At 69.7% G+C, this 44,038-nt stretch carries 40 protein-coding genes and 1 pseudogene; 15 read left to right on the top strand and 26 right to left on the bottom strand.

What is annotated here, in order from left to right; genetic code table 11:
- Window positions 1-255 precede the first annotated feature (255 nt).
- The 7 genes from ACWCXX_RS33050 to ACWCXX_RS33020 form a co-directional block, all read right to left on the bottom strand.
- Window positions 256-465, bottom strand: coding sequence for a hypothetical protein (locus ACWCXX_RS33050; RefSeq protein WP_451133749.1), 210 nt, complete (start codon window positions 463-465; stop codon window positions 256-258).
- A 329-nt stretch (window positions 466-794) separates the two neighbouring features.
- A complete protein-coding gene (locus ACWCXX_RS33045) occupies window positions 795-1,517 on the bottom strand; it encodes a hypothetical protein (protein ID WP_451133747.1) in 723 nt (240 codons plus the stop codon).
- Between the two features lie 346 nt (window positions 1,518-1,863).
- Window positions 1,864-2,892: a peptidase gene (locus ACWCXX_RS33040; RefSeq protein WP_451133745.1), complete on the bottom strand. Its 1,029-nt coding sequence runs from the start codon at window positions 2,890-2,892 to the stop codon at window positions 1,864-1,866.
- Between the two features lie 4 nt (window positions 2,893-2,896).
- On the bottom strand, window positions 2,897-3,466 hold the full coding sequence (locus ACWCXX_RS33035) for a hypothetical protein (RefSeq protein WP_451133743.1): 570 nt from the start codon (window positions 3,464-3,466) through the stop codon (window positions 2,897-2,899).
- A gap of 750 nt (window positions 3,467-4,216) precedes the next feature.
- Window positions 4,217-4,873 carry a response regulator gene (locus ACWCXX_RS33030; RefSeq protein WP_451133741.1) on the bottom strand — a complete coding sequence of 219 codons (657 nt, stop codon included), beginning with the start codon at window positions 4,871-4,873 and terminating at the stop codon, window positions 4,217-4,219.
- Complete coding sequence (locus ACWCXX_RS33025; RefSeq protein ID WP_451133739.1) at window positions 4,852-5,949, bottom strand: hypothetical protein; 1,098 nt, start codon at window positions 5,947-5,949, stop codon at window positions 4,852-4,854. Before ACWCXX_RS33025 ends, ACWCXX_RS33030 begins: the two co-directional genes overlap by 22 nt.
- Window positions 5,942-7,069, bottom strand: coding sequence for a sensor histidine kinase (locus ACWCXX_RS33020; RefSeq protein ID WP_451133737.1), 1,128 nt, complete (start codon window positions 7,067-7,069; stop codon window positions 5,942-5,944). Before ACWCXX_RS33020 ends, ACWCXX_RS33025 begins: the two co-directional genes overlap by 8 nt.
- Before the next feature lie 363 nt (window positions 7,070-7,432).
- Between ACWCXX_RS33020 and ACWCXX_RS33015 the strand changes: the two genes are divergently transcribed.
- The 6 genes from ACWCXX_RS33015 to ACWCXX_RS32990 all read left to right on the top strand — a co-directional run bounded on the left by ACWCXX_RS33015 (window position 7,433) and on the right by ACWCXX_RS32990 (window position 12,657).
- The gene (locus tag ACWCXX_RS33015; protein WP_451133735.1) at window positions 7,433-8,407 is read left to right on the top strand and encodes a peptidoglycan-binding protein; all 975 of its coding nucleotides are present in this window, start codon (window positions 7,433-7,435) and stop codon (window positions 8,405-8,407) included.
- Window positions 8,408-8,511: 104 nt separating this feature from the next.
- Window positions 8,512-9,450: a peptidoglycan-binding domain-containing protein gene (locus tag ACWCXX_RS33010; RefSeq protein ID WP_451133733.1), complete on the top strand. Its 939-nt coding sequence runs from the start codon at window positions 8,512-8,514 to the stop codon at window positions 9,448-9,450.
- 337 nt (window positions 9,451-9,787) lie between these two features.
- Entirely contained in the window at window positions 9,788-9,967 is a 180-nt protein-coding gene (locus ACWCXX_RS33005; protein WP_451133731.1) for a lasso RiPP family leader peptide-containing protein, read from the top strand.
- Window positions 9,967-11,838, top strand: a complete 1,872-nt coding sequence (locus ACWCXX_RS33000) for an asparagine synthase-related protein (protein ID WP_451133729.1) — start codon at window positions 9,967-9,969, stop codon at window positions 11,836-11,838. The genes ACWCXX_RS33005 and ACWCXX_RS33000 overlap by 1 nt, the downstream gene beginning before the upstream one ends.
- 4 nt (window positions 11,839-11,842) lie before the next feature.
- On the top strand, window positions 11,843-12,232 hold the full coding sequence (locus tag ACWCXX_RS32995) for a hypothetical protein (protein ID WP_451133727.1): 390 nt from the start codon (window positions 11,843-11,845) through the stop codon (window positions 12,230-12,232).
- On the top strand, window positions 12,229-12,657 hold the full coding sequence (locus ACWCXX_RS32990; protein WP_451133725.1) for a lasso peptide biosynthesis B2 protein: 429 nt from the start codon (window positions 12,229-12,231) through the stop codon (window positions 12,655-12,657). Before ACWCXX_RS32995 ends, ACWCXX_RS32990 begins: the two co-directional genes overlap by 4 nt.
- A gap of 90 nt (window positions 12,658-12,747) precedes the next feature.
- Here the strand turns inward: ACWCXX_RS32990 and ACWCXX_RS32985 are convergent, their stop codons facing one another.
- The 9 genes from ACWCXX_RS32985 to ACWCXX_RS32945 form a co-directional block, all read right to left on the bottom strand.
- Window positions 12,748-14,322: a N,N-dimethylformamidase beta subunit family domain-containing protein gene (locus ACWCXX_RS32985; protein WP_451133723.1), complete on the bottom strand. Its 1,575-nt coding sequence runs from the start codon at window positions 14,320-14,322 to the stop codon at window positions 12,748-12,750.
- 329 nt (window positions 14,323-14,651) lie between these two features.
- Complete coding sequence (locus tag ACWCXX_RS32980) at window positions 14,652-16,541, bottom strand: acyl-CoA dehydrogenase family protein (RefSeq protein ID WP_451133720.1); 1,890 nt, start codon at window positions 16,539-16,541, stop codon at window positions 14,652-14,654.
- Window positions 16,542-16,987: 446 nt separating this feature from the next.
- Complete coding sequence (locus ACWCXX_RS32975; RefSeq protein WP_451133718.1) at window positions 16,988-17,530, bottom strand: tetratricopeptide repeat protein; 543 nt, start codon at window positions 17,528-17,530, stop codon at window positions 16,988-16,990.
- 489 nt (window positions 17,531-18,019) lie between these two features.
- Window positions 18,020-18,826, bottom strand: coding sequence for an SDR family NAD(P)-dependent oxidoreductase (locus tag ACWCXX_RS32970; protein ID WP_451133716.1), 807 nt, complete (start codon window positions 18,824-18,826; stop codon window positions 18,020-18,022).
- A 43-nt stretch (window positions 18,827-18,869) separates the two neighbouring features.
- Window positions 18,870-19,559 (bottom strand): GntR family transcriptional regulator, encoded by a 690-nt coding sequence (locus tag ACWCXX_RS32965; protein WP_451133714.1) that lies wholly within the window; start codon window positions 19,557-19,559, stop codon window positions 18,870-18,872.
- A gap of 72 nt (window positions 19,560-19,631) precedes the next feature.
- Window positions 19,632-20,417, bottom strand: a complete 786-nt coding sequence (locus tag ACWCXX_RS32960; RefSeq protein ID WP_451133712.1) for an acetoacetate decarboxylase family protein — start codon at window positions 20,415-20,417, stop codon at window positions 19,632-19,634.
- Between the two features lie 96 nt (window positions 20,418-20,513).
- Window positions 20,514-21,266, bottom strand: coding sequence for an amino acid ABC transporter ATP-binding protein (locus tag ACWCXX_RS32955; RefSeq protein ID WP_389003122.1), 753 nt, complete (start codon window positions 21,264-21,266; stop codon window positions 20,514-20,516).
- 3 nt (window positions 21,267-21,269) lie between these two features.
- On the bottom strand, window positions 21,270-22,370 hold the full coding sequence (locus tag ACWCXX_RS32950; protein ID WP_451133709.1) for an amino acid ABC transporter permease: 1,101 nt from the start codon (window positions 22,368-22,370) through the stop codon (window positions 21,270-21,272).
- Window positions 22,371-22,372: 2 nt separating this feature from the next.
- On the bottom strand, window positions 22,373-23,245 hold the full coding sequence (locus ACWCXX_RS32945; RefSeq protein WP_451133707.1) for an ABC transporter substrate-binding protein: 873 nt from the start codon (window positions 23,243-23,245) through the stop codon (window positions 22,373-22,375).
- A gap of 837 nt (window positions 23,246-24,082) precedes the next feature.
- Here ACWCXX_RS32945 and ACWCXX_RS32940 point away from each other — a divergent pair.
- Together ACWCXX_RS32940 and ACWCXX_RS32935 are read left to right on the top strand one after the other, a co-directional pair.
- Window positions 24,083-25,600: a DUF4246 domain-containing protein gene (locus tag ACWCXX_RS32940; RefSeq protein ID WP_451133705.1), complete on the top strand. Its 1,518-nt coding sequence runs from the start codon at window positions 24,083-24,085 to the stop codon at window positions 25,598-25,600.
- 202 nt (window positions 25,601-25,802) lie between these two features.
- Window positions 25,803-27,539: an Imm49 family immunity protein gene (locus tag ACWCXX_RS32935; RefSeq protein WP_451133755.1), complete on the top strand. Its 1,737-nt coding sequence runs from the start codon at window positions 25,803-25,805 to the stop codon at window positions 27,537-27,539.
- 66 nt (window positions 27,540-27,605) lie between these two features.
- On the opposite strand, the gene ACWCXX_RS32930 is transcribed toward ACWCXX_RS32935, so the two are convergent.
- Window positions 27,606-28,625 (bottom strand): proline racemase family protein, encoded by a 1,020-nt coding sequence (locus tag ACWCXX_RS32930; RefSeq protein ID WP_451133753.1) that lies wholly within the window; start codon window positions 28,623-28,625, stop codon window positions 27,606-27,608.
- 474 nt (window positions 28,626-29,099) lie between these two features.
- Window positions 29,100-29,534: an SgcJ/EcaC family oxidoreductase gene (locus ACWCXX_RS32925; protein WP_451133703.1), complete on the bottom strand. Its 435-nt coding sequence runs from the start codon at window positions 29,532-29,534 to the stop codon at window positions 29,100-29,102.
- Between the two features lie 205 nt (window positions 29,535-29,739).
- Here ACWCXX_RS32925 and ACWCXX_RS32920 point away from each other — a divergent pair, with 205 nt between their 5' ends.
- Complete coding sequence (locus ACWCXX_RS32920) at window positions 29,740-30,249, top strand: hypothetical protein (RefSeq protein WP_451133701.1); 510 nt, start codon at window positions 29,740-29,742, stop codon at window positions 30,247-30,249.
- Window positions 30,250-30,287: 38 nt separating this feature from the next.
- Here the strand turns inward: ACWCXX_RS32920 and ACWCXX_RS32915 are convergent, their stop codons facing one another.
- The gene (locus ACWCXX_RS32915; RefSeq protein ID WP_451133699.1) at window positions 30,288-33,899 is read right to left on the bottom strand and encodes an NACHT domain-containing protein; all 3,612 of its coding nucleotides are present in this window, start codon (window positions 33,897-33,899) and stop codon (window positions 30,288-30,290) included.
- A 142-nt stretch (window positions 33,900-34,041) separates the two neighbouring features.
- Here ACWCXX_RS32915 and ACWCXX_RS32910 point away from each other — a divergent pair, with 142 nt between their 5' ends.
- Window positions 34,042-34,212, top strand: a complete 171-nt coding sequence (locus tag ACWCXX_RS32910; protein ID WP_451133697.1) for a hypothetical protein — start codon at window positions 34,042-34,044, stop codon at window positions 34,210-34,212.
- A gap of 117 nt (window positions 34,213-34,329) precedes the next feature.
- Here ACWCXX_RS32910 and ACWCXX_RS32905 read toward each other — a convergent pair.
- The 3 genes and pseudogenes from ACWCXX_RS32905 to ACWCXX_RS32895 form a co-directional block, all read right to left on the bottom strand.
- A pseudogene (locus ACWCXX_RS32905) lies at window positions 34,330-35,208 on the bottom strand (mandelate racemase/muconate lactonizing enzyme family protein).
- Window positions 35,209-35,446: 238 nt separating this feature from the next.
- The gene (locus tag ACWCXX_RS32900; RefSeq protein ID WP_451133695.1) at window positions 35,447-35,719 is read right to left on the bottom strand and encodes a hypothetical protein; all 273 of its coding nucleotides are present in this window, start codon (window positions 35,717-35,719) and stop codon (window positions 35,447-35,449) included.
- A complete protein-coding gene (locus ACWCXX_RS32895; protein WP_451133693.1) occupies window positions 35,716-35,991 on the bottom strand; it encodes a hypothetical protein in 276 nt (91 codons plus the stop codon). Before ACWCXX_RS32895 ends, ACWCXX_RS32900 begins: the two co-directional genes overlap by 4 nt.
- A 35-nt stretch (window positions 35,992-36,026) precedes the next feature.
- Between ACWCXX_RS32895 and ACWCXX_RS32890 the strand changes: the two genes are divergently transcribed.
- On the top strand, window positions 36,027-36,431 hold the full coding sequence (locus tag ACWCXX_RS32890) for a MerR family DNA-binding transcriptional regulator (RefSeq protein ID WP_451133691.1): 405 nt from the start codon (window positions 36,027-36,029) through the stop codon (window positions 36,429-36,431).
- Here the strand turns inward: ACWCXX_RS32890 and ACWCXX_RS32885 are convergent.
- Window positions 36,421-36,969 carry a hypothetical protein gene (locus ACWCXX_RS32885; RefSeq protein WP_451133689.1) on the bottom strand — a complete coding sequence of 183 codons (549 nt, stop codon included), beginning with the start codon at window positions 36,967-36,969 and terminating at the stop codon, window positions 36,421-36,423. The two genes, ACWCXX_RS32890 and ACWCXX_RS32885, sit on opposite strands and share 11 nt — an antisense overlap.
- A gap of 245 nt (window positions 36,970-37,214) precedes the next feature.
- On the opposite strand from ACWCXX_RS32885, the gene ACWCXX_RS32880 reads away from it, so the two are divergent.
- Window positions 37,215-38,168 carry a DUF3626 domain-containing protein gene (locus ACWCXX_RS32880; RefSeq protein ID WP_451133687.1) on the top strand — a complete coding sequence of 318 codons (954 nt, stop codon included), beginning with the start codon at window positions 37,215-37,217 and terminating at the stop codon, window positions 38,166-38,168.
- A 113-nt stretch (window positions 38,169-38,281) separates the two neighbouring features.
- On the opposite strand, the gene ACWCXX_RS32875 is transcribed toward ACWCXX_RS32880, so the two are convergent.
- Together ACWCXX_RS32875 and ACWCXX_RS32870 are read right to left on the bottom strand one after the other, a co-directional pair.
- Entirely contained in the window at window positions 38,282-39,028 is a 747-nt protein-coding gene (locus ACWCXX_RS32875) for an SDR family oxidoreductase (protein ID WP_451133751.1), read from the bottom strand.
- 415 nt (window positions 39,029-39,443) lie between these two features.
- Window positions 39,444-39,905 carry a nuclear transport factor 2 family protein gene (locus ACWCXX_RS32870; protein ID WP_451133685.1) on the bottom strand — a complete coding sequence of 154 codons (462 nt, stop codon included), beginning with the start codon at window positions 39,903-39,905 and terminating at the stop codon, window positions 39,444-39,446.
- A 91-nt stretch (window positions 39,906-39,996) separates the two neighbouring features.
- On the opposite strand from ACWCXX_RS32870, the gene ACWCXX_RS32865 reads away from it, so the two are divergent.
- Window positions 39,997-40,557, top strand: a complete 561-nt coding sequence (locus ACWCXX_RS32865; protein WP_451133684.1) for a TetR/AcrR family transcriptional regulator — start codon at window positions 39,997-39,999, stop codon at window positions 40,555-40,557.
- Between the two features lie 307 nt (window positions 40,558-40,864).
- Here ACWCXX_RS32865 and ACWCXX_RS32860 read toward each other — a convergent pair whose 3' ends face one another.
- Window positions 40,865-41,608 (bottom strand): class I SAM-dependent methyltransferase, encoded by a 744-nt coding sequence (locus tag ACWCXX_RS32860; protein ID WP_451133682.1) that lies wholly within the window; start codon window positions 41,606-41,608, stop codon window positions 40,865-40,867.
- Between the two features lie 271 nt (window positions 41,609-41,879).
- On the opposite strand from ACWCXX_RS32860, the gene ACWCXX_RS32855 reads away from it, so the two are divergent.
- On the top strand, window positions 41,880-42,620 hold the full coding sequence (locus ACWCXX_RS32855; protein WP_451133680.1) for an alpha/beta fold hydrolase: 741 nt from the start codon (window positions 41,880-41,882) through the stop codon (window positions 42,618-42,620).
- A 182-nt stretch (window positions 42,621-42,802) separates the two neighbouring features.
- Window positions 42,803-43,894, top strand: a complete 1,092-nt coding sequence (locus ACWCXX_RS32850; protein WP_451133678.1) for a hypothetical protein — start codon at window positions 42,803-42,805, stop codon at window positions 43,892-43,894.
- Window positions 43,895-44,038: the final 144 nt, after the last annotated feature.

Below are 44,038 nucleotides of genomic sequence, written 5' to 3'. Positions count from 1 at the left end.
CGACATCAACGCCGTCAAGGTCTGGGTCGACTCCCGCGGCCACTACGCGCGACCGGAGATCCTCGGCCTACGGGTCGACCGACGCCCGCTCTGGCACGACGAAGGACACCGCGAATGGCCTGCCGCCCCGAACGACGGCACCGCCACCCCGACGGCCGAAACGGCCTGAACGGACGACGTCGATCCCGTTCCATCGGTTACCGGCACCAGATCTCCCCCGTCCACACTGGCCGCAAGGCAGTGGCGCTGTGCTCGTCACTTCTGCCGGTCGGTGCGGGCGGGGTCGCCGGTGGGCGGGGAGGCTTCTTCGGTGGCGGCCCAGGCGGCGAGGAGTTGGAGCCTGTCGTGGTCGGGGGTGTGGGGCGGGGTGCTGTAGGCGGTGAGGGTGAGGCCGGGCTGGGCGGGACGGCGACGACCGCCCGCGGCCTGAGGCCCGTGGCGCTCGCCCGCAACGGCGCCCCGCACGCAGTCTGCTGCCCGACGCCGAGCTCGTGGTCGGCGACCTCACGGCGCCGACTCCGACGCCGCCGCCGTGCCCACCCTCCAGGCAGTCGCCCAGCAGCGCACCGCCTAGGCGGCCCAGAGCACCGAACCCGCCTACCTGCCGTACGTTCCGGCCGAGCCGGACGAGAACACCCCGCGCGACCTGGTCGAGGCAGGCGACTACTACCTCACCCCCCGCGCCCAGCACCCCAGCGCCAAGAACAAGTTCCTCTTCACCGGGAGCGTCCCGCGGATCTTCACCTTCGACGCCTTCCACATGGTCGAGGACCTCCTCACCCGGCCCCTCCTCGTCAGTGGTCGCGGCGATCGCAGTGGTCATGACGCCCGTCGTGGCCGTCGTGGCCGTCGTGCCCGTGGTGCTCGTGGTGCTCGACCGTGGTGGTGTCGGTGGCGGTGTGGATGGTGGGGTCACCGCCTCCGGTGACGGTAGCGGTGTTGATGACCCGTGCACGGGCGTTGCAGGAGACGTCGACCTTCAGGATGACGGGTGGGTAGCTGTGCCCGGCAGGCAGGACGTCGCTGCGGGTGCAGGTGAGGGTGGCCAGAATGCAGCGCCATCCCCTGCCGGTGATCCTGTCGGCCCGAAGACCCGCGGGTAGGACGTCGTGGACGGTGACCGTGGTGCCATTGGTCGGACCGGCCGCGGCGGCGTTACCCACAGTGATGGTGTAAACGCCGCCCTCGCCCCGGGTGAAGACGCCCGTGTGCCTCTTGGCGATGGTCAGGGAGGGTTGGCCGACCGGGATGACCGTGAACGTGAGGCCGGTACTGCCGGTGTCGGCGGCGCTGTCGGTACCGCGGGGGCCAGTGGCGGCGGTGCCGCTGGGTTCGGTGAGGCCGGTGGTGGTGAAGGTGTCGATCACCGGTACCGTCCCGTCGTTGGCCTGGGCGACATGGGCGCGCTGGTCCATGGCGGTCCAGGCTGTGGCCAGGACGATCGCCGGGACGGCCAGCCCGGCTCCCACAACCGCCCCCGTCCTGCGGGCCTGTTCCCCCAGCCGCAATCGAAACATGACGCCCATACCTCCCGGGCTGCGGCTTGCTCCAGCCCGCCCGCTCCCATGCCTGAACACCGACATCTCCGCTTCCAAACCGTCGACAACAAGCCATAGATACTCATCGTGATAGGATCATCACTTTATGCTTCTGCTGGTGGGCTCGCGAATACAACACGACGGTGATCGCGGCGAGCACACGAGACTCGACAAACACAGCGGGTGGGCGCGTGGTGCGCCGCGGTCAGAGCGCCGGCGAGGACGGCGTCGCGCAAAAGGAGCGGTGACACGCTCGATGACGACCGTCGTGCGTCGCCCACGGAGCAGATCAGTCGGCTGCGGGGGCCGGGACCGGTCGGAGTGGTCACCGGCGCCGGAGGAACTTGGGGAGCAGAAGGCACAGCGCGGTGAGGACGAGGGCTGAGAGCCCGGCGACCACAGGGGTGGTGAAGTTCCCTTGCCGGACGGCCGACATGGCGGCCGCTCCGGCGCTGCCGGGAGTCGTCGGGAAGGTGATGGCGGCGCGTGTGGTGCGCTCGACCAGGCCGCTTTTGAGCGTGAGCTCCACGGTCCACGGGCCGTTCGGCAGCCGTGCGTCCAGCGGGACGACCGCCTCCGCACGGTCGCCCGGAGCCAGTGTGGTGCCCGTCTTGGCGGCCGAGAACGGTCCGGCGCGCAGTCCGCCCGGCCCGTCGAAGAGGGAGAGTGCCCCGCTGATGTCCAGGGCGCGGCCCCCCGTGTTGTGGACCCGGGCTCGAACCTCCCCCCGTCCGTCGCGGGCTCGTGTCGGATAGAGCCGCTCGATCTTGAAGTCCGAGGGTGGCTCACCACCGGGACCGACGTCGATGTACATGCGGACGCCCACCCGGCCCAGCATCATCAGATTGTGCGAGCGGTCCGTGCGGGGGCCCGTCTGCGCCCAGATGACGCCGTACCGCTCCCCGGCTGCGGCGTCCCTGGGCACCCGGATGGTGGTGCGTACCCGCGCCGTTTCGGAGGCCGCCAGCTCAAGGCCCGCTGTATCGAGTGACGTCCAGCCGGTCAGCTCGTTGGGGGTGCGCTCCGGCGCGAAGGTGAACTTGCCCTTCGCGACAGTGGCCGCCGCGGCGTAGACGTCGACGTGCATCGGTGTGGTCGACTCGTTGGTGACTTCCACCCGCCGCTCGATGGTCGAGCCGGGAGCGACGTGGTCGACGACGTAGGCCTGCGCTCTGGGATCGGCACGGCGGCTTTCCGGAACGTCGAGCAGCTTGATACCGATGGTCCTGCCCGCAGTTGGGTCCTGGGGGGAGGGCACTCCGGGTGCCCCGTGCCCCGTCGCCGGCATCACCCCGGCCGCCTGTACGAAGGCCAGCACCAGCAGCAGAACCCAGTACCGGCGCGCACCCTTCATTCCGTCAGGCAACGGACTGGGTCAGCGTTCCGGTGTAGGTCCCGCCGACGGCGCCTGCGGGCACGTGAACGGTGACTTTCGGGTTCCAGGTCGCGGTGTTGTCTCCGACACCGGCGGTCCCGGTGACTACCGTCTGCGCGGAGTTGGTCAGCGTCACGGGCGTTCCGGTGGCGGTAATGGTACCGGTCGTCGTAATCGACCCGGGATCGTAGTCAGCGCTGGTGGCGGGGATCGTCGACCCACCGCTCGCGAAGTCCGTCTCCGCCGCGGTTACCGACCAGGAGGCCGAGAGGAGGGCGCGGTTGTCGGTGACGCTCATGGGACCGATCGCCCCGCTGATCGCGGTGCCGGGCGCTCCAGAGCCGAGGTTGGCGCTGACCGGCACCGACAGCGTCAACGCGCCGGACGTGACGGTGTATGTGACTGTGGTGCTGGGGTCGTCCGCCGCGACGGCGAGGCCCGGCTGGACCAGGACGAGAGCAGCGGCTGCGGCCGCGACGGATAGGCTTCGTGCACGCACGACAACTCCCGGGGTAGCCGCTCGTCGGCGGATATGCCGGCTGACAGCGGACATGCTGGTTGGCGTGACGCAGACAATCGGGCGCGGCCTGTTCACACAAGCCGACGCGCGCCGCACACCGCCACACGAACGACCACATTTCAGCCGGAGCGAAGCCCAGCCCGCCTCGCAGACACCCTCGGATCGCCTGGCCGCGATGACGAAGGACGTGTGGGGTTCGAGTCGTGGCTGGAACGGGACCATGCGATGCTGCTCGACTTTGCCCCGCACGTGACCGGCCTCGCTTCGCAGCCGTTCCGACTGTCCTGGCGCGACGAGACGACTCGGCGGGGACGGTCGCACGCGCCGTACTGCTTCGCACGCGCCGGACTGCTTCGCGCGGGCCGTCGACGGGGCAGGACCGGGGATCGACTGCCGTCCGGTCGACCGGATCGACGAGTGGTCGGCCGTGGCGTTCTCGGTGACGCGACGGGTGTGAGGCGGTGGGCTGGACCCATCGTCTCGTCGGGGAGCTTGATCCGGTCCGGGTGGCGAATCTGCGCCGGCCGGCCGACTACCGACATCGCTGCACACCGGCGCAGCCGGGACGGTCACCGCAGTGAGGGCGGCGTTCGCGGTTCCGGCTTCGTCGACGCCCCGGGCCGCGACGGTCGGAGATCCGGTCGAAGTACTGCCGGTGGTGTTCCACCTGTTGGGGTCCGGGGTGCCGAGGGCGGATCCCTCGCGCCCGCCAGGCATTGCAGGACAGCCCTTACGCTGCACGGCGCCCGGCCGCTTCGGAGTGAGAGGAGGGAAGGAGCCGCGTCACAGGTCGTCGACCTGGACCAGCCCGTCCTGGATCGCTCGTGCCAGGAGCGCGGCCTTGGTGGGCGCCTCCCTGCCGATCATCGCGTACTTGATCCGGATGTGTTCGAGGTGGGAGTTGACCGTGCGCGGCGAGATACCCAGGCGTTGGCCCACGAAGTCCTTGGACTCGGACTGGAACCACTCGACCAACACCTCGGTCTCGCGCGCCGAGAGCGCCGGCCGGCCGGGAGAACGGTCGCCTGCCAGCGCTCCTGCCAGCGACGGCGGAGTGTACGCGCGGCCCGAGGCCGCGGTGGCGGCGGCTTCGAGGAGGTGTTCGGCGCCCTCGGCCTTCGTCAGGTAGCTCAGGGCCCCCAACTCCAGGCACTGCAAAGCGATTTCGTCGTCCGCGCGCATCGAGTAGACGACGACCCGTCGCCCCGCCCCGGCCAGCCTGCGCAGCTCGCTCATGGCCGGCGTCGGCCCGCCCAGGTGCAGGTCGAGGATCACCACGTCGGCGGTGGCGCCCTCACCGGTCCACGCGATCCGGACATCGTCGCCCGACGCCGCGACCCGGATCGGCGGGGTGCCGGTGACCAGCCACTGGGCGACCCCGGCGCGCACTGCGGGGTGGTCGTCGACGATGACCGCGCTCAGCTCTGTTGCTTGCGCCATCTGGCCTCCAGCCGCAGGTACTCACCGTAGACACCGTACTCGACCCCGACCCGGCCGCTGGGTTCGGTGACCAGGTCGGCGCAGGCGTCGGCCACCACCGCGATGCGTATCTCCTCATCGGTGCGCAGCACGCTCACCCTGGCACGACTTCGCGCCGCCGACAATGCCGTGACCACCGGCCCGGTCAGCTCGTGGCGCACCTGCGAGGGCACCGGCACGGCGGCGCCACTGACCGCGAACGACACGTCCACGCCTCGTCGTTCCGCCGCGTCGACGCACGCGGTGACCTCGTGCACCAACGGGTCGGGCACGTTGTCGTTCTCGGCGAACAGCCGCCGCAACTGCGTCCCGGCAAGCGCACATCGCCGCTGGGTGTCACTGTCGCGTGGGTCCAGTGCGCCGTCGGCCAGGCCGGCAAGCAGCGACAGCGTCGAACCCAACTGGTCGGCGAAGAGACTCCGTTGGCCCCGTTCCCACTGCTGCGCCGTCAGTACCCGGGTCACCAGCCGGTCCTGTTCCTCGGACACCGCCATCGCCTCGCGGGTCTGCCGGTGCAGCACTCGCGTGATCACCACGACCGCCAGCTGGACGTTGACCGCGCCGAACGCGGTGGCACCTGCCGCACCCAACGCAGCGCGGTCCGGCACCCCTGCCGACAGGAACAGTGCCGTACTCGTCACCAGATGCGCGGCCAGAACCGTGATCAGCACCCGGACCCGGTCCAGCAACAGCAACAGCAGGTGCCACCCCACCAGTCCGAACGACCAGTCGGACGCCTGGAAACGCCGGTCCGGGGCGAGCGCGGCCGTGGCGCAGAACGACGCCGCGAGCACCACTGCCGTGCCGGCCACCACGAGGGCGACGGGCAACGGCCTTCGCCGCAGCACCCACCCGCAGCAGACGGCGGTGACACAGGCCAGGGCGATGAAGGCGGCCACGGCGAGCCATCGGTGCCGGTACTCCTGTGCGAGCAGGGGGTGCAGGCTCAGACCGAACTGCAGAACGCCGGTGGCACAGACCAGGATGATCCGCATCGTCGCGTAGACGTGGTCGCCCGCCGCGCTTTTCTCACTCACCGGGCCACACCAGCCTCACGGTGGTTCCCGCACCGGGACGCGAGGTGATCGTGGCGCTGCCGTCGACGGCGACCATGCGCTCGACCACCGAGCTCCGGATCCCGCGACGGGAGCGCGTCACTTCGTCCGGGTGGAACCCCACCCCGCGATCGGCCACCACGACGACGGCCCGGTCGCCTTCGCCGCGCACGCTCAGTACGGCGGTGTCGGCCTCGGCATGCCGCTCGACGTTCACCAGTGCCTCGCGCACCGCCCGCACGAAGGCGAGTGCCACCGAGGCCGGAACCAGGGGGGTGTTCTCCGCGCGGACGTCTACGGCCAGTCGGCCGCGGCCGACGACGGTGTGCAGCGAGGCCGTCAGGTCCACGGCGCTGTCCCGGGCGGTCGCTCCTCCCGCGGCACCGGTGAGCACCGCGAGGTCGTGTCGGGCGTACTCGGCGACCTGCTCCGGGTCCGTTTCCTTTGCCTGCCCCGTCACCAGAAGGAAGGTCGACGCCGCTGTGTCGTGCAGCAGCGCGAGGTACTCGCGTTCCTGTCGGTGCCGCGCCAGGGAGGCCGCCTCCGCGCGTGCCAGCGCCGAGCGGCGTTCCCTCAACTCGTCCACCCGTCCGGCCGATTGGCGAAGCAGCACGAATCCCAGGCGCGCGAGCAGGCACTCGAAGACCAGGCGCGGCAGCAGAGTGCCGACGGCATCGGTTCCCACCGCGGCCAGGTCGACCGCGAGCAACCCGGACGTGACGGGCACGGCGACCGCCGGAGGCCACTCCCACTGGAGTGTGATCGCCGTTGTGGTCAGCATGTTCAGCGCCCACGGGTTCAGTGGCCCGCCGGTCCATTCCTGGGTCCCGCAGACCGCTCCCACCTGCAGCACGGCGAACACCAGCGACAGCGCCGCGCCACGCCCCGTGAACCCCGCCCAGCAGTCCGCCCCGGCCCCCGCGAGCACCAGCCCGAACAGGGCGAACCCCAGCGGCAGGGCCTCGTCGGGTACGGCGAGAAGGCCGAAGACACTGATGACGACCACCGCGACCCCGCGCACGGGAGGAACCAGCCGGTGGGCGGACGCCAGGAATCGCGCCTCGACACCGCCTTGCGGCGAGATCGGCGGCACGCCGCTCACCGGGCCGGTCCGGAGGCCGGGTCGCTGGTGCCGCCTTCTTCGCGCGCCAGTGGGCACAGCTCCCGAACGACCGGTGCGACACCGCGGGTTGACAACCCGGACATCGGTTCACCGTCCTCCTGGGTTGAGCCGGCAACCTCGTCTGTCGGGCACGAATCCCGACGACGCGGGACTATACCGAAGCCGTACGACGGCTCCTCACGTCAGACGTACGTGCTCGTGGGCCCGTCGGATCCGGGCGAGCAACGCCGGGGCGTGCGCACAGGATCGGGGCAGAAGCAACACGGCGGACATGTCGCGTTCCGTACCTCGGTCGAACACCCGATGCCGGCCGGGCCGTCTGTTGCTACTTTTCGGCGCGCAATGTTCCTCGACGTGGGAGTCGGGTTGATATCAAGAACAAGAGTCAGTCGTGCGTGGATCGCGATTGCCACGGTGTGTGCGGCCCTGGTGGTCTCCCTCGGTCTCGTGCAGCCGGCCACCGCCGCTCCGGCCTGGCCGGTCATCAGCAACGGCTCGTCGGGCCCCGACGTCGGCGCCGCCCAGTACCTGCTGCGCAGCCATGGTCACGGCATCACCGCCGACAGTGATTTCGGCCCGGCGACCGAGAGTGCCGTCGTGGCCTTCCAGGAGTCCAGGGGATACGCCGCGGACGGTGTCATCGGCGCGGAGACCTGGCCGGGCCTGATCGTCACGGTCCGCGAGGGCGAGAGCGGCGACGCGGTCGCGGCGGCACAGACCGCTTTGAACAAGCACGGCTACGGACTGGCCGTGGACGGGCAGTTCGGTCCGGCCACCGCCTCCGCGGTCACCTCCTTCCAGAGCGCCAAGGGCCTGTCCGTGGACGGTGTCGTCGGCCCCGAGACCTGGCAGAACCTCGTCGGCCGGGGCGGCGGCGGGGGCGGGAACGGCAGTTACTCCCTGCCCATCCCGCGCGATGCCCTGTCCCGCGACTACTACAGCGCGCCGCATCACGACTATCCGGCACTCGACCTGCCGGTGGGCACCGGGACCCCGGTGTACGCGGTGCACTCCGGTGTGGCGAACCAGATCGACAACGACCGGTGCGGTCTGGGCTACGAAGTCGTCGGTGACGACGGCGCCACTTACTACTACTGCCACTTCTCCGCGCACGGAGTCGGCTCCGGTACCCAGGTCGGCTCGGGCACCCAGCTCGGCCTGTCGGGCAGTACCGGCAACTCCACCGGCCCGCACCTGCACTTCGAGATCACCGCCGGTGGCGCGAACCGCTGCCCGCAGGCCTTCCTGTCGGCCGTCTACGACGGGACCGCCCCGCCCGCGCCCGGCGATCTGCCGACCGGGGGCTGCATCGAATAGCGAATGTCAGGGGCCCTGGCAGGCGGGTCCCGACGACCCGTCTGCCGGTGCTCCGGCATCGGTCTGCTCGTCAATCGCACCAATCTCACCACGGGGAGTCTGGATTGAATGCAAGAACACTGATCACGAAACCGTCGGCCTGTCGTGTGTGGGTCGCGATCACCGCACTGTGTGCGGCCCTGGTGGTCTCCCTCGGTCTCGTACAGCCGGCCACCGCCGCTCCGGCCTGGCCCGCTCTCAGCAACGGCACGACCGGAGCGAACGTCGCCACCGCCCAGTACCTGTTGCGTGGTCACGGTTACGACATCTCGGTCGACAGTGATTTCGGCCCCGCGACCGAGAACACGGTGGTTTCCTTCCAGGAGTCCAGGGGGTACGCCGCGGACGGTGTCATCGGCGCGGAGACCTGGCCGGGCCTGATCGTCACGGTCCGCGAGGGCGAGAGCGGCGACGCGGTCGCGGCGGCACAGACCGCTTTGAACAAGCACGGCTACGGACTGGCCGTGGACGGGCAGTTCGGTCCGGCCACCGCCTCCGCGGTCACCTCCTTCCAGAGCGCCAAGGGCCTGTCCGTGGACGGTGTCGTCGGCCCCGAGACCTGGCAGAACCTCGTCGGTCAGGGCGGCGGCGGGGGCGGCGGGGGCTGCACGGTGCCGGACGAACCCGACCCCGAGGTGCTCAAGGTCGTCTACCGGACCGGCGTCGAACTCGGCGTCAGCGACAGGGTGTTGCTCGCCGGGTTCGAGGCGGGCGTGGTCGAGTCCAACATGAACAACCTGGACTGCGGCGACCGGGACTCGCTCGGAGTGTTCCAGCAGCGTCCGTCGCAGGGCTGGGGCACGCCGGAACAGATCATGGACGTGTCGTACGCGTCGAACGCGTTCTTCACCCCCGCCATCCGGGTGGCGGCGGACAACCCGGACCTGTCCGCGGGCCAGGTGGCGCAGACCGTGCAGGTCTCGGCCTACCCGGACCGCTACGACGCGGTGGAAGGCACCGCCCGCGAGCTGATCGAACGCGCCAAGGAACTCCTCGGCCAGTAATCGGCGGCATGAGAACCACGACATGACAGGGTCCCGGCCCCGTGCCCCGGCGCGGGGCCGGGACCTCTTCGGCCGACGCGGCGTCAGGGGCCGTGCTCGCTCCGGCGCCTCGCCCACCGAGGTGCCCCAGCCGGCCGTCGTGAGCGGTCGCCTGCGGGTGCCGGGGGCCTGATCCGGCCAACTTGATGCGGCACGGGGAGGACGGGCCGATTCCTCACCTCGCCGGGATGGACATCGCCGGTGCGGGCTGGTCATGCTGACACCTCCGGAGATGCCTTGCCGAAGGGTTCGCTGACGGCCCATCACCGTCCTGGACGGTCCGACGGAAGTGAGAGCGATGAACTCCGCACATCAGCACCGCGACCCCGCACCCGAGCAGAACCCCGCCGTCGCGGCGGACGAGCGCAGTCCCGAACTGCTCCTCGTCGACGCCGGGTCGGTGCGTGACATCACCCTGGGGAACTGGCCGTTCGGGCACCCCGACGACACGCAGCACTGGACGCCGACCGACGACTGATGCGCTGGGCGGCCGGGTTCCGGGCAGGGCCGGACACGAGCGGGGCGCCGGTCCCGGTCCCCCTCGGCGGGGCCGGGATCCCGGGCTTCGCCAAGGCGTGGACCGTCGGGCCGGTCGTGATGCGTACGGCAGAGGCCGAGGGCCCCGGGCGGTCCCGGATCGCGGCCGTCGGCGACTGTCCACCCACCCGTGCCGAACTGGTCGCCACCCTCGACGCCATACGGGCCGGGCACCTGGACCGGCTGCCGGAGCGGCCCGGCTCCTGTCTGCTGGTGGCCGAGACCGATGGTCGTACGGTGGTCATCGGCGACCGCGCCGGTGTCTGGCCGATTTTCTACCGCAGGGATCTCGACGGCGGGGTCTGGTGGTCGAACGCGGCCGCGCCGCTGGCTGCGCTCTCCGGCCCTCCGGTCCCCGACCTCCGCGCACTGGCGGCCCGCACCGCTCTGCCCGGCGTGGTGCTCGACCCGCACAGCAGCCTGTTCCCGCAGGTCGCCCGGGTGCCGCTCGGCATGGCCCTGGTCTGCGGGCCGCGATCGGTGCGTCTGGCCCGTAGGAGCGCTGCCACCGCCCCTTCCGGCGCGGAGTCCCTCTCCCTGCCCGAAGGGGCCGAACTCCTGCGCGCGCGGCTGACCGAGGCGGTCGTCCGCCGGGTGCACCTCACCCGGCTCCGTTCCGCCGACCTGTCCGGCGGGCTCGACTCCACGGCCCTTGCCCACCTCTCCACGAGGGCGGGGAAGACCCACGCCGTCACCTACACCGACGAATGGCTGCACAACGACGACCTTCCGTACGCGACGGCCGCCGCTGCCGGGATGCCGGGGATCGTCCACCACGTGGTGACGGGAGACCGCTCCACACTCCACTACACCGGACTGGCCCCGGACCACCTCGCCGTCCCCGTCTCGGACGCCCCCAGTCCTACCGTCGTGCTGTGGGCGATGAAGGCGAAAGTACTGGGCGCGATGGCCGCGCACGGCTCGCGGGGTCACTTCGTGGGCACCGGCGGAGACACCGTGCTCACCGCTTCCGGCGTCCTGACCGACGCCTTGCGCGCCGGACGACACCGTCGGGCCGTAGCGACGGCCATGGCGGCGGCCCGCGTCACCCACACGTCCGCCTGGCACCTGTGGCGTGCAGCCCGGTCCAAGGCCGGACTCACCCCGGCGAGCGAGGCGGAGCGCCTCGCGAACCGGCTGCGCGGACCCGCCGCCCCCGATGTCACGGCGGTCACCACGGGCCGCAGGGCCGGGCGGGCCGGTGGCGCGGACGCCGCGTGGCTGCCGGACCCGACGATCGCCGACTGGATGCCCCAGTCGGCCCGTGACCTCCTGGCCGGCCATCTCACCGACACCTGCCGGGCCCGCGAACTGCCGACCGGTCTCGCCCGCTGGCGCGACGCGAACGGCCTGGCCGGGGTCGGCGACGACGTCGCCCAGTACGCCCACCTGGCAGCGAGCATCGGCATGCCCGTATGGGCCCCGTACCTGGACGACCAAGTGGTCGCGGCCTGCTTCGGCGTGCCACCCGAGGAGCGGCACGTGCCCGGGGCGTACAAGCCACTGCTGACCCACGCCATGCGCGGTGTCGTCGCCGACCGGATCCTGGCCCGCCGCACAAAGGGCACCTTCGCCGGTCCCGTCTACGCCGGCCTGGCCGAACACTCCACCGCACTCACCGAGTTGGTAGGACCCGGCTCCCGCCTCGCCCGCCTCGGACTCCTCGACCCGGCGCCCGTCGCCGCCGTACTGCGCCGGGCGGCGCCAGGGCTTCCGCTGCCGCTCGGCTCGGTGCACAACCTCGTCGCGGTCGAGGTGTGGCTGCGGCAGTTGGAGACCCGGAGCCGCTCGTCGTGGTGGAAGGAGAACTGATCCCGTGCCGTGGGTCCTGCCGCGTACCGTGCACGTCGTCCACGACGACACCTCGGGCGCCGCTCTGCTCGACGAACGCTCCGGACGCTGGTACCACCTGTCCCGACCCGGAGGCCGGCTCCTCAAGGCGATCCTCGCGGGCACCGACCCCGAGGAGGCAGCGGCCGAGGCGGCCGTACCGGGCGACCCCGGACGGTCCGCGCAGGCATTCCTGGCCCTGTTCCACGACCTGCGGGCCGCAGGTCTCCTGATCCGGCGACCCGACGGTTCCCCGCCCCGCGGCCGACCGGATCCCGGATCCTCCGGCAGGCCCACCGGAGGGTTCATGACCGGACTCGCCGGAAGGCTCACCGCGAGACTCACGAGGAGACCCGCCGGAAGGACCCGACGATGACTCTGCCCGTCGCTCCCCCCGCCGGCCCGCGGCCCTCCTCCGTCCAGCGACTCTGCGGGGCACTCGGCTTCGCCGCCGCCGTCCTCCTGCTCAGGCTTCCGCTGCACCGCGCCACCGCCTTCGTGCGCCTGCTCCACCGCCTGCCCCTGAGGGAACCCGCGCCGGTCCGGGCCGCGCGCATCGTCCAGGCTGCCCGCTCGGCCGGTGCCTGGTGGCCCGGACGGGCGGCCTGCCTGGAGATCTCGCTCGCCGCGACCCTGGCGGCCGTCGCCCGGGGCTACCGCCTTTCCTGGTGCCTCGGGGTGCGCTTCCTTCCGCCGCCGCGTGTCCACCACGCGTGGGTCGAGACCACGGCCGGTCCGGCCGGCGAACCCGAGACCGCGCTTCCGCACGGCTGGCCCTACGCGACGGCCCTGCGCATCTGACCCGCGCCGTGGGCCGATTCGGTCACGTCCTGCCGGGCACGGCCTCGCCGGTGGCGAACGGTGTTCTCCGGCGGGGTGGTGACGACGGTGTCAGCGTGGTGCGGACGCGTACACGTCGCTCACGTCGTCCCTGGGCTTCGGCCTGTTCCGGCCGCACGGACCCGCCGCGAAGGCGCGGAGCAGGTTCTCCGTGCTGCGGGTGACGAAAGCTCCCGTACGGGCGTCCATGCCGTGGTTGCGTCCGTTCTCGCGGGTGCCCGCCATCAGGGCCTCGACCCATCGCATCGTCCCGGAGGCGAAGACGCCCGCCCCGCTCGGCACGGTGTAGTAGGCGGAGTCGGCGTAACTGGGCCTGCCCTTACAGACGAGGGGGGAATGCGCGATGATCTCGAGCGGTGCCGGGGTGGGCATGCCGGGAGTGACCCGGTCGTACTCCACCCCGACCAGGTGGTCGAAGGAGGCTCCTCGCTCCACGCCTGTGCCCTCGAAGAGCCAGTGGTCGCTCCGGCGGACGACATACGGGGCGTCCACGGGGTAGCCCTCGTAGAGCACCCCGGTCAGGGAGGACTCGGGAGAGGCGCCGGGTGGCTGGCGGAAGTCGTTGGTCGGCATGTCCGGGTGGTCGGCGAGGTACGGGTCGTTCCGGTAGTCGGTCTTGTAACAGACGACGGTGCGGTCGGCGCCAGCGGCGCCCGGCTCCAGCCTGACCCTGCGGAAGCAGGTGTTGGCCCCGAGGAAGGCCACGTTCGTACCCGCGTCGCGCGCCCGGGTGACGTGCGCCCGTTGCTGCGGCGTCCAGTACTCGTCATGTCCCAGCGAGACGGCTCCGGCCGCGTTGCGGAGAATGCCGGGGTCGCGGTGGACGTCCGGGCCCGTGGTGTAGGCGAGCGGGACACCCAGCTTCTCCGCCAGGACCACCACTGCCCGTTCATAGACCATGAACTTCTCGGCACCGCTGCCGTCGTAGGGCCGGTCGAAACTGACGGCGAGCGACCGCGTGCCGTACGCGCCGTTCTCGCCCTGGTAAAGGCTGTAGCCGCCCCACAGGTTGTACGCCTGCCACGTTGCCGGGGCGTGCATCAACACGATTCTGCCCGTGGCGCTCGCCGAGCGGACGATCAGCGGCACATAGCGCTGGTGGGCGTCTTCCGAGTCCAGCCGGAGCAGATACGCTCCCTCCGGCCAGCCGCCGGTGCGCACGAGGAGTGTGCGTTTCCAGTCCGCCCGTACGGTACGGGTGGCCCGGACCAGCCGGGGACGCCCCTGGACCGACCCGGCAACACGGGGCGAACGCCAGACCAGTCGTGCCTGCGCCCCGCCGTACCAGCCGACGCGGTAGGCCGAGACCCGGAACGCCGGGGCGGTGGTGGAGACGTACAGGCCGAGCTCCTCGCCCGGCAGCACACTCACCTTGTCGGCGTAGCCCTCGATGGCCCCGGGCGGTCCCGTGGAACTGACCCGCCAGTCGGAGTCCCCCGCCCGGACGTTCTCCCCTCTCTCGGCGCGGCGGCCGGCGCCGGGCTGGGTGGGCCCGCCGTTCCCGGAGAAGTGGCATCCGGTCAGCGCGGCGCCGCCGGCCATCGCCCCGCTCGCCGCCGCAGCGAGGAAGAGCCTGCGATCCGGCCGGCCGGGGCTCCCGGCGTCCTGCCCCTCACCGTGTTTCATACCGCCCGCCGAACCCGTTCCGCGACACTGTCACCGGCCATCATCCCCCGCCACGGGCTCGGGGACGACGAGGCAGCGCCGAACCGGGGACGGGGCTGCTGTCCGGTGTCGGCCGTTCCACCGTCGGCCGAGCCGGCGGCGAGATCGCATCCTCCTGGCCGAGCGGGACTGCGCGGTCCCCGGCCGGCCCGCTCTGCGCCCGAAGACACCGGCGGACGTATTCGCCCACCTGGGCGACGGCCGACCCGGCCTCGGACACCACGCCGCGGCGTCTGCGGTCGGCCTCGCGGGACCGGCGCTTCCCGCAATCCCGGCCAGGCGGTGAACGGTCAGGAATGCCACGCCGCGCCGACGCCCAGCTGCAGTGCGGGCCCTTCATCGTCCCACGACGGCACCGGCCTCTCGTCGAACCCCTCGGGTCGGGCGATGGGGTGGTCAAGGAGAACGTCCTCGATGACGGCGAACGCGGCCACGAGCGTCTCGGCATGCGGCACAAGGTCCGCGACAACGCTTTCGGAAGCGTCCTGCAATCCCTTCACCTGCGCGCCGGTCAGATGACCGTCGGCGAGCAGATCACCGCTGTGCGCCGCGATCTGGCGCAAGGCGAACAGACGGTACAGCAAGGTCAGTTGCTGCCGCGCCTCGTCGTCAGGTGCTTCCGCCGCCGCGTCCAGGAGGGCCTGGCCCGCCTGGCTGACCGCATGGGAGTCGACCAGCTTCAGGGCCGAATTGACGGTGTTGTTCCACCGGTTGAGCGGATCCCCCGGCGGGCCACTGCGCAGGCGCCTGCGTGCCCGCTGGTGCCAGATGCGTTCGATGTCGCCCAGCAGGTCCTGCAGGAACGCGGTGTCGGCGAGGTCCCGGGTCTCGGGGTCCAGACCGCAGGGCTGCGTCGGGGTGAAGTGCCCCAGAAGCATCTCGCCGGCCGCCTTCACCCATATCACCAGGTTGTCGCCCTCAGCGGTGATCGTCCCCTCGTTGGCGGCGAGTTGACCCGCGATGCCGTTGGCAAGGAAAAGCCCCTGAGCACCGCAGCGTTCCCGGCACTCGGTCATGACCTCTCGCGCCTGCCAGGTGATCCAGCCCTTCGCGATCGCCGTGAACCGTTCGCTGTCCTCCTGCTCCTGCTCCTGCCCCTGCTCCGCTGCCTCGGTCCATCGTCGAACCGCGGCCCGGTGCAGCAGCGTCGCGGCGTAGGTGGTGGCGACGGACTCGAGGAGCGGAGTGTGGTGGCTCCGGTGGGCAAACAGCGGAACACTGCCGCCAGTTGTCACCCCGGCGGTCTGCCTGTTGAAGGCGTGTCGAACCGCCACGGCGACCGCATGACGGGTGACCCCGAGGCTGTAGCCGCTCATGCACAGTTTGCCGACTGTCACGCGGCCGATGGATTTCAGGAAGCGCCGACGGGGACTGCCGATCGAACTGACGAAGGTGCCCTCCGGAGTGAGGCGCCCGTATTCCGACTCCAAAAGCGCCTCGCGCGGCAGGCGCACGCGGTCGAACGATGTGATGCAGTGGTCGACCGGTGCTGTGGCTGTCTGTGGCAGCCTGCGTATCTCCACCCCCGGCAGCGCGGTTCCGTCCTCGTCGCTGAGGGGAGTCAGGAACAGGAAGACGCCCTGGTCCCTGCCCTCGACGATCAGCCGGGCAGCCACAACAGCGGACTTGGCGCCACCCGTGGAGCTGGTGTTCGGCATGAACTTCCGGGCGTCCGCGTGGGGAGTGTGAAGCACGAACTCACCGGCGGCATGGTCGTACGTGGCGGTGGTCTCCAACTGCGCGGCGCTGTTGCCGTGCCCGGCCTCCGTGCACAGAAACGTCCCCGTCCGCCGCAGCCGGGCGAAATCCTGCAGATCACGGTCCGGCCGACCGGACGAGTGGTCGAAGAAGCTTCCGAGGAACAGGTTGTAGTGGATACTCGCCACCGTCCCCAGCCCCGGGTCCACAGGGCCCACCCACTCGTGAAGCGCCGTCAGCCGCCGCACATCGCCGGCGAAATCGACGGGACTGTCAAGCTCGGCATTGACTAAGCCCAGACGTTCGTACGACAGAGCGGAACGCTCCTGGGGCGACAGCCCTTCTCGGAAACGGAACGGCTCCGTGCTGAACAGTTTGCGCCACGGCTCGTGATATTGATCCAGCCGCTCACCGAACAGCGCCTGCGTGAGCGCTGCTGTTGTCCTGGTGGCCTGGTCAGAAGAGGGGTAGGAGATGATCACGCTTCGGAACGGTAGCTCATACGATTAACCAGCTCGGAGTGATGATCAACACGATTGAGAGCCCTCCGATCACGGTATGTGCTCACTTCTGCGCGCCTGTAACCCTGTTTCGGGCAACCATGTGGATCAAGTGTCTCTGCCCCCGCGCACCGGCCCCTCGCGGCGGAAAACGGAGGGGAAACCGCTACCGGTCGACTGGCCTTCCGGAACCCGGGAGGAGTCATGCCTGGGCAGGCGGCGAACAGCTGCTGAGGTTGAACTCGTGGTGATCGCCAAGGGGGCGGGGTCTTGTCGGTGTGCCGTTCGGCAGCCCCTCGGCCAACGCAGTGGCGTGTCCCCGTCCGACGTCCGCAGCCTGCCCACGGACGTGGTCCTCGTCCGCCCTGCCGAGAGTCAAGTCAGGAGTTTGGTCAACAGACTTGACGACGCCTGAATGCCACGGCCTGCTACAGCGGATTGTCCCCGTTCCGGTTGAACAGGTCCCCCGGCTCGAACATCTGCCGGGCCACCACATGTCCATGCTCTGCTGCCATACGGAACCAGGGTTCCGACGGGGGAAGGCCGTCGCGGTTCTCCACCAGACGCCCCATCTCCCACATCGACTCGACGTCACCCGCCTCGACGGCCCGGCGCAGCAGTCGCTCCGCCTCTTCCAGTTCGCCGTGGATCTTGGCCGTCATGGCCAGGGCCCGTAAGGCGTCGAGGTCGCCCGCTTCGACGGCCCGGTGCAGCAGCCGTTCCGACTCTTCCAGTTCGCCACGGGCCTTGGCCTTCATGGCCAGGAACCGTAGTGCGCCGGGGTCGCCCGCATCCGCGGCGGCGGTCAGGGCCTCGGGGCTCATGCCCCGCCTGCCAAGGACGGTGTTCCGGACGATCAGAAGGATGCCGAGTGCCCACAGGAGCCGGCTCACCTGTGTGACGAGGCCGTGGTCCGTCGTCAGCCCGACGATGGTCAGCACTGCGGCGAGGAGCAGCAAGAGGGCTGCCATCCGTCTTCTCCAGGGGTACGCGATGCCGGTACAAGCATCAGCAGGTCAGAGCCCGGACCCGCCCCGCAGAGGAGAAATGCGGGAACCTGCGACGCTGTGGCCCCGGGGCACGTCTGATGAGACGCCGTTCGCCGTGATCGTCCACGTGCTGGTGAGCGGGTGCGCCCGGCGGGCTCTGCCGCTGTGTTTGGGGATGCTGCCCCCGGTCGTCGGTGTCCTTGCTGCCAACTCCCACGACAGCCAAGCTCCGAAGCCCAGGGTGACCGGTCCCCCATCGAGGCACACCCCCACCGCGGCTGGAACCACTCCCCGCGTCCGGCCTGCAGCTCCACCACGTCCATGTGGCCGCGGTCGAGCAGCCGCCAGACCGGCTCCGGCGGGATGCAGCCGGAGCGTGTCCGGGGCCGGTGGTCGAGATCAGTGGCGTCCACGGCCACGCACCATGCCGCTCGCCCTGGCACCTGGGCGCGAATCGCCGACGGTGTCCTGCTACAGCGACACCACCCAGCCGCCGTCGACCGTCAGTGTGTGGCCGGTCACGTACGCGGACGCCGCGGAGGCCAGGTAGACCACGGCGCCACCGAGATCACCGGGTTCACCGATGCGCCCGAGCGGGATGTGGGTGTCCACGAGCCGGTTCTCCTCCGTCCGATCGGGCAGGAGGTCGGTGGTCATGGCGGTCCGCATGTAACCGGGTGCGATGGCATTGACCCTGATGCCGTGGCGCCCCCATTCGTATGCCATGTTCTTGGTGACCTGGACAACGGCGGCCTTGGAGGCGTCGTACACGGAGGAACGTTCGCCGTCGACCACGAGGCCTCCGATGGAAGCGATGTTGATGATCCGCCCGCCCCCGCGCTTCCGCATGGCGCGGGCCGCGCGTTGCGCGGTGAAGTAGGTGCCGCGCAGATTGACGGAGAGCGTGGTGTCGAACTCTTCGAACGTGGCTTCCAGCGCGCTGTTGCGCAGGGAGACACCCGCATTGTTGACCAGGACGTCCGGGCTGTCCCCGCGCGCCTCCAGCTTGTCGAACGCGGCGTCGATACTGCGCGGTCCCGCGGCGTCGAGTTCCAGCGGGGAACAGTCGACCGCATGCTCCTTGAGTGCCGTGCACGTCTCCTCGGCGGCCTCGGTGTCGAGGTCGGAGACGATGACTCGGGCGCCTGCCGTGCCCAGTGCGAGGCATTGGGCACGGCCCAGTCCGCCGGCGGCGCCGGTGACCAGGGCGGTCTGCCCGGCCAGTGAGAAGCAACCGAACGGCGTGATGGAGGGGGAAGTGGTGTGATCGGCCGGCATGGAACAGCACTCCTCGTGGCGGGCCGGGCAGGACGGGGGCTGTCTACAGCCCGTAATCGGTCAGGATCTGCACGACCTTCTGGGAGTCGTGCAGTACGTGCTCGCGGATGTGTGCAGCAGCGGCCTCGGTGTCCTGCCGGACGATGGCCTCGGCCAGCGGCCGGTGGTCGACGGCGGTGCCGCCGGGGGATTTCACGACCTTCGAGCAGAAGTACCACTGCCGCAGTGCGAGGTTGAAGTGGATCTCGGCGGTGGCCGAAAGGTCCTCGTTACGGGTCATCGCGTACATCGCGCGGTGGAACGCGGCGTCCAGGTCGATGCACTCCTGGAGGTTGGTGGTCTCCGCCTGCTGCTCGGCGAGCGCCAGCAGGTGCTGCTTCTCCGCGTCCGAGCCCCGGCGACAGGCCAGGGTCGCGGCGAGCCCTTCGAGTTCCAGCCTGAGCTCGGTCACGGAGCGGGAGTTCTTGAGGGCGATGTCGGTGGCGTAGGTTCCGCTGCGGGGGTACACCACCACGAGCCGCTCGAAGGTGAGCCGTCTGATCGCCTCGCGCATGGGTGATGCCCCGAAGCCGAGGTTGCTGCGCAGTTCCGGCTCGCTGAGCTGTTCTCCGGGCATGATCTCGCAGCGCACAAGGCGCGAGCACAAGGCGTTGTAGGCCGAGGCACTGAGCAGATTCGGAGCGGATGCCTCGCCGTCGGTCGTTGAATCTCCGACGACTCTTACAGAACGCACCGGACGACCTCTCTGTGGGGGAGGCGCCAACGGCAGGTCCGTTGGCGCCCTGGGCAGTTGACTGTGAGCAGGCTACGCGTTCACCACGGGTGCGGGGCCGCCCGCCCCCGGGTCCGCGAGCAGATCGTCGATCACCGTGGATATGCCGTTCTCGACGGTGCAGGCGTAGTCGCCGACGGAGTATTCCCCGCCGAGAACGTCCACCAACTTGAGCTCGACGCCATTGACGGCAAGGGCCGGTGACAGGTCGACCTCGGCAGGGCCGAAGGACTTGCGCTTCAGGACGAAGTCCTTGGAGGTGTCGCGCGAAATGATCTCGAAGGTCTTGAAACCCGGTCCGTTCGCCTCGGGGAGCGCGTGGACCTGGAGGTGGGGATACAGGCGCATGTCCGACCAGGAATCGGCGGAGTACCCCTCCTGTGCCGACATCGCGATGCGGAAGATCTGGGAACCGGCTCGCGTGACCGTTCCGCGGGCGCCGCCCTCGTCGTCCGTCAGCTCGATCTCGGCGTACTGCTTGGGGTAGCCCCAGACCTCGCGGCCGAAGGCCACGCTCCAGGGCTGGTCCTCGAACTCGAAGAAGTAGGTCACCGCCGTCCTGTCCTTGTAGCGGACCGGGACGACGACTCCGGAGTCGTAGAAGGCACCCGGGGTCGCGTTGCCGAAGTCCGCGATCTGGACGACGAACCGGTCGTCGGCCGGCTCGAACGGCGTCGGCTCCAGGAGGGCGGCGAGGTTGGCGGCGTCTCCCCGGCAGTAGACCGAGAGTGTCCGGAGGTTCTGCGACCAGTACGGCTGGTCGCCGCCGGGGTAGCCGAGGTACTTGAAGAAGTTCTTCACGTCGTAGTGCTGTGTCATCTTCAACTCCTGTACGGAATGGGGTGTGTCGGGCAAAATCGGGTACGAACGGGAAGCACCGGGCACGCGAGCCCGGCATGGTCCGACCGGGAGGCTCTAGTTCCTTCCCGCCTCGTGGATCCGGCGGAGGAACGTCTTCAGTTCGGGCGTGCGTGGTTCGTTGAAGATCTGCTCGGGCGGCCCCTGTTCGAGGATGATTCCCTTGTGCAGGAAGCAGAGCTGGGACGAGATCTCCCTGGCGAAGGGCAGCTCATGGGTGGTCATCATCATCGTGATGCCGTCGGCGGCCAGTTCCCTGACCAGGTTGAGTACCTCGATCACCAGCTCCGGGTCCAGGGCCGAGGTGATCTCGTCCAGCAGCAGTACCTCGGGACGCATCAGCATGGCCCGTGCTATCGCCACCCGCTGCTGCTGTCCGCCCGAGAGCTGCTCGGGGTAGGCGTCCGCCTTGTCCTTGAGCCCCACGCGTTCGAGCATGACGCGCGCGTCGGCCTCCGCCTGGGCCTTCGACGCCACCCCGGCGCGGACCGGTGTGAGGGTGCAGTTCCGCAGGACTGTCATGTGCGGGAAGAGGTTGAAGCTCTGGAACACGATGCCGACTCTGCGGCGCAGCCTGACCAGGTCGACCCCGTCGCCGGAGACGACGTCGCCGTTGAGCGAGATCTGTCCGCCCTGGATCGGTTCGAGTCCGTTGACGCAGCGCAGGAGGGTCGATTTCCCGGACCCGGACGCACCGATGAGGGTGACGACCTCGTTGCGTTCGACGGCGAGATCGACCCGGTCGAGGACTGTGGTGGCACCGTACTTCTTGGTGACCTGTTCCAGGGCCACATGTGCGGTTGTCGGCATGGTTCAGACTCTCTTCAGCTTTGTCCCGGAGCGGGCCAGCAGGTAGTCGACGAAGCGGGTCTGCGGGATGGTGACGAGAACGAAGACGAAGCACACGGCGGTCACCGCGGAGAGGTTGAAGTCGTTGGCGGAGTAGATCTTCGCCTGGCTGAAGGCGTCGATGATGCCTACGACGATGACCAACGCCGTGTCCTTCTGCAGCCCGATGAACTGGCTGAGCATGGGGGCGGCGATGTTCCGTGACATCTGCGGCAGGATGACGAACCTGAGGACGTCCGGCTGCGAGAGGCCCATGGAGAGCGCCGCCGAGGTCTGCCCCTGGTTGATGGACTCCATGCCGGCGCGGTAGAGCTCGGCGTTGTAGGCGCTGTAGGTGAGTGCCAGGGCCGCGATGGCGTAGACGATCGGATCGCCCTCGCTGAGCACGGGCACCTCGGTCAGGGGAAGACCGAAACAGACCAGGTAGATCAGCACCACGGACGGAATGCCGCGGAGTACGTCGATGTACGCGATCGCCAGCACCCGAACCGGCCAGAAGCCCTTGCCCGGCAGTAGCCGTGCCACGGCGAGAACCAGTCCGAAGAGCATGGCCAGGATCTGTGCGCCGACAGCGATCTCGATGTTGATGACGAGAGCCTTGAAGATGTCTCCCAGGCTCTTCGTCATGAACGACATGTTGAAGAAGGTCTTCTGCACCGCCCCGTCGTTGGTGAAGACGAGCAGGCCGGTGACCGCCACGACGGCGACGAAACCCGTCAGACCCAACGAGGACACCGACGCGTTCCTGGAACGGGCGGCCGCGATCCGCGACTCGGTGTAGCGCTTGGCCTCCCACTCCTCGTCCGAGAGCTTGTTGCGCCGGTAGGCCAGCAGGAGCGGGCCCCCGAGGACGGCCGCCGGCAGCACGACTCCGAACACGAGCCGAGGGGTCTGTCCGGAGGTGAGGGTTCCGGCGAACTGGTGGCACAGCACAACAGTCAGCAGGGCAAGGACCGCCGCCCCGCCGAGATACCCCGAGGTGCGCAGCGGACGAGCCGGGGCGAAGCCCTCTTCGTCCGGTGCGGGTCTGTCGGTGGAGTCCTTGTGAAGCGTTCGGGCGCCCATGGTCAGGCACTCCAGTCAGGGAGCGCGTGCGGGTCGCCGCCGAGGATCGGATTGAGCCACTTGTCCATGATCGACTTCAAGGTGCCGTCCTTCTCCATTCCGGCGAGGATCTTGTCCACCACCGCGACGTTCGGCGATCCCTTGGGGAACAGTGGGGCGACGTCACCGCCGACCGGGTATCTGCCTATGACCTTGAGCTTGCCGCCGGACTCGGCGGCGCGGGGCATGACGGTCGCGGTGTCGTTCAGCGCGGCGTCGATCTGACCGGCGAGCACGGCGTTGAAGAGGTCGTCGTTGGAGCTGAACACCCGGACCTGCTTGGGTTTCAGGGTGTCATTGGCAAACTTCAGCTGGAGCGATCCGGCCAGAACGCCGACGGTCGAGTTCTTGATGGTGGAGCGGGAGAGACTGGAACCGCTCTTGGCGAGGACGCCGGTCTCGTACGTGTTGTAAGGGGTGGAGAAGTCGACGGCCTTGCGCCGTTCCGGAGTGACGAGGATGTCCCACACCGCGAAGTCGAAGTTCGACGCCTTGGCCGTCACCAGCGCCTCGAAGGAGGCGTTGACCAGGGTGATCTTCTTGAGGCCCGCCCGGTTGGCGATCTCCGCGTCGAGGCAGTACATGTAGCCGCCGTCGACGGTTTCCAACGTGTTGCCCCGGTACCCCGCGGGGAAGGGCAACGAGGCGGCGACGGTGAGTTCGCCCGCCTTCCTCGTCTTCATCTCGTGGATCTGGGGATTCTTGGTGACCTCGCAGTCCCCGAACGGTTTCGCCCGGTGCGCGGAGTCCGCTCCGGTCCCACCGGAACAGGCTGTGAGCGCGACGAGGGCGGTGGCCACGACCACTGCGCCGCTGATTCTCAGTGACTTCTTCATGTGCGACCTCTGGGGAGGATGACTTCGGAGTACGAGGAGCAGCCCGAGTCCACGCCATGCACTGCCGCGCGAACCTTGGAACATCACTGATATTTCAGTGATGTGGGACGCAGGCTATACACGGGGGTGTGTTTTTGGCCAGACCCTTTCGCACAGGGGGATGCGGGGCGGCGGCGCGGCCGACCGGTCCGCCACATCGCGTCACGTGTGTCCGACTTCTTGAAGGTCCGCCCGGACCGAAGGGCTCGGCGACCGCTCTCCTCGGTGGTCGAACGCGCCGCCGTCCGGCCGCCCCTGGAAAGCCGCTGAAGATCTCGGGTTCCGGCGGGTGCCCGACGAGTTCGGGCTGCTGCTCGCGCCCGGGACGCCCCGCAGCTCGTCGACATCGCGGGCAGCGGGGCCGTGGATGAACTGCGCGCGAGCATCGAGGGGTTCGGTCTCGCGCTCGCCGATGCCGTCCGGCATCAGGCCCGTGCCGTCGGCGTCTCCCGCGCATGCACTGTCACCGATGGTGCCGGCCACTGGTGGGCAGCCCGCAGGAGGATCAACGAAGTACTGCCGTACCGGTGGAGGCACGTACAGGCCGGGAACGGCACGAAAGGCACTCGTGAGTACCCCTGGGCCCGGACGTCCGTCCGCGTGGGCGATGCCCCGGAAGGACACCGGGACGACGGCGTCGGCGTCCTGGTGTCCCGCAGCTGGTCAAGCCACCGCCCAAGCCTGCCCCCAGCGCCGACGCGCTTTCCAGGACCGGTCGTGAGCAGGACTGCAGCTGCGGTGTCGGTCTGCTGAAGTATCCTTCCCGCCGCCACACACCGATTGGGAGGATCGAGAGAATTGACTGACCTGGCCGCTTTCTCACTGCCCTTTTTTGATTCCCGCACCATCTCTTTCGCGGAACCCCGAACACTGCGGGAACTTCAGATGATGGAGTGCAGCGCCCACATTCGGGCGAAGCCGGGGTGGTTCGACAAGATGAACGATTCCGAAATTGTCGCCAGGTGGACGCAGGAAGCGGTTGCCCAGGGCCTGACCGGAGCACAGATTCGTTATGTGCTTGCCGAACTGGCGTATTACGCCGAGCTGCGGGACGAGCGAACCGGCATCGAGGTTTCCGCCGTCGACGGGGTGTGGCAGTCGGACACACTGGTGGACGACGAGCTCAGGTCCCGGCTGCGCGAGGCGGTTCGGGTTCTGGAACAGGTACCCGAAGCGGAACAGGACTGGCATCCGGGCTCCGATGGCCAGGTGCTGGATCTGGTTCATCCCTCGCTCTTCTGCCTCGTGCGAGAGGTGAGCGGAGCCCCCGAGCGGGCCTGGCGAAGCCCGGAAGCCGGCAGTTCGCCGCACGAATTCTCGGAGGAATTCCAGTGGCTGCCCACGGATGTCGAGGTCGGCGACGACGGCGAGGTGGCCTTCCGTTCGTACGTCAACAATGTCCACCCCGTGGCTCATCGTGAGCTCGCCTCCGTCCTGCCGGTCCTGTTTGCGCGCCTGCGCCCGCTGCTGGAAAACGTGCTCACCGATCTGCGTCATCCGCGGCCCCTGCGGATCGAGGCCGATCCTTACACGTGGTACGACGGGGTCCCGGACAAGCCGGTCGAACCCTCCGGCGACAATGACGGTGACGCCCACGAGGGACGGGAAGAAGCCGAGAAGGACTGGTGGGACGACTGCCCCCCGGTCGCCCCGGCCACCCTGGCCGTCCCGGACGCCCCGGCCTTCGTCCCGCCCGTGTCGCCCGACGAATCCGCTCGCGTCGACCTGCGCGGTCGTCGTCTCCAGGTCATCGTCAAGCTCGCCACTATTCATCTCACCCCGGAAAAGCCCGAGTACCCCGGCGGTTCCTGGCATGTCGAGGGGATGCTGAACGAGCGGATCGTCTCGACCGGCATTTACTACTGGGACAGCGAGAACATCACCGAAAGCCGGCTGAGTTTCCGGACGGCACTCGACGACCCGGAATACGAACAGGATGACGACACCGGCATACGTGAGGTCTATGGCCTGGAAAACGAAGACCCACTGAATCAGGTACTGGGATCGGCGTCGACCCCGGCGGGCCGCTGCCTGGCGTTCCCGAACATCCTGCAACACCGCGTCGGCTCGTTCCGCCTCGCGGACCCCACTCTGCCGGGATATCGCAAAATCCTTGCGTTCTTCCTGGTCGACCCCTCGGAAACGATTGTCTCGACCTCCGATGTGCCGCCGCAACAGCCATGGGCTGCCACATCGACCATGACACTGGAGCAGGCCAAGGGCTACCGCGAACGGCTCATGCAGGAACGCAAATTCTTCGTCGACGAACACAACGATCAGGTCTACGAGCGGCAGTTCTCCCTGTGCGAGCACTGAACCGTCGCCCTCGCTCCTCCCTGTCGGGTGCACGGTTGACGCACGGCCGTTGATCACACCCCGTCGGCAACCCCCGTCGGATCCGATTGGATTCGTGTCGCCCCGGCCCCCGGGGCGGCAGGCGCCGGCCTGTCAGATCCCGCGCCTAGGGTGTCGCAGAGGCCGATCGAGGAGCAGAGCAGTGCGAGTAGAGCGTCACCAGGTGGGCGGGGCCGTCGTGTCGGCAGCGCGCGAGGACTTCACGAACCGTATCGGGAGGCGGGTGCGGTCCATGTCGAGGGCCGGCCGGATGACCACCGCCGAGTGGCAGTTGATCTCCGACGAGTTCCTCGACTACCTGGGCGCCCTCTCCGTCGAGACGCCCGACCTCGGTTCCGCGGAGGCCAAGGCCGCCCTGAAGGACGCCTCCGAGGCCGCGGCGGGCGCCGTCGCCTACGCCGCGTACCACCCCCACTGCAGCTTCCAGGTCTTCCTGGAGTACGTGAACTTCGGCATGAGCTACGACCCGGGTGAGGATGCCCCCGCGGAGAGCGTCACGCCCGGGGAGTGGATCGCCGCGCTCTGCCTGGCGGTACTCGGGGACAGGGTCAAGTGGCACGGCGAGGCCTTCCACTTCGCCCGGAAGAAGTTCGCCGAGCAGGCGCAGGGAACGCCCGTCGGCGAGCTGGCCACGGGATTGACGGCCGTGGTCCTGGACGACACCGGCGACGACGAGGAGTACCCGCCGAGCACGCAGGCCAGGCTCGCCGCCGTCGACGCGGCCCTGGACCGCGTCCGTACCCGCGCCCGGGAAACCGGCGAACCCCTCCGGGACCGGCCGGAGAGCGCGGCGCTGCACGCGCTGCGCGCCCTGGCCGCCGAGGACCGGGAGGCCTTCGACACCGCGCTGGCCGATCTCCTGGTCGGGCACAGCGCCCTGCACGGCCCCTCGGCCTCCGCGAGTACTCTCCTCCCGCTCGTCCCCATCGCCCTCGCCGCGTTCGCGTACCGGACCCTGGGCTGGGCTCCGGCCGTCCGCACCGACTACCTCCCGCACGCGCTGATCACCGGCTTCGAGACCCGGGGCCCGCGGGTCGCGGCGTTCGGCCGGGACCGGCGGCCGGACGCGGTCGCCGCGCTCGCCGCGGGCCCGCTGCTGGTGGAGCGGCCGGCCTGTGAGCGGACGGTTTCCCCGCAGCTCGAAGCCATGTACGAGAAGCATCTCCAGGAGGCGTTCACCGCCGTCGACGGAAAACCCCTCGCCGTCTGGCGGCTCAACAGCGTCATGGGCGACCAGGAGCGTCTTTTCAAGTGGCGCGCGGAGGACTCCGGCCGTGTCACGGGCGCCCGGCTCGCGAACCTTCGGCTGGCCTCCCAGTCGGGGGCGGCCCTGTTCCGCATCGCCCTCGCGGAGCCGGGCACCGAGGTCGAGGTGACCGTCGACGGCCGCACACTGCGCTACCCGGCCGAGCGCGGCGAGGATGCCTGCGCCGGCAACTGGCAGAGTGCCACGGCCCTCGCCCTCATCACCGGCGCGCGTGAGGATCTCGCCCCGCTGGTCCTCACCGGCCCTGCCTTCGCCCACCCGGACGGCTCCGCCTCCAGCGCGTACCGCGAAGCCCTCCATGCCTACCTGAAGGGCACCGATCCCGAGCAGGCCGTGCAACGGGCGCTGCAGCAGGCCGAGAAGGCCAAGGACTGGGGCTTCGCCATGCCGCCGGCCGTGCTGCTGTCGCAGCTCGTGGAGGGCGACGAGGAGAGCTTCAACCTGGCCCTGGCCGACGCGCTCGAAGCCCACCGCGACTACTACCGGGTCGCCGACCGCGCCGACGCCCCGGACGCTTCCGTCGACCTCGACATCCTTGCCCTCGCCTGCCACGCCCGCCGCCGCGGCTGGGCCGTCCGGGTCGAATCCCCCTACCTTCCGCAGGACCTCCTGGACGCCGCCGCACCCTTCTAGGACGTGCTCGAAAGTCCCGCCAGGCCGGAAGCTCTGGACGGAGGCACCGGCCGGGCGGCGGGGCGGCTACCGCAGGACGAAGCCGGTGCCGAGGTCGTCCGCGGGATCGAGCTCGAAGCGGTGCTCGCCGGTCCGGTACGCCTTTCCCCTGACCTCCGCCACGACTGCGGGGCGGCCGCCGACGGCCGACTCCGCGACGATCCGCGCGTGGAAGCGGGTGCCGACGATCGAGTCGTGGACGAGGACCTGGCCCGGCTTGAGGCGACCGGTCGCCGCGAGCACGGCGACGCGGGAGCAGGTGCCGGAGCCGCAGGGGGAACGATCGACCTGGCCGTCGGCGAAGACGGTGACGTTGCGCTGGTGCGGGTTGCCGTTCTCGTCGGCGCCGAGGTCGTCGTACAGGATGGTGCCGTAGATGCCGCTGAGGCGGTCGTCGACGGGGTGACGGGCGTACTCGCTGTCGTTCAGCGCCCATTTGACCTCACGTCCGATCGCGATGAGGTCGGCGTAGTGCTCGGGGGTGACGGCCAGTCCCACCCCGGCTGCGTCCAGGTGTGCGTAGATGGCGCCGCCGTAGGCGACGTCGACGAGGACGTCCCCGCGGGACGTGGCGACGGTGACGCGTTCGGCGAGCCGGTAGCCGGGGACGTTGACGAAGTCGACACCGGTGAGCTGTTCGCCGGTGGTGCGCACGCGCAGGGTGACCCGGCCCGAGGGCACGTCGATGACGACCGTGGTGACGCCGGAGGGGTCACGGGCGACGCGGCCGGTCTGCACGGCCCAGACGGCGAGCGCGATGGAGCCGTGGCCGCAGGCTGTCGAGAAGCCGTCCTTGTGCCAGAACAGCACGCCGAAGTGAGCACCCTCGTCGTCGGGCGGGGTGACGAATCCGCCGTACATGTCGGCGTGCCCGCGAGGTTCGGAGCACAGCAGCTTGCGCAGGTTGTCCACGTCGGGGTTGCCGATGGCGAACATCCGGCGTTCGGCGACGGTGGCCCCCTCGATGGCGACCGGTGGTTCGGGGACGATGCGGAACGGTTCGCCACCGGTGTGGTAGTCGGTGGTGAGTACCCGGTGGATGGTCATGAGGTCCTCCTCGGTCCGGACGCCGATGCCGCGCCGCTCCTCGGGGGCTCGGCGAGCTCGTCCGGACGGGCCGCGCCGCTCCCCCACCGAGCCGGGGACCGCTGAACGCCCCTTCGCGAGTTTGGCGTCACGTTCCTCCTCGGTGGTGACGGCGGCCTCCCGGCGCGACTCGGGTCCCCTCGCTGCCACCGTTCGGCGGCTCCCGGACGATATCCCGCGCCGCGCGTGCCCGGTGCCCGGAAGTGCCACTGGCACGGATCGGCCGCGGCCCGGCCAAAGTCCCGGCCCCGGCACCGATCTCCTTCGCCGCACCCACGAACTGGACGCCTTCCGCCACTCCCACGTCGCTCATGAGCACCTGTGAGCAGCAGAGCCACCACGTGCTGCCCGGACCGGGGCAAGGCCCGGCAAAGCCGTGGGCGGGTCCTCACGCGCCATCGGCTCCGGGCAGCAGGCCCGCGTCGGGGCCGGGTGTCACACGGTTCGCGGGGCGACGGCCATGTTCTGGCCGGCCGCGATGCGCCAGCCGTCCGCCTGCTTGGTGACGACGTAGAGCGTCGCTCCCCACGGACTGTCGTCGAGAGGGTTGCCCGTGCTGTCGGTGGGTGTCTGCACCACGTTCGCCGCGATCACGTCGGGAGCCATCTCCAGCATCTTGACCACGTCGTACCGGGCGAAGGAGTCGCGCAGGAAGCTCTTCATCGCCGGAGCGCTGAACTCGGCGATCGCCTCCCTGCCGTCGAGGCGCGTGCCCTTCGCATTGGTCCAGGAGGCGTGTTCGGTGTACTGCTCGCTCAGCGCAACGGGGTCCTTCGTGTTGAAAGCCTTCTCCAGGCCTTTCACCACACCGATCACCGCGGCCCGGGTCTCCGGCGAAATCGTCCCCACTACAAGAATGCCGCTCGTCATGACAGTGCCCTTCTCCGTGCCGAATCGCTCAGGTGGTGGCTGCGATCGCCGCCACCACCCACCCCACATCCTCAACCATGGTTGAGGTCAAGCCCGGCGAACAGCCTTCCGGGGCTCATGGGCGAAGCGGCCCGCCGCTCGCGACAGGTTCCCCGGAAGCGAAACGGCGGACGGCACCATGCCACCCCCGGGAGGTCGAGTACGGATGGTCTCTTCCCAGGTACTGGGCGGCGGCAACAGGGACGGGGCGAGGCCGACGGACCACGTGTCACTGACGATTCTCGGCAACCTCGTTCTCACACATCTCGGCTGCGCGATCCGGGCGGGCATCGCCCATGGGCCGGAGCTGATATTCGTGCTCGCCGGTTTGGGTCCGTTCTTCAGCGGCTTGCTCATGCTGCTCATGGCGGCGGAGAAAGCACGGATCCAGTTCGCGCTGAGGAAGCGCGGGATCACCGTGTTCGCCAGGCTCGACTTCAGGGCCAGGGGCGGGGCCGCCTGGTACAGGTACGCCGACGGCGTCGAGCACAGCAACAGGAGCAAGTTCCGCGGACCGCGGCCCCGGATCGCCTACGACCCGCAGCGGCCCGGGAGGGCTTCCACGGATCTGGCGTGGGGCTTCGTGCCGTTCAAGATCTGTGCCCGCAGTGCCGGTGGGCTGCTCCTGTTTCTGGCCGGCTGCGCATTGGCACTGGTACCGCTCATGTCGGGCTGAGAGCGTTCCCTGGCACCGGAACGCGCGTCGGCCTGTGATCAATCCGTGCGATCGCACCCTCGTCCGGGAGCAGGGGCCGAATCGTCGGGCCCGGGGGCTCGGAATGTCTCGTCGAGTTCTGCCCCGGCGGAATTCAGCTTGCCGAACCACGCGATGTCCTCGCTCGCTTGGGCTCGCAGCCGGGTGAGACAGCGGCGGAGCAGGAACTGCTCCTCGTAGCGGGCGGGGAGCCGGGCGGTCTGCGTGGCCAGGCTCAGGACCAGGTCGGGCACCTGGTCCATGGGCAGGCTCCGCGCTTCCCGGTCGAGCCCGCGTACCACGGCGGGCAGGAAGACGGCCAGCAGATCCTCCTGCAGCTCGTCGAGGAGCCCCACGCAGGCCACGAAACGCCGGAGCAGCCCCTGCGGGTCGGGCCGTTCCACGGGCGGGACGGTGCCGGCCAGCAGAACGTCGATCAGCGCCCGGACACCGGTCGCTCTGTGCCCCGACGCCGGCTCGGGGGCAAGCGCCTGCGGAAACGTCGCCAGCGCGATCCCCGTCGCGAGGAGCAGCTGTTCGTGGTCCAGGCCACGGCCGAACTCGGCTCGACGGACGAGACCCCACCCGTTGTCGACAGTGAGCGGGGTGGCCGCGGAATCGCGCTGCGGCTGCTGGTGGGGCGGCTGGCCGGCCCTGCGCAGCACGACATCGGTTCCTGCGGCCGACTCCGGTTCTGCAGACGTGACTTCAGCCCTGGTCCGTTCTGTGGAGATTGCGCGGCTCATCATGTCCCACGAGACGGCGTCGAGCTGGGACTCCCACAGGCCGGCAAGCCGACGCCATGCCTCGGTGGGGGTGGGCGTGCGCAGCAGAGTGGAGACCCGTACCTCCGCGTCGAGCATCGTCCTGATCGTCACCAGATTTGCGGTGTAGCAGGCCAGCCGGGTCAGTCCGCTCTTCTTCGCCGGTTCGTAGTCCGGCTTGTCGTTCGGCTTGTCGCTCGGGGGGCGCCCGTCGAGTGCGTCGCGCAGCAGTCCGTCGAGCAGTCCGGGCAGTTCGCCGCGCAACGGCTGTTCCGTCACGCCGAGCAACTCGGCCAGATTCTCGGCGACCCGTGCCCGTTCGACCAGGGGGGTGAAGGAGAGCAGGGCGTACAGCTTCCGGTCGTCGCCCTGTTCGACGGTCTCCTTCAGGGCCAGCCAGATGCTGCGGGCCACCAGGTACTCGCCGAAGGTCGCGTGGAGGAACTCGAACGTCTTGCGCGCGTTGCCGCGCACCATGGCCTGCGCCTCGTGGATGAAGAAGAAACGGCCGAAGTCCCGGTCGGACCGCTCCTCCCACTCGTCGAGGAGCGCCTGTCCGTCGGCCTCCACCGCTTCGGCGTCCACACTCTGCGTACCGCGGTTGAACATGCCGAGCGCCACGACGGACAGACGCCGCATCTCCGTCTCCGCGTCCGTCGTCACCGGGGCCGGACCCGGATCGCGCCGGTGCCCCTTACGCACCTGGCGGATCAAGAACTCCCGGATGAGGCGCTCGTACAGCTCCGCGCTGCTGACCTGGTGGTCCCTCATACGGGCGAGCCCGTTGCCGCTGGAGTCGTAGAGCGCCAGCAACAGGAGAAGGAGTGGCTGGCAGGCCAGTTCGCCGTACTGCGACACGGCCGCCGTTTCGAGCGGACGAAGCCCCTCCTCCGCGAGGTACTCCTGGTTGGTCTCGTTCCAGATGCCCAGCCAGCGCGCGATCCGCGGCTCGTCGAAGGGCTCCAGACGAATCATGCGGCAACCGAGGGGAATCCCGACCCGGTCGGCGACCACCGTCCGGCTGGTCACCAGGGCGGCCACCGGGCGCCGGTTGAAGAACTCGCTTTCCTGGAAGGCCACGACCTGCTCCAGGTAACGCCAGTTCTCACCGCCCGCCTGGAGCAGTTCGTCCAGTCCGTCGAGCAGCACGACGGGCAATCGGTCGGGGGCGCCGCGCACCACGTCCGCCCAGGGCAGGATCTCCCCGACCTGGGCGGCAATTGCCTCCTCGATCTGGCTACGGACGGAGGTGGCGGCCGACACGGATCGCAGCTCCACCCGAACCGGCAGATAGTCGGCGCCGGGCAGCCGCGCCGCGAGCAGCCGGGTGAGCAGCGACTTGCCGGAGCCCGGGTGGCCGTGCACCAGCAACGGACGGGTCAGGGCGTCGAGGCTGGTGAAGTGCCAGGTGAGAAACGCTTCGAGGTCGTCGCGCAGCGGCTGCCGGTCCCACCATCGGTCCGCGTGCGGGCTGGAACGGGAGGCGTACACCGCAGTCCGGAAGGCAGGATTGACATAGCCGACGGCCAGGTCGGGGATGACGGGTCCGGCAAGGTCTCCGACACCGGCCACCAGGGGCTGGGTGAGTGTCCGGGCGGAAGTCCAGGCCAGGCTCTCCGAGACCGGGCTGTCGTACGGAGCGGGCTCCCGGAACCCGCCGAGCATCTGGTCGAGCGCCGCCAGGGCGATCCCCCCGGCATTCCCGCCGCCCTCGGCGTGTCCTTCGTCCATGGATACTGCTGTCGGTTGTGCGGGAGGCACGCGGAAGAACAACTCCCGCGCATACTCGCCGATGCTCCGTCGCCACTCGTCGTAGCGCAGTGCGGCCGCCGCGGTGAGGTCCTGCCTGACGACCCTGCTCAGGACGGGATTGGCGAGGGTGCCCAACTTCCTCACCCAGTCCGCGCCGCCGAAGGCCATCGAACCCCAGGGCAGCCACGCGGCCGGGCGCACCCGGTCGAACTCCGCGAAGAGGAGGGCGAACATCCCGGCTTCGCGCTGCCCGTCCTCCATGGGCGGGTCTTCGAGCGAGGCGTCGATACAGGCCGCCAATCGTGCGAGGTGGCACATCGCGTGCGTGGCCGCCGCCCGGGAGGTGGCGTCGGAGGCGACAGCGCGGGCCGGGAACGCGTCCATCACGTCCTGGAGTGCCTGCCGCAGTCGGCCGCAGAACTCTTGCTGCGCCTCCTCGGACGAGCCCGGTCGGGCACCGAGCAATTCCTCCAACCGGTCCGCCTCTAGATCCCCGGTACGGATCAGGAAGACCAGGCACTGGGGCCATCCGTACTCCCGCACCTGGAGCATTTCCCTCGGCGACACCGTGAACCGGGGTGTCGTACGGGTGTCGGCGGCACCCCGGTCCCCGGCGGCCGGAATGCGTGGCCCCGCGTCGTGGGGGGAATGGCCGACGCGGTCGGTCCCGTCTCCGGTCGGTCCGCCCCGGTCCGCCCTGTCCCCGGCCGCCGGCTGCTTCAGCACACCGGGAGACCCGCCCGGTCTGGTCGCCAGCTTCCATGCCGCCAGCCACAAGTGTTCTTCGGCCCGACGCTGCGCGCGGCTCTTGGGATCCTTCGGTGCCCCGTCCCTCCAGTCCAGCAGTACGGTGACCAGGGTCCACAACGGTCCGAAGTCCTTCGGGGCACTGCGGGCCCGGAACCATTCGCCCACTGTCGTGGGAGAGAGGGCCGCATCTCCGCAGGCTTTGGCGCGCGACCAGCCGGGCCTGCCCCGCAGAGCGTTCCGTTCCAGTTCGACCAGACCTTCGGCCAGCGCTTGCCGCCCCGGATGTACCCGCTCCACCCGCGCCACGTCGGTGCTCTCCTCCCGTATCGTCCCATCGGCCTGCGGGGTGTCCGGAGCGTCCGTCACCGGCCGCCCGTTCAGGCCCCTTTGACGTGCGAGGACGCTTTCGGTGTCCGTCGCATCCGGAACATATCGTTGTCGTCGCCCTCCGTGTACTGGAGTACAGCCATCGCATCGGAGAGGTGCGGAGAATCCAGGGGAGGAATTCATGGACCCGATGCAGGCAGTGGCTCTCGCGGTCTTGGCAGTGACGCTGATCGTCGCAGTCGCGGCCGTTCTGCTTGCGCGCTACGCGCTCGCCGACACCGACTCCGCGCACAAGGCGCGTGTTCTGGTCGCCCTTGCCGAGGTGATCCGGGCCATTCGGGGAAGGCGGTGAGCAGCCTTCAGGCGCCTGTTCGCCCCGCCGGAGTCGGTTCCTGCGGGGCGCCCGGCAAAGATCCCGAGACCCCGCGGGGCCGCGGGATCCGGCTCGTGCTCGCTCACGGGCGTTCCGCTACCAGTTGGTGAATGCCCCGTCCGCCGTGCGCAGATGAGGTCGTTCGGCGGCGGTGGCCTGGTACTTGCGGGCCTCGTCGCGGTCGATGACCACTCCGATGCCGGGCAGGTCGCTGCGCTCGACCCGGCCGGGGAGGACGGTGGGCCGTTCGACGAAGAGGTCGGCGATGTCCGGTTCGGGGTCGGTCTGGTGCTCCTGTATCGCCACGTTGGGGCAGGCGAGGTTGAGCTGGAGCGACGACGCGGCGGTGACCGGTCCGAGGGGGTTGTGCGTCGCGAGCTTGATGTGGTGGGCCTCCGCCATCGCCGCGATCTTCTTCGCCTCGGTGAGACCGGCGGCGACGCCGATGTCGACCCGGGCTTAGTCGATGAGGCTCCTGAACTCCCATTTGGAGCCGTACTGTTCGCCCGCGGCCAGGGATACGCCGGTGCGCGCCCGGAGCATGCGGTAGCTGTCCGGGTTCTCGCAGCGCAGTGGGTCCTCCACGAAGTACGGGCGTGCCGCCTCGATCTCCCGGCACAGGGTCAGTGCCTCGGGCGGGTCCAGCCGGGTGTGCACGTCGAGTACGAGCTCCACCTCGCCGCCCACGACGTCCCGTACCTGGTGGAAGAGATCGACGGTGTCGCGCAGGCAACGGTGGGTGTGCACGTCGTCGGCGTCGTGCGGTGCGGCGAAGCGGAGGTGGCGCCAGCCCGTGGAAACGAGGTCGTGGCAGCGGTCGAGGAACCATTCCCGGTCGTGGTAGCCGTCGCCGACGTGAACGTAGGCGGGGACGTGGTCGCGCACCCGGCCGCCGAGGAGTTCGTGCACGGGAACGCCGAGGGCCTTGCCGCGGATGTCCCACAGGGCCACGTCCACGGCGGCGCCGGCGCCCACTGCGAGGTCCAGCTGCGCTATTTGCGCCGGTTGTGAGAAGGCGTTCGCCCGAGCTCGTTCCCGGGGGCGGCTTCACGTCCGAGGCCGTTGCGGCGGCTCGTCCTCCGTGCCGAAGCGAATCGGTACAGCGGGTCGTGGTTTCGCGCCGTGCCGTTTCCCGGTTCGGGCCCCGTCGTTTCCCTGGAGGAGCGAGGCGGGTTTCCGTCCGGGTCTCGGGGGCGTCGGACCTCACGTTTCCTCAGTGGAACCAGACCAGGACCGGAACGCGGATCTCCTTGGCGTCCCGCATGATCATGTACTCGATGATGACCATCTCGCCCGGGATTTCGAGGGAGTACCGGATTTCGAAGTCGTCCATCGCGTCACCGGGCGGCCGTCTGCCGAGATCGACCGCGCCGCCGGCCTCGATGGCCAGGGCCCGCAGGAAGTTCGCTGTCTTCCTGCGGAGCTCGACGGGCATGTCGAGCACGGTTTGTGCCGGGATCTCCTCCGTCCAGACGGTCCAGCTCACCGGGGCCCGTCCACGAGCAGCTCGTCGACGGAGACCAGGGAACGGCCGGCCGTGGCATTGGCCCGGCTCTGGAGGGCTGCGGGGGCGCGGTGCAGCATCGCCACCTTCCACCAGCGGCGCATCGCGGCCGGTACCTCGTTCTCCTCGGCGGCCAGGACCTCGGTGTAGAAGCGGGCGCGCTCGGCGCCGCTCAATGCGTCACCGATCGCGTTGATGGTGTGCGGGACAGCGGGGACCCGGGGGGTTGCGGGGTGCTCGGGCTGAGCCGTCACGGATCTCTCCTTCGGTCTGCTGACCCGAGTCTCCTATGCCGGGGCCCCGGCCGGGAACCGGACGCATGAAATCGCGCGGGCTTCTTCGGGCCGGATCAGGGGTGCCCATCGCCTGCGAGGGCATCTTCTGTCCGATTCCGTGGTTGGAGAATGTGCCGGCCCCTGCGGCAGAGGGAGAGGACATGCAGATCGGGGAACTGGCGCGGCTCACCGGAGCGAGTCGGCGGTCGATTCGCCACTACGCGCAGCAGGGGCTGCTCGAAGCGCAACGGGCCGGCAGGCGCCGGTGGAGGCGAAGGCTGCACGGCTGGACCGGTCTTCGCCGTGGCGAACGGGGCCGCCCCCGTGGCGCCCCGCTATTGGTGGCTGATGGCGGCCAGGGCAGGAATGGGTCGAAGGCACGAGGGCGGGAACGGCAGACAGCTCGATTCAGTCGATGATGTACCAATTGTTCTTGAGGTACTCCAGGGTGTAGCTGCCGAGGTCGTTCTCGGAGAAGGTGGCGGAGGACCTGACCGCTTCGACCGGCATCTCGATCTTGTCGGGTGTGCGCACGACGGTGCGCTGCGGGTCGACCGTCGCGGTCTGCAGGGCCTTCTTCTGCACGGGCGAGATCATCCGGAACACGGCGGTGTACGTCGAGGTGCACGGGCCGAACCCCTGGTCCTGCGCCTTCTTCGCGGCGGGCCCGGCCACTTCGCAGACCGTGTCGATGTCCTCACGGCCCAGGGCGTGGAGGTACTGCTCGTACTGCTGGATCGCCCCCTCCTTCGTCCTGGGCGCGCGCCGGTCGCCGGTCGGCTTCTCCGTCCGGGCGGACATGGACGGCGCGGCCGACGGCTCTTCGGCCCGCGTGGACGCGGACGACTGCGAAGGCTTCGCGTCCGTGTCGGCCTTCGTCTTCTCCGGACCGCATCCGCACGCCACCAGCGCCGCACAGGCCGATACCGCCACGCTCACCGTCGTCCGCGCTCTCATTGGGTCCCCTTCACCAGCCGACAACACGTCAAGAGGCCACGCAGGATCCGGGGGAACGGTTCCCGAGCCGATCCGGACGGGACGCCGACCGGTTCGCGCAGAACCCCGCGTACCCGTTCGCCGCTGCGCGAGGCTCCGCGCCGGTTCTCCTCCGCCGTCGTTCTGGGGGTCGGGCTGTCGGGCTGTCGGGCTGTCGGTGGACAATCCGCGTGCAACGACCGATCAGCTTGAGGAAGACTGTGCGGATGGACTTCACAACCGTCCGGACATCGCATGAACGGGCCCTCGGTCATGTCGCGGAACTGGCGTCGGGCCCTCCGTTGGACCCGACGCTGCGGGTGACTCTCAACTTCCACCCGGACCGGCTGCTGCGCGGCAAGCCGATTCTGGAGGCCATGGCCGAGGACGGTGTCTACCGCTCGCAGTTCGTCACGGGGACCAGCAACGGGGGGCTGACCGCACGCCCCGGAGGCGACCGGTGGCGCTGGGAGAGCCGGATCTTCGGCGGGGCGTACGACGAAGCTCCCGCTCATGAGCGGCCTGTCTACGGGGCGTTGAACTTCCGTCGCAAGCCCGTCGGCGGGGCGCCGCGGTTCGGCTCGGCCCACTTCCGGCTGACGGCCGAGACGCTGGCGCGGACCACGTTCTGCTACCCGGACAGTTTCCTCGAACCCTCGGATTTTGGTGTTGCAGCCCGTATGGGTCTCATCGAGCTCGCCCTCACCGATCGTCAGGACGCCCTCGACGACTACGTCGAGGCGCAGGTCCATGGGCCTGTGCGGCCGAGCTGCGACGCGGAGGCGCTGGTCCTGGACCCTTGCTATCGAGGAACGGCTGTCGAGGTTGCGGCCCTGCGCCTGGGCTGCCCCGTGGAGTGGCACCCCGGCTTCCGGCTCGAGGTCGAGGAACTCCTCCGTCATCCCGGCTACCGCGGTCAGGAGTGTGTGGACCTGGGCGCAGAGATTGCCGTCGAGGGCGTACTCGATCCGCGCATCGTCGGGGATGCAGTGCGTGCCGGACACCACGACCCCCAGGCGATCAAGAAAGTGTGGCACTGTCTCGCGCGTTTCGGGGCGGCTGTGCCGTCACCGTTGGACCGTGGATCGGAGCCCGGCCGTCCGGGTGCCGCCGCCTGCACCGTCGCCACGAGCGCAAGGCCGAACGTTCTCTCGCCTTCGCCGGCACCGCGGTGTCGGTGATGAACGGATCCTTCAAGTGGCAGACGGCGGACCGTTTTCCACCTGCGGGCCGGGCGCAGTAGGGCAGGAGAGCGGCCGGGCCGGTCGGGGGCCGTGGTTCCGTGTCCGGCGCGTCAGGCCAGGCCGCCGTTGGCGAACAGGGTCTGCCCGTTGATCCAGCGGGCGGGTCCGGCGAGGAAGGCGACGGTCTCCGCGATGTCCTCGGGCTGTCCCAGTCGTTCCAGAGGGGCGGCCTTGGCCAGTTGGGCGATGGTCTGCTCGTCCTTGCCGTCGAGGAAGAGCGGGGTGGCGGTGGGGCCCGGGGCGACGGTGTTGACGGTGATGTCGCGGCCGCGCAGTTCGCGGGCCAGGACCGGGGTCAGGGCTTCCACAGCGGCCTTGGAGGCCACGTAGGCGCCGTAGGCGGGAAAGCCGGTCCGGGTGACGGTGGTGGAGAAGTTGATCAGGGCACCGCCGCGGCGCAGTCGGCGGGCTGCCTGCTGGGAGACGACGAAGGTGCCACGGATGTTGGTGCGGTGCATGCGGTCCAGCGCGTCCAGGTCGAGTTCCGCCACCGGCGAGAGGAGCATGACGCCGGCGGTGTTCACCACGACGTCGATGCCGCCGAGGGTGCGCTCGATCTCGTCGAAGAGCTCGGTCATGGCCGCCTCGTCGGCGATGTCGCCACCGAGGGCGACGGCGCGTCCGCCTGCGGCGGTGATCTCCTCGACCAGCTGCTCGGCGATGGCCTTGCGGCCGGCGTAGTGGGCGACGACGGTCATTCCGTCGCGGGCGAGGCGCAGCGCGGTGGCACGTCCGATGCCGCCGGAGGCTCCGGTGACCAGGGCGATCCGCGGGGTGGTGTCGCTGGTGGCGTTCATCGCGGTTGGTCCCTTCTCAGGTGGTGGGGATCTCGAGGCGGCCCAGCCATTCGTGGAGCAGGGCGATCTCGGCGGGGGGAATCCGGGTGGCGGGGTCTGCCGCAGCCGGGCACGCAGGGTCGTCGCTGGTGAGGCGGCCGTTCCCGGGGCGGCGGCCTTCGTGGTGACTGCGGTGACGACGGCGTCCCGGACGCTGTCCGACAGGGCGGGGTCCCGGTTGGTGTCGGGCCGGTAGAGCAGCGACAGGGCCAGGCCGATGTTCGCGGCCATGACCATCTGCGCGGCCCGGTCGACCGGCACGCTCAGCCGGCGCCTCCACCGGTCCGGACGACTGCCCCGTCACCGTCAACGGCGGCGCATTCGACCCCCGCGTCGTCGCCGGGCACGACAGGAATCGGATCAACTGCCGGATCAACTACTGGAGAGGGATCTCGACGCCACGTTCGCCTTCGGGGCGAGGGCCGAAGATCCTCCGGTCGGCCTCGTCGATCCGCACGTCATTGATGCCTGCCTCGCGCCGCTCCATCAGCCCTTGCGCGCTGAACTGCCACAGTTCGTTGCCGTAGCTGCGCCACCACCGACCGGCCGCGTCGTGCCACTCGTACTGGAACCGGACCGCGATGCGGTTCCCGCGGAATCCCCACAGGCTCTTGCGCAGGGCGTAGTCGAGCTCCCGCTCCCACTTGGCGGTCAGGAAGCGGACGATCTCCTCACGACCCGTCACGAACAGGTCCCGGTTGCGCCAGACCGAATCGGGCGTGTAGGCCAACGCCACGCGGTGCGGATCGCGGGTGTTCCACGCATCCTCGGCCGCTTGCACTTTCCGAAGTGCGGTCTCTTCGGTGAACGGCGGAAACGGCGGTCGCAGCTCGCTCACGGGTACCCTCCCTTTCATGGAGAACGATCGTTCTCCACCGGTTTCGACTAGCGTAGGGAACGATCGTTCTCAACGTCAAGGAGGCTCTCGCGTGCCGGCTCCGATCAGCGAAGAACAGATGACCCGCGCCCGCGAAGCACTCCTGGAGGCCGCCGAGGCGCTCTTCTACGAGCGCGGCATCCAGGCGGTCGGCATGGACGCCGTCCGCGCAGCCGCAGGGATGCCGTTGAAGCGGATCTACGCGCTCTTCGCGACGAAGGAGGACCTGGTCGTCGCGGTGCTGCAGCGACGGGACCTCCGGTGGCGGGCGAGCCTCGTCGAGTACGTGGAACAGCACGAAGACCCCCGCGAACGCGTCCTGTCGCTCTTCGACTGGCTCGAACGGTGGTTCGCGGAGCCCGGTTTTCGCGGCTGCGCCTGGATCAACGCCTACGGCGAACTGGGCTCCACCTCGCCCGCGGTCCTCGCCGAAGTGCGTTCGCACAAACGGGCGTTCCACGACCAGATCACCGCTTGGGTCAACGCTGCCACCGACGCTCCGGCCGAGCCCGTGTGCCTCCTCGCCGAAGGGGCGATCGTCACAGCGTCCATCACAGGAGACCCTCGGGCCGCCCAAGCCGGGCGGGCGGCGGTCAAGGCTCTCATCGGTTGACCGTCAGCACCGTCTTGGTCCGCAACACCCGGGCAACCCTGCAACAGCGACGATCAACCGGAGAATCCCGAGGCCCCACTCGACGGCACGCCCAGCCGGAACAGTTGGAACGGCCGGGGCGGTCGGAGCGGTCGGAGCAGCCGTTGCACTGAATCGCGCGCCGCCCGAACCGGCCGTCGTCCAGGCCGGATCCGGTGGCCACGTCTCCGTACGTCCCGACCGTGCCGGTCGCCCGCTGGACGGCGGAAGCGGAACCCGCCACGGGATGGGCGACCATGGCGCAGGCGGGAACGGTGGCAGGCCCGCTTCAGGTGAGGGGTCTCGGTGCAAGGCCCGCGCGAGACGGATCTGCGCCGCGCTCGCTCCAGCGGCGTGCGCGGAAGACGTTCGTCGTGATCGCAGGTCGGTCGTCGGTTCCGGGGTCGTTCACGGTGAGGGTTTCCACGACCTCGAAGCCGGTCTCCTCGAGGAGTCCGGTCCATACCGGGATGCCGAGGACCCAGCGGGCCACGGTGCCCCGGGTTCCGTCGGGCCGGTGCACGGGAATCCGGGTGGGTCGGGCGTCGGTTGCGGCGGATTGGCCGGTGTGAAAGTGACCGAGCGTGGAGAAGACCAACACCCCTTCAGGGGTGAGGGATTTGCCGATGGCCGGAAGCAGGACGCGAGGGTCGGTGAAGTCGACGGCTCCGAACATCGAGTAACAGACGTCGAAGGCAGCCGGGTTCCGGTGCAGGTAGGTCGTGGCGTCCGCGTGAACGACCTCCAACTTCGGGCTCCCGGCATGGAGTTCACGGGCGCGGACGTGCTGGGCGGGTGAGCTGTCGACCGCGACGACCCGGGTGGGCTCCTGAGTCCGCGCCAGGGCTGCGGCCTGCTTTCCGGCTCCGGCACCCACCTCCACCACCGTGCGGCCGCCCACGTCACCGAGGAGCTCCACGCCGTACCCGGCGCGCTGGTACCAGTCCCAGAAGAACGTCCGCGACGGGCCGGTGCTGACGCTGTTCTGGCCGTAGCCCGCCCACATGTCACCAGCAGCCGCGGAAGACTTCACCCTCCTTACCCTCCTTATGGTTCCTACCGAGTCCAACCCCGGGCAAGCCGCCTTCTCCTCCCCCCTCGGCACGAGTTGACGCCGCCGGGCGGAAACAGGGCGACCGTTGCCCGATGTGCGGCACCGGGAAGGGAACGAGCCGGTATGCGTTGACGCGCCGCGGTCGGGCCGGCCGCTTTCGGAACTTCCCGCGCCCCGGCCCGAGCCCGTTGTCAGAGCCTCTCGCTAACGTACTGGCAGTCAGCCCCGACGTCTCTCCGGGAGAAGCACCGTGGACATCCTGCTCATCGCCGGCCTGTGGCTCGACGGATCCGCCTGGGGCGATGTCGTGCCCGAACTCACCGCGCTCGGCCATCGTCCTGTGCCGCTCACCCTCCCGGGTCAGGGCGACGGCACCGCCTCCGCGACGCTCGACGACCAGTTGGCGACCGTGCTCGCCGCGGTTGACGCGGCTCCCGAAAAGCCCGTGGTGGTGGGGCATTCCGCCGCTTCGAGCCTGGCCTGGCTGGCCGCCGACGCGCGACCGGAGAAGGTGGCCAAGGTCGTGCTGATCGGCGGCTTTCCCGCCGCCGACGGGCGGGCCTACGCCGATCATTTCGCGATCGAGGACGGCACCATGCCCTTCCCGGGCTGGGGCCCCTTCGAGGGGGCGGACTCCGTCGACCTGGACCAGGAGGCCCGGGATCGCATCGCGTCCTCCGCCGTTCCCGTTCCCGAAGCGGTCGCCAGAGGAGTCGTACGGCTGACCGACGAGCGCCGCTTCGACATCCCCGTTGTGGTCGTCTGCCCAGAGTTCACCCCTGCCCAGGCCGAGGAGTGGATCGCCGCCGGTGAGAGTCCGGAGCTCGCCCGCGTCGCCCGTCTCGAATACGTGGATCTCGACTCGGGTCACTGGCCGATGGCCACCCGTCCCCGCGAACTCGCCCGCGTCCTGGCGCAGGCCGCCAACTCCCAGGTTCTGTCGTCAAATGCCACGCCCGCGCCTGTGCCGACGGACAGCGCGGCGACCTGACACTTCACCCCACCGCCCCGACAGGCCGGCGACTTGCCCGTGCGAACATACGGACGGCTCTCGATGGCTCGGTGCACAGTCAACTGATCAGACGGTCGAGCGATCGAGCCATCGGGGATTGAGTAATCGAGCGAGAACGGGAGTGCGGTGTGAGCGGGGCTGGGGGGCAGGACGGGTCGTCCGTGTCGGAAGAGGAGTGGGAGCGGTTCCTCCGTGAATCGGTGGCGGGTGTGGCCGGGGCCCCCGTGGAGCCGTCGGCGCGCGCCCGTGAGGTGGAGCGGCGACTGCGGGAGCAATCCGGGCAGCCCGAGGGCTGGCGTACGTACTCGCCGGCCCGGCCCCGGCGCAGGACGGGCTGGTACGTGGCCGGGCTGGTGGTGGTCGTGGCCCTCCTGGTCGTAGTGCTCTTCCCGCAGCAGGTGGTCGGCTGGTTCGACGGCAACGACGGCGAGCGCGACGGGGCGCCGTTGGCCGCCGAGTCGGAAAGCCCGCGGGAGGCTCCCGGCGCCGAGCTGGGGCTGCGCCCCACCCTCACCGAGCCCTTCCGGGGTTCGCCTGCCGCCCGCTGGGCCGACGGAGCGGCAGGAATCACGGTGCCACCGGCCAGGGCGACCGGCTGGATGGACGCCGCCCAGGTCGAGCGGGCGCTGCGGCAGAGCCGGGACTTCCTGGTGGCTGCGGGGCTCGACTCCCGCGTGCTGCGCGGCGAGCGGCCCACGAAGGCGATCGCTCTGCTGAACCCGCATCAGAAGGACGTCCAGGCGTATCTCCGTACCGCCCTGTCGTCGACGGCGCCCACGGACAAGACCGACCCACTGCTGTTGTTCAGCCGCTTCCAGCCGGAGCAGTCCCGGCTGGTCGGTGACGTGGTCAAGACGCGCGGTCGGCTCACGTACCAGGAGGGGAAGAAGGGGGCGGTCGAGGTGACGGCGGACGTCACTTTCGTCTACCCGGTCACCCCGGCGGGCGACAGCGGGCGGGATGCCGAGGTCGTCCGTACGATCGTGCGGCGCGAAGTGGTGATGAGCTGGGACGACCCGGCCAAGATCATCACCGAACCGGGCACGATGTCCCTCGTCTCGTACACGCTCAATATGGCCAACGGCGGCTGCTCCGCTCCGACCGGCTACTTCGTACCCCCCTTCGGCGCGGCCGACGAGCAGCCCACCGACGGGGCTCACCGGGTCGATCCGTACGACCGCAGCGAGCCGATCGACACGAGCAACGGCACGACGTCCAGAGGCGACAACTGCGCGACCGCCACCCGCTCCTAGTACTCCAGCCGGACTTTGATGTTCTGCCTGGTCAACGGCTTGGGTGTGGGGAGTGCAGCGGGGTGGTGCTGGAAGCGGGGCGGGTTCGCCGGGCCCGTCCCGCGAAGGAGTGGCCGCGCCGTGTGTAGGGGTATCGGGCTGGAC

Source organism: Streptomyces sp. NPDC001732 (assembly GCF_053596315.1).
The sequence above is the reverse complement of the archived record's forward strand: the minus strand, read 5'-3'. Positions and strand labels throughout refer to the sequence as shown.

Bases quoted from the DNA above. Each gene is read 5' to 3' on its own strand.
- ACWCXX_RS33045 (WP_451133747.1), bottom strand. From the start codon at position 1,517: ATGTTTCGATTGCGGCTGGGGGAACAGGCCCGCAGGACGGGGGCGGTT.
- ACWCXX_RS33040 (WP_451133745.1), bottom strand. From the start codon at position 2,892: ATGAAGGGTGCGCGCCGGTACTGGGTTCTGCTGCTGGTGCTGGCCTTC.
- ACWCXX_RS33035 (WP_451133743.1), bottom strand. From the start codon at position 3,466: ATGTCCGCTGTCAGCCGGCATATCCGCCGACGAGCGGCTACCCCGGGA.
- ACWCXX_RS33030 (WP_451133741.1), bottom strand. From the start codon at position 4,873: ATGGCGCAAGCAACAGAGCTGAGCGCGGTCATCGTCGACGACCACCCC.
- ACWCXX_RS33015 (WP_451133735.1), top strand. From the start codon at position 7,433: ATGTTCCTCGACGTGGGAGTCGGGTTGATATCAAGAACAAGAGTCAGT.
- ACWCXX_RS33005 (WP_451133731.1), top strand. From the start codon at position 9,788: ATGAACTCCGCACATCAGCACCGCGACCCCGCACCCGAGCAGAACCCC.
- ACWCXX_RS33000 (WP_451133729.1), top strand. From the start codon at position 9,967: ATGCGCTGGGCGGCCGGGTTCCGGGCAGGGCCGGACACGAGCGGGGCG.
- ACWCXX_RS32990 (WP_451133725.1), top strand. From the start codon at position 12,229: ATGACTCTGCCCGTCGCTCCCCCCGCCGGCCCGCGGCCCTCCTCCGTC.
- ACWCXX_RS32985 (WP_451133723.1), bottom strand. From the start codon at position 14,322: ATGAAACACGGTGAGGGGCAGGACGCCGGGAGCCCCGGCCGGCCGGAT.
- ACWCXX_RS32975 (WP_451133718.1), bottom strand. From the start codon at position 17,530: ATGGCAGCCCTCTTGCTGCTCCTCGCCGCAGTGCTGACCATCGTCGGG.
- ACWCXX_RS32970 (WP_451133716.1), bottom strand. From the start codon at position 18,826: ATGCCGGCCGATCACACCACTTCCCCCTCCATCACGCCGTTCGGTTGC.
- ACWCXX_RS32960 (WP_451133712.1), bottom strand. From the start codon at position 20,417: ATGACACAGCACTACGACGTGAAGAACTTCTTCAAGTACCTCGGCTAC.
- ACWCXX_RS32955 (WP_389003122.1), bottom strand. From the start codon at position 21,266: ATGCCGACAACCGCACATGTGGCCCTGGAACAGGTCACCAAGAAGTAC.
- ACWCXX_RS32950 (WP_451133709.1), bottom strand. From the start codon at position 22,370: ATGGGCGCCCGAACGCTTCACAAGGACTCCACCGACAGACCCGCACCG.
- ACWCXX_RS32945 (WP_451133707.1), bottom strand. From the start codon at position 23,245: ATGAAGAAGTCACTGAGAATCAGCGGCGCAGTGGTCGTGGCCACCGCC.
- ACWCXX_RS32930 (WP_451133753.1), bottom strand. From the start codon at position 28,625: ATGACCATCCACCGGGTACTCACCACCGACTACCACACCGGTGGCGAA.
- ACWCXX_RS32925 (WP_451133703.1), bottom strand. From the start codon at position 29,534: ATGACGAGCGGCATTCTTGTAGTGGGGACGATTTCGCCGGAGACCCGG.
- ACWCXX_RS32920 (WP_451133701.1), top strand. From the start codon at position 29,740: ATGGTCTCTTCCCAGGTACTGGGCGGCGGCAACAGGGACGGGGCGAGG.
- ACWCXX_RS32910 (WP_451133697.1), top strand. From the start codon at position 34,042: ATGGACCCGATGCAGGCAGTGGCTCTCGCGGTCTTGGCAGTGACGCTG.
- ACWCXX_RS32890 (WP_451133691.1), top strand. From the start codon at position 36,027: ATGCCGGGGCCCCGGCCGGGAACCGGACGCATGAAATCGCGCGGGCTT.
- ACWCXX_RS32885 (WP_451133689.1), bottom strand. From the start codon at position 36,969: ATGAGAGCGCGGACGACGGTGAGCGTGGCGGTATCGGCCTGTGCGGCG.
- ACWCXX_RS32880 (WP_451133687.1), top strand. From the start codon at position 37,215: ATGGACTTCACAACCGTCCGGACATCGCATGAACGGGCCCTCGGTCAT.
- ACWCXX_RS32875 (WP_451133751.1), bottom strand. From the start codon at position 39,028: ATGAACGCCACCAGCGACACCACCCCGCGGATCGCCCTGGTCACCGGA.